General features: G+C 60.6%; 51 protein-coding genes (2 of these 51 only partly in view). 25 read left to right on the forward strand and 26 right to left on the reverse strand.

The window, feature by feature from the left end:
- Positions 1-1,262, forward strand: partial view of an RHS repeat domain-containing protein gene (locus NWV16_RS05605; protein WP_260522284.1) — the 3' portion only. It extends 1,420 nt beyond the left edge of the window; only the last 1,262 of its 2,682 coding nucleotides appear in the window; the start codon falls outside the window, past its left edge; the stop codon is at positions 1,260-1,262.
- A 72-nt stretch (positions 1,263-1,334) separates the two neighbouring features.
- Here the strand turns inward: NWV16_RS05605 and NWV16_RS05610 are convergent, their stop codons facing one another.
- The 13 genes from NWV16_RS05610 to yaaA form a co-directional block, all read right to left on the reverse strand.
- On the reverse strand, positions 1,335-2,786 hold the full coding sequence (locus NWV16_RS05610; protein WP_260522285.1) for a mannose-1-phosphate guanylyltransferase/mannose-6-phosphate isomerase: 1,452 nt from the start codon (positions 2,784-2,786) through the stop codon (positions 1,335-1,337).
- 155 nt (positions 2,787-2,941) lie between these two features.
- On the reverse strand, positions 2,942-3,598 hold the full coding sequence (locus tag NWV16_RS05615; protein ID WP_065258338.1) for an alginate O-acetyltransferase AlgF: 657 nt from the start codon (positions 3,596-3,598) through the stop codon (positions 2,942-2,944).
- A gap of 14 nt (positions 3,599-3,612) precedes the next feature.
- Complete coding sequence (locus NWV16_RS05620) at positions 3,613-4,785, reverse strand: alginate O-acetyltransferase (RefSeq protein ID WP_260522286.1); 1,173 nt, start codon at positions 4,783-4,785, stop codon at positions 3,613-3,615.
- Between the two features lie 10 nt (positions 4,786-4,795).
- Positions 4,796-6,361, reverse strand: coding sequence for an MBOAT family O-acyltransferase (locus NWV16_RS05625; RefSeq protein ID WP_260522287.1), 1,566 nt, complete (start codon positions 6,359-6,361; stop codon positions 4,796-4,798).
- 141 nt (positions 6,362-6,502) lie between these two features.
- Complete coding sequence (locus NWV16_RS05630; RefSeq protein WP_065258340.1) at positions 6,503-7,627, reverse strand: mannuronate-specific alginate lyase; 1,125 nt, start codon at positions 7,625-7,627, stop codon at positions 6,503-6,505.
- A gap of 8 nt (positions 7,628-7,635) precedes the next feature.
- Positions 7,636-9,087, reverse strand: coding sequence for an alginate O-acetyltransferase (locus NWV16_RS05635; RefSeq protein WP_260522288.1), 1,452 nt, complete (start codon positions 9,085-9,087; stop codon positions 7,636-7,638).
- A 10-nt stretch (positions 9,088-9,097) separates the two neighbouring features.
- The gene (gene algG, locus NWV16_RS05640) at positions 9,098-10,684 is read right to left on the reverse strand and encodes a mannuronan 5-epimerase AlgG (RefSeq protein WP_260522289.1); all 1,587 of its coding nucleotides are present in this window, start codon (positions 10,682-10,684) and stop codon (positions 9,098-9,100) included.
- Between the two features lie 26 nt (positions 10,685-10,710).
- The gene (locus NWV16_RS05645; RefSeq protein ID WP_260522290.1) at positions 10,711-12,192 is read right to left on the reverse strand and encodes an alginate export family protein; all 1,482 of its coding nucleotides are present in this window, start codon (positions 12,190-12,192) and stop codon (positions 10,711-10,713) included.
- Positions 12,189-13,688 carry an alginate biosynthesis TPR repeat lipoprotein AlgK gene (gene algK / locus NWV16_RS05650; protein ID WP_409519331.1) on the reverse strand — a complete coding sequence of 500 codons (1,500 nt, stop codon included), beginning with the start codon at positions 13,686-13,688 and terminating at the stop codon, positions 12,189-12,191. The genes NWV16_RS05645 and algK overlap by 4 nt, the downstream gene beginning before the upstream one ends.
- A gap of 15 nt (positions 13,689-13,703) precedes the next feature.
- A complete protein-coding gene (locus NWV16_RS05655; protein WP_065258345.1) occupies positions 13,704-14,873 on the reverse strand; it encodes an alginate biosynthesis protein Alg44 in 1,170 nt (389 codons plus the stop codon).
- Between the two features lie 35 nt (positions 14,874-14,908).
- On the reverse strand, positions 14,909-16,390 hold the full coding sequence (alg8, locus tag NWV16_RS05660; protein ID WP_176704428.1) for a mannuronan synthase: 1,482 nt from the start codon (positions 16,388-16,390) through the stop codon (positions 14,909-14,911).
- A gap of 106 nt (positions 16,391-16,496) precedes the next feature.
- Positions 16,497-17,813 carry a nucleotide sugar dehydrogenase gene (locus tag NWV16_RS05665; RefSeq protein WP_065258347.1) on the reverse strand — a complete coding sequence of 439 codons (1,317 nt, stop codon included), beginning with the start codon at positions 17,811-17,813 and terminating at the stop codon, positions 16,497-16,499.
- Positions 17,814-18,625: 812 nt separating this feature from the next.
- The gene (gene yaaA / locus NWV16_RS05670; protein ID WP_260522292.1) at positions 18,626-19,405 is read right to left on the reverse strand and encodes a peroxide stress protein YaaA; all 780 of its coding nucleotides are present in this window, start codon (positions 19,403-19,405) and stop codon (positions 18,626-18,628) included.
- A gap of 175 nt (positions 19,406-19,580) precedes the next feature.
- Between yaaA and NWV16_RS05675 the strand changes: the two genes are divergently transcribed.
- From NWV16_RS05675 to NWV16_RS05700, 6 genes are all read left to right on the forward strand, one after another.
- Positions 19,581-20,705 carry a polysaccharide deacetylase family protein gene (locus tag NWV16_RS05675; protein WP_260522293.1) on the forward strand — a complete coding sequence of 375 codons (1,125 nt, stop codon included), beginning with the start codon at positions 19,581-19,583 and terminating at the stop codon, positions 20,703-20,705.
- Between the two features lie 350 nt (positions 20,706-21,055).
- Positions 21,056-22,450 (forward strand): PhoH family protein, encoded by a 1,395-nt coding sequence (locus NWV16_RS05680; protein ID WP_260522294.1) that lies wholly within the window; start codon positions 21,056-21,058, stop codon positions 22,448-22,450.
- 100 nt (positions 22,451-22,550) lie between these two features.
- The gene (gene moaC / locus NWV16_RS05685; protein WP_007957321.1) at positions 22,551-23,024 is read left to right on the forward strand and encodes a cyclic pyranopterin monophosphate synthase MoaC; all 474 of its coding nucleotides are present in this window, start codon (positions 22,551-22,553) and stop codon (positions 23,022-23,024) included.
- Positions 23,021-23,263 carry a molybdopterin converting factor subunit 1 gene (gene moaD, locus NWV16_RS05690; protein WP_114881486.1) on the forward strand — a complete coding sequence of 81 codons (243 nt, stop codon included), beginning with the start codon at positions 23,021-23,023 and terminating at the stop codon, positions 23,261-23,263. Before moaC ends, moaD begins: the two co-directional genes overlap by 4 nt.
- A 3-nt stretch (positions 23,264-23,266) precedes the next feature.
- Positions 23,267-23,719: a molybdopterin synthase catalytic subunit MoaE gene (gene moaE / locus NWV16_RS05695; protein ID WP_085711692.1), complete on the forward strand. Its 453-nt coding sequence runs from the start codon at positions 23,267-23,269 to the stop codon at positions 23,717-23,719.
- A 183-nt stretch (positions 23,720-23,902) separates the two neighbouring features.
- A complete protein-coding gene (locus NWV16_RS05700; RefSeq protein WP_260522295.1) occupies positions 23,903-24,679 on the forward strand; it encodes an ABC transporter substrate-binding protein in 777 nt (258 codons plus the stop codon).
- Between the two features lie 109 nt (positions 24,680-24,788).
- On the opposite strand, the gene NWV16_RS05705 is transcribed toward NWV16_RS05700, so the two are convergent.
- From NWV16_RS05705 to NWV16_RS05725, 5 genes are all read right to left on the reverse strand, one after another.
- On the reverse strand, positions 24,789-25,430 hold the full coding sequence (locus NWV16_RS05705; protein ID WP_260522296.1) for a transcriptional regulator: 642 nt from the start codon (positions 25,428-25,430) through the stop codon (positions 24,789-24,791).
- Between the two features lie 94 nt (positions 25,431-25,524).
- On the reverse strand, positions 25,525-26,652 hold the full coding sequence (locus NWV16_RS05710; protein ID WP_260522297.1) for an FAD-binding oxidoreductase: 1,128 nt from the start codon (positions 26,650-26,652) through the stop codon (positions 25,525-25,527).
- A 14-nt stretch (positions 26,653-26,666) separates the two neighbouring features.
- Positions 26,667-27,611 carry an ornithine cyclodeaminase family protein gene (locus NWV16_RS05715; RefSeq protein ID WP_260522298.1) on the reverse strand — a complete coding sequence of 315 codons (945 nt, stop codon included), beginning with the start codon at positions 27,609-27,611 and terminating at the stop codon, positions 26,667-26,669.
- 125 nt (positions 27,612-27,736) lie between these two features.
- Positions 27,737-29,209, reverse strand: a complete 1,473-nt coding sequence (rhlB, locus tag NWV16_RS05720; RefSeq protein WP_260522299.1) for an ATP-dependent RNA helicase RhlB — start codon at positions 29,207-29,209, stop codon at positions 27,737-27,739.
- Positions 29,210-29,319: 110 nt separating this feature from the next.
- On the reverse strand, positions 29,320-29,976 hold the full coding sequence (locus NWV16_RS05725) for an alpha/beta hydrolase (RefSeq protein ID WP_260522300.1): 657 nt from the start codon (positions 29,974-29,976) through the stop codon (positions 29,320-29,322).
- 467 nt (positions 29,977-30,443) lie between these two features.
- Here NWV16_RS05725 and NWV16_RS05730 point away from each other — a divergent pair, with 467 nt between their 5' ends.
- The 9 genes from NWV16_RS05730 to NWV16_RS05770 all read left to right on the forward strand — a co-directional run bounded on the left by NWV16_RS05730 (position 30,444) and on the right by NWV16_RS05770 (position 39,287).
- Positions 30,444-31,475, forward strand: coding sequence for an amino acid ABC transporter substrate-binding protein (locus tag NWV16_RS05730; protein ID WP_260522301.1), 1,032 nt, complete (start codon positions 30,444-30,446; stop codon positions 31,473-31,475).
- A 65-nt stretch (positions 31,476-31,540) separates the two neighbouring features.
- Positions 31,541-32,722, forward strand: a complete 1,182-nt coding sequence (locus NWV16_RS05735; protein WP_260522302.1) for an amino acid ABC transporter permease — start codon at positions 31,541-31,543, stop codon at positions 32,720-32,722.
- 10 nt (positions 32,723-32,732) lie between these two features.
- A complete protein-coding gene (locus NWV16_RS05740; protein ID WP_260522303.1) occupies positions 32,733-33,830 on the forward strand; it encodes an amino acid ABC transporter permease in 1,098 nt (365 codons plus the stop codon).
- Positions 33,831-33,842: 12 nt separating this feature from the next.
- A complete protein-coding gene (locus NWV16_RS05745; RefSeq protein WP_260522304.1) occupies positions 33,843-34,607 on the forward strand; it encodes an amino acid ABC transporter ATP-binding protein in 765 nt (254 codons plus the stop codon).
- A gap of 137 nt (positions 34,608-34,744) precedes the next feature.
- Positions 34,745-35,404, forward strand: a complete 660-nt coding sequence (locus NWV16_RS05750) for a FadR/GntR family transcriptional regulator (protein WP_065258364.1) — start codon at positions 34,745-34,747, stop codon at positions 35,402-35,404.
- Positions 35,394-36,698: a CynX/NimT family MFS transporter gene (locus NWV16_RS05755; RefSeq protein ID WP_260522305.1), complete on the forward strand. Its 1,305-nt coding sequence runs from the start codon at positions 35,394-35,396 to the stop codon at positions 36,696-36,698. The genes NWV16_RS05750 and NWV16_RS05755 overlap by 11 nt, the downstream gene beginning before the upstream one ends.
- Before the next feature lie 100 nt (positions 36,699-36,798).
- The gene (locus NWV16_RS05760; protein ID WP_260522306.1) at positions 36,799-37,272 is read left to right on the forward strand and encodes a nuclear transport factor 2 family protein; all 474 of its coding nucleotides are present in this window, start codon (positions 36,799-36,801) and stop codon (positions 37,270-37,272) included.
- Positions 37,273-37,311: 39 nt separating this feature from the next.
- Positions 37,312-37,614 (forward strand): GIY-YIG nuclease family protein, encoded by a 303-nt coding sequence (locus NWV16_RS05765; RefSeq protein ID WP_260522307.1) that lies wholly within the window; start codon positions 37,312-37,314, stop codon positions 37,612-37,614.
- 737 nt (positions 37,615-38,351) lie between these two features.
- A complete protein-coding gene (locus NWV16_RS05770; protein WP_260522308.1) occupies positions 38,352-39,287 on the forward strand; it encodes a glutathione S-transferase family protein in 936 nt (311 codons plus the stop codon).
- 31 nt (positions 39,288-39,318) lie between these two features.
- Here NWV16_RS05770 and NWV16_RS05775 read toward each other — a convergent pair whose 3' ends face one another.
- Positions 39,319-39,669, reverse strand: a complete 351-nt coding sequence (locus NWV16_RS05775; protein WP_260522309.1) for a glutaredoxin family protein — start codon at positions 39,667-39,669, stop codon at positions 39,319-39,321.
- Complete coding sequence (gene yejK / locus NWV16_RS05780; protein WP_065258370.1) at positions 39,669-40,673, reverse strand: nucleoid-associated protein YejK; 1,005 nt, start codon at positions 40,671-40,673, stop codon at positions 39,669-39,671. Before yejK ends, NWV16_RS05775 begins: the two co-directional genes overlap by 1 nt.
- A gap of 396 nt (positions 40,674-41,069) precedes the next feature.
- Between yejK and NWV16_RS05785 the strand changes: the two genes are divergently transcribed.
- Complete coding sequence (locus NWV16_RS05785; protein WP_260523484.1) at positions 41,070-41,351, forward strand: HU family DNA-binding protein; 282 nt, start codon at positions 41,070-41,072, stop codon at positions 41,349-41,351.
- A 67-nt stretch (positions 41,352-41,418) separates the two neighbouring features.
- Here the strand turns inward: NWV16_RS05785 and rlmF are convergent, their stop codons facing one another.
- From rlmF to NWV16_RS05810, 5 genes are all read right to left on the reverse strand, one after another.
- Positions 41,419-42,450, reverse strand: a complete 1,032-nt coding sequence (gene rlmF, locus NWV16_RS05790) for a 23S rRNA (adenine(1618)-N(6))-methyltransferase RlmF (RefSeq protein ID WP_260522310.1) — start codon at positions 42,448-42,450, stop codon at positions 41,419-41,421.
- A gap of 133 nt (positions 42,451-42,583) precedes the next feature.
- Positions 42,584-45,430, reverse strand: coding sequence for a valine--tRNA ligase (locus NWV16_RS05795; RefSeq protein WP_260522311.1), 2,847 nt, complete (start codon positions 45,428-45,430; stop codon positions 42,584-42,586).
- 199 nt (positions 45,431-45,629) lie between these two features.
- Positions 45,630-46,025 (reverse strand): DNA polymerase III subunit chi, encoded by a 396-nt coding sequence (locus tag NWV16_RS05800; protein WP_065261878.1) that lies wholly within the window; start codon positions 46,023-46,025, stop codon positions 45,630-45,632.
- A gap of 8 nt (positions 46,026-46,033) precedes the next feature.
- Entirely contained in the window at positions 46,034-46,462 is a 429-nt protein-coding gene (locus NWV16_RS05805) for a DNA polymerase III subunit chi (RefSeq protein WP_260522312.1), read from the reverse strand.
- A 60-nt stretch (positions 46,463-46,522) separates the two neighbouring features.
- Positions 46,523-48,013 (reverse strand): leucyl aminopeptidase, encoded by a 1,491-nt coding sequence (locus tag NWV16_RS05810; protein ID WP_260522313.1) that lies wholly within the window; start codon positions 48,011-48,013, stop codon positions 46,523-46,525.
- 308 nt (positions 48,014-48,321) lie between these two features.
- Between NWV16_RS05810 and lptF the strand changes: the two genes are divergently transcribed.
- The 8 genes from lptF (at position 48,322) to pdxJ (ending at position 56,862) form a co-directional block, all read left to right on the forward strand.
- The gene (gene lptF, locus NWV16_RS05815) at positions 48,322-49,443 is read left to right on the forward strand and encodes an LPS export ABC transporter permease LptF (RefSeq protein WP_260522314.1); all 1,122 of its coding nucleotides are present in this window, start codon (positions 48,322-48,324) and stop codon (positions 49,441-49,443) included.
- Complete coding sequence (gene lptG / locus NWV16_RS05820) at positions 49,436-50,497, forward strand: LPS export ABC transporter permease LptG (protein WP_065261875.1); 1,062 nt, start codon at positions 49,436-49,438, stop codon at positions 50,495-50,497. The genes lptF and lptG overlap by 8 nt, the downstream gene beginning before the upstream one ends.
- Positions 50,498-50,669: 172 nt before the next feature.
- Positions 50,670-52,466: a translation elongation factor 4 gene (gene lepA / locus NWV16_RS05825; RefSeq protein ID WP_065261874.1), complete on the forward strand. Its 1,797-nt coding sequence runs from the start codon at positions 50,670-50,672 to the stop codon at positions 52,464-52,466.
- Between the two features lie 9 nt (positions 52,467-52,475).
- A complete protein-coding gene (lepB, locus tag NWV16_RS05830) occupies positions 52,476-53,330 on the forward strand; it encodes a signal peptidase I (protein WP_065261873.1) in 855 nt (284 codons plus the stop codon).
- A 182-nt stretch (positions 53,331-53,512) separates the two neighbouring features.
- The gene (rnc, locus tag NWV16_RS05835; protein WP_065261872.1) at positions 53,513-54,202 is read left to right on the forward strand and encodes a ribonuclease III; all 690 of its coding nucleotides are present in this window, start codon (positions 53,513-53,515) and stop codon (positions 54,200-54,202) included.
- Entirely contained in the window at positions 54,195-55,097 is a 903-nt protein-coding gene (gene era, locus NWV16_RS05840; RefSeq protein ID WP_065261871.1) for a GTPase Era, read from the forward strand. Before rnc ends, era begins: the two co-directional genes overlap by 8 nt.
- A 220-nt stretch (positions 55,098-55,317) precedes the next feature.
- Complete coding sequence (recO, locus tag NWV16_RS05845; protein WP_260522315.1) at positions 55,318-56,007, forward strand: DNA repair protein RecO; 690 nt, start codon at positions 55,318-55,320, stop codon at positions 56,005-56,007.
- Positions 56,008-56,118: 111 nt separating this feature from the next.
- A complete protein-coding gene (gene pdxJ / locus NWV16_RS05850; protein ID WP_007957371.1) occupies positions 56,119-56,862 on the forward strand; it encodes a pyridoxine 5'-phosphate synthase in 744 nt (247 codons plus the stop codon).
- A gap of 43 nt (positions 56,863-56,905) precedes the next feature.
- On the opposite strand, the gene mltF is transcribed toward pdxJ, so the two are convergent.
- On the reverse strand, positions 56,906-57,671 hold the 3' portion of the coding sequence (mltF, locus tag NWV16_RS05855) for a membrane-bound lytic murein transglycosylase MltF (protein ID WP_082302468.1). Its footprint extends 695 nt past the window's final position; the window shows 766 of its 1,461 coding nt (coding positions 696-1,461); the start codon falls outside the window, past its right edge; the stop codon is at positions 56,906-56,908.

Here is a 57,671-nt window from a genome sequence, read left to right on the forward strand (position 1 = left end):
AGCTCTATCTCTACGATGGCAACAGTCAGCGGGTACGCAAGATCCGCTCTTCGTTAACCAATGCCCGAACCCTGGTTGCCGATGTGCGCTATTTGCCCGCTCTGGAGTTGCGTACCGACAACGGCACCGGTGAACGGTTGCAGGTCATCATTGCCGACAACGCTCGGGTACAGCACTGGGAGAGCCCGCCACCTTCGGGACTCAACAATCGGTATCGATACCAACATGTTGATCACCTGGGTTCGGTTTGTCTGGAAACCGCCGATGACGGTACGATGATCAGCCGGGAAAAGTTTCACCCATTCGGTACCAGTGCTTGGCGGGACGGCGAATTCAGCTACAAATACATGCGTTACTCGGGCAAGGAGCGCGATGCGACCGGGCTTTACTATTACGGCTTCCGTTACTACATCCCGTGGTTGCAACGCTGGACCAGTGCCGATCCTGCCGGTTATCCGGATGGGCTGAATATTTACCGGATGGTTCGCAACAATCCGCTCACGATGAGAGACGCGCTGGGGCTGCAAGCCGAGACCGGAACCTACGAAGCGCAGGTGGGCATTCGAGTGAAGCTGGCCTTCAAGCTGCTTTCCTCCCAAATACATGTGGCCAGGCTCGACCCGGGAGGGGGGCAATACAGCAAGTCTGCTGATTTCAAACTGGTTGAAGTCGGAGAGAGTCCCGAGTTTTCAGTGAGCAAGCGCGAACTGATGAGTCATTTGAGGATGTACCGGCGCCAGTACCGTGAGATGTACCACGACTCGATGCGGCAAGAAGATCCGCAGAGCATAAATATCAGCGTGGCGCAAAACCTTGAATTGGGAAAGGAGATCGCCGAGATCACATCCTCGTCCCTCAAGTATTCAAGCGAACCACATGTATCGGAGGAAAAAACGGTCACCAAGCACTTCTTCGCATTGATCAATCGCGACGATGTCGAAAAGAAGGGTCAGGACAAAGTGATTTATGGCATTGCTGAGTTGAGTATCTCGTCAACAAAGGGCGGAGAAAGCACGGTTCATGTGAGCAACGTACTTGCTCACCCGTTATCGCAGCCCGGCGTGGAAAACTTCCTGGGTGAATCGGTCGAGGCCACCGAGGCCATCCGGCCTTTCAAATTGCGTGGTATTGGCACTTACCTGACCGTCAAGTCGTTAGCCAGGATCGTGAGCACGCACAAGGTTCAGAAAGTCAGGACGGCTGCCGTCAATCCGCGATCAGCGGCTATCGCCAAAAGACTGGGAGCCAGAAAAGTGGCGTAAAAAAGCCCCCGCCCAACCCGCTGCGGATAGGGGACGCAGCGGGCTGGGCGGGGGCTTCCTGTTGCAGGGTGATCACTGCGCGATGGTTTTCACCGACACGCCGCGTTCGACCGGGGTGGAGCGACCGTAGATGTCTTCGAAACGCTCGATATCGTCTTCACCCAGGTACGAACCCGACTGTACTTCGATGATTTCCAGCGGGATCTTGCCCGGGTTGCGCAAGCGATGGACCGAGGCGATCGGGATGTAGGTCGACTGGTTTTCGGTCAACAGGAATACGTTCTCGTCGCAGGTCACTTCAGCGGTGCCGCTCACCACGATCCAGTGTTCGGCGCGGTGGTGGTGCATCTGCAGCGACAGGCACGCGCCTGGCTTGACCGAGATGTGCTTGACCTGGAAGCGGCCGCCCATGTCCACCGAGTCGTAGGAGCCCCACGGACGGTAGACCTCACAGTGGTTCTGGGTTTCGCTGCGGCCCTGCTCGTTGAGGGTGTTGACCATCTGCTTGACGCCCTGAACCTTGTCCTTGTGGGCGATCATCATGGCGTCCTTGGTTTCCACCACGACGATGTTTTCCAGGCCGATCACCGACACCAGTTTGCCGTTGCCGTGGATCATGCAGTTCTTGCTGTCCTGGATCACCACGTCGCCCTTGCTGACGTTGCCGTTGGCGTCCTTCTCGTTGACTTCCCACAGCGACGACCAGCAGCCCACATCGCTCCAGCCGGCAGTCAGCGGCACCACGCAGGCGCGCTGGGTCTTTTCCATCACGGAATAGTCGATGGAGTTGTCCGGGCAGCAGGCGAAGGTGGCTTCGTCGAAGGTGATGGTGTCCGGGTCCTGAGTGCTGCGCTCCAGGGTCAGCAGGCAGGTGTCGTAGATGTCCGGATCGTGCTTTTTCAGCTCTTCGAGGAAGCGGCTGGCGCGGAACAGGAACATGCCGCTGTTCCAGTAGTAACCGCCGGACTCGACGTACTCGGTGGCCCGTTTGACGTCGGGTTTTTCCACGAAGTGCGAAACACGGCTCACGCCTTCCGGCAGCAGTGAATCGCCGGTGGACTTGATGTAGCCGTAGCCGGTTTCCGGTTTGGTCGCCGGTACGCCGAACAGCACCATCTCGCCGTTTTCCGCCGCCACGGTGGCCAGGGCCAACGCGCGTTGCAGGGCTTTCTGGTCTTCGAGGACGTGATCGGCCGGCAGCACCAGCATCAGTTCGTCGCGACCTTCATTGACCAGCATCATCGCGGTCAGCGCCACGGCCGGCGCGGTGTTGCGACCGAACGGTTCCATCAGGATGCGCTGGCATTCCAGATTGCGGTTGGCCAACTGCTCGTTGACGATAAAGCGGTGATCCTTGTTGCAGACCACGATCGGGGTGTCCATACCTTCGAACACCAGGCGCTCGAGGGTTTGCTGGAACAGCGTGTGTTCGCCGGTCAGGGCGAGGAACTGCTTGGGAAACTGCTTGCGCGAAAGCGGCCAGAGACGGGAACCGCTACCACCTGACAAGATCACCGGAATCATAATGTTTACTCCATAAAATCGATTGGGTTAGAGGTCCTGTGGGAGCGAGCCTGCTCGCGAAAGCGGTGTATCGGTCGACATGGGTGTTGAATGTCGGACCGTATTCGCGAGCAGGCTCGCTCCCACATGGGGGACTGCGTCAGTTCATGAATGGATCAGCGAGTCGATACCGGGCGTTTCACCCAGACCGGCGACAGGTTGCTGCCGTTACCGGTGACGTAGAGCACGGCGGCCTCACCGCGCTCCAGGGCGACCGGTTTCACGTCACCGACTTTCTTGTCGCCCTCGTACAGCGCCAGGCTGACTTTCACCGGGTTGATTTCACGCTCGCCACGGCCCTTGGCGGCCACGTTCGGCACCACGTCGGTCTTGCCGTCGGCGGTCTTCAGGGTCAGCGGCTTGTCGCTGAGGTTCTGCACGCGCACCAGGGATTTCTGCTTGTTCTTGAACGGCGGTTCTTCGATCAGTTGCGGCGCGCCGGACGCGTTGTTGACCAGGGTGTAGTAGTGGTCACCGGCGAGTTTTACCGGCAGTGTCTGGCTGCCGACCTTGGCGCTGTAGTCGCCGCCCGGCATGAAGCTGAAGTCGCTGCTGGCCAGCGGCGCGACGTCGTTCAGGCTGGTGCTGCCGACGGTGGCGCTGACTTCAGCGTTGCTGGCGTTGTAGACCCGCACGAAGGTCGAGCCTTTCGGTGCGGTCGGGCCGTACAGCGCAGCGTCGCCACCGGCAAACGCCTGGACCGACAGCACGCTCAGACCCGCAACCAGAGCAATGCGTTTAGCGAGACGACGAGGAGTTGTAGTGAAAGTCATGGTGGACCTCTCTTTCAGTTTTGCGCCCGATCGGGCGTCTCGGATTGAGTGTTGATTGCTACGTTCTGTTGGCGCGCGCCGGCTTGTTTGAGCTCTGCGACCCACTGTGGGTCGGCGTCGCCGATTTCGTTGTTCACAGGCAGATATCGTTCAGGAAACTCCCAGATCAGCACCTGCGGCGGGCTGTTCTTGAAGTCATCGCTTTTCAGGTAGCTGAGCATCGGCAGGATCGGACCGTGGCCGTCCTCGGCGTAATTGACGACGTCGCTGTGCAGCGCTTGCTTGAGCGCACCGACGAAATTCCAGTTGGGGTTGGCGCTGTAGCTGGTACCGATCAGTGCCACCGGCACTTCGCTGTTGGCGAACAAGGCGTCGTCACCGGCAGGTTGTTCGACGGCCACTGTGTTGCGCTTTTGCAGCGGTTCCTTGGCCGGCATCAGGTTTTCAAACAGTGGATCCAGCGGCAGGAACAGACGCAGGTCGCCCTTGTGCGTGACCTTTTCCGCTGGCGTGGTAACGAAACGCTGCGGCTCGCCGCTGAGCGGGAACGTGTCGGCGATGGTTTTGGCCAGGGTGTTGGCGGCGATTTCCGCGCCTTCCGGCGTCCAGTGGGTGTCAGTGCGCAGGAACACTTGCTGACCGTTCTGCTTGGCCTTTTGCAGCGGGCCGAGCAGATCGGGGGCGAGGATCCTGTCCGCCGCGACCCGGGCGTGGAAATCCTGATAGAGGTTGGCGTGGATGCTCGCCGGTTTCACGTCACCCAGGTGTTCCGGGTACAGGCGAACCTTGGCCGGCACGATTGCCATGACCAGTTTCACGCCTTTCTCTTTCAGGGTCTGGCGCACGCCTTCGACCAGCGCGTAGTTGCCTTGCAGGTTCAGCTCTTCGTTGACGATCGGGTTGAATTCCTCATCGCTGTACAGCCATTGATCGCGACCGAGCACCACGCCCGGACGACCTTCGTTGAACAGCTTGAAATCCAGTGCGGCCCAGAGGTTGGTGCCCAGGCGCTTGATCGGGAATTCATCGTCGTAGTGGGTTTCCACGGCCTTGGTCCAGCGGCCGTTGAGCACCGTCGCATCGGCATTGGTGCTGAAACCGAAGAAGCTGCGCACCGACCACAGACCGAGCACCAGCAGGGTCAGCAGAAACAGCGCGATGTAGAAGATGCGTAATGAGCGGGTCATGGCAGATCCCTCAGAACTGGAAGTAAAGGAACGGCGAGAAGCTTTGCGCCGAGAGTTTGAGAATCGAGGCGATGAACAGCAGCAGTACCAGCCCGCGCATCACGTAGCGCGACCAGTCCGCCGTCCAGTACGCCGGTTGCACCTGAGCGTCGACGCCGACGGTGTAGCCCGGTTCGTGGATGCTCGCCGGGTTCTCCCCCGGCGCCGCCTTGATCAGGCCCGGTTGAGCACCGGCAGGGCCGTCGTTTTCGATGTTGACCGCAGGTTTGGTCTTGACCGGCGGCTGGCTGGTGTACAGGTCACGCAGGCCAAAGAACGCCAGGGTCACGTAAGCCACCACCAGGGTCGCCACCTGCAGGCCGGTGAGGCTGGCGCGGTTGAGCTCTGACAGCGACCAGTCGCCGAAGCTGAACATCGCGCCGTACATGCGCCCGGCAACGTGCAGGTTCTCGGCGCGGAAGATCACCCAGCCCATGACCACCAACAGGAACGTCAGCGCCCAGCGGATCGGGTTGAGGCTGCGCGGCGAGGTGTTGATGCCGAGCATTTTCTCGATCGCCAGCCACGTGCCGTGCCACGCCCCCCAGACGATGTAGGTGATGTTCGCGCCGTGCCACAGACCTCCGAGCAGCATGGTCAGGAACAGGTTGCGATAGGTCATCAGCGTGCCTTTGCGGTTGCCGCCGAGGGTGATGTAGAGGTAGTCGCGCAGCCAGGTCGACAGGCTGATGTGCCAGCGGCGCCAGAACTCGGTGATCGACTGGCTGATATAGGGCTGCTTGAAGTTTTCCATGAAGCGGAAACCCATCATCAGGCCCAGACCAATCGCCATGTCGCTGTAACCGGAGAAGTCGAAATACAGCTGCGCGGTGTAAGCCAGCGCGCCGAGCCAGGCGTCGCCCGTGGTCGGGTTTTGCAGGGCGAAGCAGTGGTCGGCGACCACGGCGAGGGTGTCGGCGATGAACACCTTTTTGATGAAACCCTGCATGAACCGCGTGCAGCCCTCGGAGAACTTGTCGAGGGTGTGGGTGCGGTTGTTGAACTGGTCGGCCAGGTCACGGAAACGCAATACGGGACCGGCGATCAGGTGCGGGAAGATCGCCACGAACGCCGCGAAGTCGATCAGGTTGCGGGTGGCCGGGGTGTCGCCACGATAGACGTCGATGATGTAGCTGATGGACTCGAAGATGTAGAACGAGATGCCGATCGGCAACAGCACGTGGGTCAGGATGAACGGTTCGAGACCGAACGAAGTCATGATCGCGTTGAGGCTGTCGACGCCGAAGTTGGCATACTTGAAGTAGCCGAGGATGCACAGATCCACCGCCACGCCGAGCAGCAGCCAGCGCTGGGCCGGTTTGCTGCGCACGCCGGCGGCGCCGACTTTCAGGCCGATCCAGTAGTTCCACAGGGTGACGCCGGCGAACAGCGCCAGGAAGTCCACCCGCCACCAGGCATAGAACACGTAGCTGGCGATCAGCAGCAGCAGGTTGCGATAGCGTTGCCCGCTCAGGTAGTACAAGCCGAGAAAGATCGGCAAGAACAGAAACAGGAACACGTTGGATGAAAATACCATCCCGATCTCTCCATGTTTGAACCAACAGTCAAGGGCCAAAGCCCCCCCAAACCCCCCACTGAAAAGTCCGGGGGATGTATTGCATCCAGATTCACCACAACCCTTGTGGGAGCTGGCTCCCACAGGGGTTTGTGTTCTGCCTCAAGAACCCTTGTTGCCTTTCTCGTGGGACGGGTCGTAGACCTTGGTCAAATCCCCGCCGAGGCGAAACGTCTTGAACGGCTGCATGCCGTGTTTCTTCTCCAGCACCTCCGGCGAACAGGTGTAGAGGCTGCAGAACGGTTCGAGCCAGGCGAATTTCATGTCCTCCTTCAGGTCGGTCATGTCCTGCTCCTTGCCGTTTTTCCTTTCGAACTGATCCGGGTCTTTCACCCCGGCCAGCACGCGGTCGCCCAGACGTTTTAGCGCGCCGTTGTTTTCCTGACGCAGATCCACACCGTTGACCTGGGCGAAACTGGCGATCATCGCCAGTGGCGGCAGGGCATAGTTGTGATAGGCGAGGGCGCGTTGCTGGCGCTTGAGTTCGTTGGGCAGGTAACCGTCGGCATCGATCTGATTGACGCCGACCTTGTATTCCTTGACCGCCCAATCGAACAGGTCGCGGCGGTTGGTGGCGATGGACGTCGCCATCACTGACCAGGCGGCCCAGTACGAGTGGTTGTTGGTTTTTTCAAGCGGCAGGTTGTCCCAGTCGCTGACCACCTGATCGGCCATTTTGCTGAACCAGGCCTCGATCACCTGAGCTTCCTGCTGATGCTGGGCCAGGGGATGGGAGTCGGAGAACTTCAGGCGAATGTACGAAGAGGCCATGCTGCCCAACGCCCATTTGCGCATCGACTTGCCGGTGTGGTTGAAGTCCTTGGACATCAATGCATCCGCCCGGGCCCAGGTAACCAGCCAGTTCAGCGTGCAATCGAGCTGCTCCGGGCGACCGTCGCGCATGAACTGCATCACCCGTTTGGCGGTACCGCGCTCCAGCGTGGTGATGTCTTTGGTGGTGTCGCGAAAGGCTTTTTCCGACTGCACGTTCAGCGTGGCGCGGGCCTTGTCCGAGCCTTCGTATTTGCTGCGAAACTGCAGCGGACCGGTGTACGGCGCCGGCGTCGCATCGCAGCCTTCGCTCTTGTCGGTGGTCTTGAATTTATCCACGGCGGCGAAGTAGCCCTGAGGCGGACGCAGTGGTGCGGCGGCCTGAGCGGCTCCGGCGAACATCGCCAGGCTCAGCAGGGCCGGTGCCCATAAAGATTTCAATGTCGGATTTCGCATGGCAGACCTCATTGCCCGATCTGGGCGGTTTGTTGCCCGGCGCCGGGGAATACGTTGCGTTTGCAGATTTTCGCTTCGACTTTCTGTGGCGCGGTGCCCGCATCCGGGCCCTGGACTTCGACCGCCAGCAGATTCTGCGAGGCCCAGTCTTCGTCGGTGCGCAACTCAAAGGCGAAACGACCGTCGGTGTCGGAGGTTTCCGGTTTCTCGATCTTGATGTCCTCGTGGCGACCGTTCATGTACCAGAGGGTGGCTTGCAGCTTTTTCACCGAGGTGTCGGCGAAGCGGATGTCGACCTGATGGCTGCTGTTCTGCAGGTTCAGGTTCTTGCTGTTGACCAACAATTCCTGTTTGCCGCCGGGCTTGAGCGTGGTGCTGGCGGACATCTGGGTTTCCTTGCCTTCGCAACCGTTATCCAGCAGCGCCATCATCTGGCGGTAGATGGTTTCCTGGTCGAGGCGGTACAGCGGCGAGAATTCCCAGATGAGGATTTTCGGCGGGGTTTTCTGGAACTCGTCGCTGCCCAGATACTGCAACATCGAGCCTTCCAGACCGCCGCCGGGGAAGGCGACGTTGAGGATGTCGGCGCCGATGGCTTCTTCGAGGAAACCGGCGAAGTTGTAGTTCTTGCCACTGTGGGAGGTGCCCACGAGGGTGATCTGCGGGTTGCCGGAATCACCGAACAGGTCGCCGTCGCCCGCTTCACCTTTCGGCTCGGTGGTGAACTGGTCCATGTACTGGATGGCGTAACTGGTGCCGCACAGCTGTCCGGCCATGTTGTGCAGGGTGCCGGTCTTGCCCATGCGCCCGGAGCGTCTGGTCTCGAATTCACGCTTGGGAATGTCGGCGAAGGCCGGGATCTGCTTGACCTTCTCGGCCACGATTTTTGCCGTGCGCTGCGCGCCGTACGGTGTCCAGTGCTGGTCGCCACGGAAGTAAAAGTCGTGGGCGGGCAAGGTTTCGGGCAGCGATTCGTTGGTCAGCGGCGACAGGTCCGGCACCACGTAACCCATCTTCGCGAAACGGCCGAGCATGGTCTTGTAATTGGCCAGCGCCTTCTCGTAATCGAATGCGGCTTTTTCCGCCGGGTTGAGTTTGTTGCGATTCACCAGGCCACGGGTCGGCTGGTAGACGATCACCAGTTCGACACCTTTGGCCTTGAACGCATCGTGCAGCTGTTGCAGGCGTTTGTAGCCGGCGGGGGTGGTGTTGAACTCGGTGCGCAGATCTTCCTGGGTCCGGAACAGCCAGTCGCCTTGCGCCTGCACCAGTGTGGTGAAGTTCTGCTGATAACGGGTGGTGTAGTTCTTCGCGTCATGAGCGGCAGGACACAGGCTGCAGCATGGTTCGGCGGTGAACTTCGGCGGCTGGATTTCATCCGCGCGGGCGCCATTGCCGGCCGCCAGAATGCCCACGGTCAGGGCCGACAGGCTGAGTAATTTGATCAGGTGTGGGTGCATAAAATTATCCTCAGTCCTGCAGTTCGGTCTGGCGTTCGACGGGGTCGATCAGCACGGCTTTCTGCTGGCGCACCAGCAGGTCGAGAATTTCATCCTGACGGTCACCCAGGACGCCGTTGAAGCTGATGCCGCTGGATTTGGTCGGCGCCAGCATCGACACGCGGTACAGCTCGACGCTCAGCGGCGAGTCGATGGCCATCGGGCCGCTGCCGTTGGCCGCCAGTTCACCGCCGACCACGATCAGCGAAACCTGGGCGTCGAACGGGTCGAGCTTGATGTCGCGGTCGGTGTCGGTCAGGTCCTTGATGTGGCCGTAGACGCCCGTCAGGCCGTTGGCCATGGCAACGTTTTCGTAGAGGCGGATGTTCACGCTGTTACGAATGCGGATGCCGTGACGCTTGTTGCTGATGACCTTGTTGCCCCACAGCAAATTGTCGGCAGACTCGTAGAGCGTGATGCCATCGGTGTGGTTCTTGTAGATCTCGTTCCAGGCGATGATGTTGTTGATGCTGTTACGGTCGATCACCAGGCCGGAGAGGTGGTTGTCGAAGCTCTTGTTGTTGAAGATGAAGCTGTCGTTCACCTCACGGGAAATGATGATCCCGTGCTTCTTCTTCGTGCCGTACACCGTGTTCTCGGCAATGATCAGACCGTGAGAACGGTCGTGGGGGTCGATGCCGTAGACGATGTTGTCCTTGTAGGTGTTGCCCTTGACCACGAAGTCGCGGGTCTCGTAGCAGTAGAAGCCGTACCACATGTCCGAGAACTCGGAACCGACGATCCAGCCGGTCGGCTCCGGACGCTTGAGCACCTTGGCCATGTTCGGCGTGTACTGGGAAATACTAACGCCGTAGGACTTACTGTTGGCGTAGCCGAAACTGGCCATCTTGCTGTTGACGATGTAGGTCTCGGTGCCGCCCCAGGCCAGCAGGAACGGACGGAATTCCTTTGGCGAACGGAAGGTCGCCGGGCCGTTGTCCTTCTCGCGCCAGCCGGTGACTTTGGTGTCACGCACGAACAACTGGCCGTCGTTGACCAGGAACGAACCGGCCTCCTGGGACAGGCGCAGTTCCTGGGTCTGGCCATCGATTTCGAGGATGCCTTTGCGACCGACCACGATCGGCAGTTTCGCCAGGTACACGCCCGGCGAAGTTTCGCTGAAGTATTGTTTGGGCAGTTTCTGCGCCAGTTCCTTGAGGTTCATGTAGCCGTCGTCGACGAAGATCGCCTGCGGGATGCCGTGCTGACGCACCACCCATTCGGCCATCTTGTTGTCGCCGCCGATGAAGTCCTTCAGGGCGTCTTCCTGCATCATCCGGCGCACGCTGATCTTGCCCGGTTTGCTGCGTACGATTTTCGCGGCGGCGGCCTCGGCGGTGAAGCCTGTGAGGTCGGGCAGTTTCGGCTTGTCCAGTTCCAGCGCGTCGGTCGGGGCGCTGCTGACGGTGTAGGTCTTGGCCTGTTGCAGCTCCTTGGCAGTGGTCACCGGTTTGGCCGGTTGCGGTGCGACCGGTTCGACACTGGCAAAGGTGCTTGCCGAGGCCAGCAGCATCGCCCCGGCCAGCAGGCTGAGCGAGCCTTTCCTTGGGTTGTTCATGTCGGGCACTCCCTTCGCGGTTTGCATCAGAAGCGCCAGATCACGTCGATGAACGCGCGGTGCATGTACGAATCGACCTGGCTGCCATAGGCGTCACCCGGCTTGAACACGCCGCCACGCAAACGCACCAGCGCCGAAGGCTCGTCGATCGACTGGCTCAACGCCGCCGGCAGCAGGCCTTGTTTGAAGTACTTGGTGACCACCAGATCCATTTCCTGGCCCAGGTCCTTGTTGCCGTCCTGCAGTGGCAGCGAGGTGCTGGAGAGGATGGCGCCGGTCACGTCGTCGGTGTTGTTTTCCACCGCGTTGATGCCGTTGCTGCCCACCGGCTTGTTGCCGTCCACGCGCCAGAACTTGTGGTAGATCAGGCTGGCGTCGTACTGATCGTTGAGCATCCAGGAACCGAACAAGGTGACGGTCTGCATGTTGTTCATTTCGCCACGGAATGCTTCACCGAAGCGGTGCACCCGCGAGCGCGTACCGGTGTAGTTGGAGCGGTTGCTCTCCAGACCGTTCTGTTGGTAATCGGCGCTGGCGCGGGCATAGGCCGCACCGACCTGCCACTGTGGATCGAGGCGCAGGCGCACGCCGATGTCGGTGGCCCAGCCGTTGATGTCTTCACTGCGCTTGGCCTGCGCCGGGCGGCTGCCGTCGGCGTTCAGCGGGTTGACCGTATCGCGGTCGCCGCTCATGCCGGTGATGCTGCCCCAGTAGTTGACGGTGTTGGTGTTGCGCCAGTTGTAGGCGTCGCTGTCGGCTGTCAGGCCGAGCCAGCTGATGTCGCCGTTCTGGGTTTTGTCGAGGGTGTCGCGGGGCACGCCCGGTTCGGCGTAATCGAGCTTGCCGTTGTCGTGGGTGTGATGGCCGCGAATGCCGACCCACTGGCCCGGCGTCCACTGATACGCCGCATCGGCGTAAGCGTGCAGGCGATCCTTGTCTTTCGGTGCCAGCTCTTTGAGGTCGGTGCGGTATTCGCTGAAGCGTTCGGCGACACCGGCGTTGGCGCGCAGCAGGGTGGTATCGAAAGTCCAGTTCAGCGCTTCGATGTTGGTGTCGCGCCATTGGCCGTCGTCGTTGCGCAGGCGCTGGCGACCGAACTTGAGGATTTCGCCGGGATACGGTGTCAGTCCGCTGTAGCCGACCCAGAACTCACGCATCGCCAGGTAGTTCTTTTTGGTTTTGCGGTCGCCGCTGTCGGTGGTTTCGGCGCCGTCGGACTGTTGCAGGGTGTCGGTTTCGATGACGTCGGTGGAGGTCACGGCCTGACCCATGGCGTAGGCACTCCACGCGCCGCTCTCGCCGTAGACCCACGGACGCAGGTCGAGGCCCACACCGTTGACGTCGCCACCGGGCGCGGTGCCGAGGTCGCGGTCGTCTTCAGACTGGCCGGTGATCTTCACTTCGAGGCCGAAGTTTTTGGTTTCAGTGATCGCGGCCAGTGTCGGGCAAGACCAGATCAGCGCGAACGAAAGGCCAATGCCGGCCTTCACGAATGGATTCAACTTCATAATTTTTCCTCGCCGTCTTCTTGCAGGGCGTGCAGTTGCAGCGTGTTCTGATTCAGGGCACCACGGCTGGCCTGTTCCTGTTGCAACAGGCGCTGGGCTTCGGCCAGACGCTCGGGCGGTAATTGCGCCGCGAGGGTGGTCGCCAGCTCATCGGCCTGCGGAGTGTTCTGCGCCTTGGCCAACTGGCTGAACACATAGGCGTTGAGCGGATCGGGTTTGGTGCCCTTGCCTTGGGAAAACAGCTGAGCGATGGCGAAGTCGGCGCTGTTCTGCCCATTGCGCGCTGCGGTCAGCAGATGGTCGAGGGCCTTCTGTGGATAGACCTTGCCCAGGTAGCCGCGGCGATAGATCTGGCCGAGGTAGTAATCGGCAGCCACTTCACGACCGACGGCTTTCTGGAAATGTTCCTCGGCGACTTTCGCGTCGGCCGGCACCAGTTTGCCTTCGTAGTAGAGCTTGCCCAGCAACAGTTCGGCGCGGGGCTGGTCGGCGGCGCGACCGTTGTCCAGGTACTTCATCATCTGATCGACGTCGCCCAGTTCCGGGAAGTCGTAGAGCAGTTGCGCCAGCGTCACCCACGAGGCCGGGTAGCCCGGCGCGATCGGTTCGAGCAACGACTGCGCGGTTTTCTCATCGGTCTTGCCCAGGGTCGAATCGGCGAGCACACGGGCGACGGAGTCCACTCGCTGGGCACTGACGCTGCCACGGCTGTGGGCGGCCTGCAGCTGTTTGATCAGTTCGGCCTGTCGGTCTGGCTGGGCGCGTTTCTGATAGACCGTGGCCAGCTCGACGTAGCAGATGTCGGTGGTGTGCAGCGCGGCCTTGCAGATCTTTTCCACGTCATCCAGATGCTGGTCGTAAGTGCCCTGGGTGCGATACAGCAACACCTGCGCCAGACCCGCTTCCGGGTAGCCCGACTTGCGCCACTGATCGATCTGCTGTTGGGCGTTGATGTTCGGGAAACTGTGCGGGTATTGCAGATAGAGCATCGCCAGCGGTATGAGCGTATTGCCTTCGCCGTTGGCAGCGGCTTTCTTCAGCAGGGTTTCGGCTTCGTGATGTTCGGCCTCGGTGGAGCCGGGCTTGGCCACCAGCAGGCGACCGAGTCGGGCCTGGGCACGCGGCGACACGTCGGCCGCTGCGCGATAGGTCGCCTCGGCCTGTTTGATCTGCTCGGGGTCGCGACTGTCGACCTGGATGTCGGCGAGACCGACCTGAGCTTCGCTGTAACCCAGATCGGCCAGCGCGCGGTAGTTCTGTGCGGCGGTCGCGGTGTCACCGCGCTTGAGCGCTTCGTTGGCCAGACGCTGGTCGGGCAGGCCGGCGCAACCGGCCAGACTGACTGCCAGCGCCAGCGAGCACACCACCAATCCCATGTGGGAGCCAGCCTGCTGGCGAAACAGTCGACTCGGTACATCAGACAAACCGCGCTGATCCTTTCGCGAGCAGGCTCGCTCCCACAGGGTCGGCGGTGTGGTCAAGACAGGAGTAGTCACAGGCATGTCCTCGACTTAAAGACCGGCAGCCATGGCTTTGTCGATCAGCCAGTTCAGGTTCGGACCACGGTCGCTGTTCACTTCCACCGGACGGCCGGCGAAGGTGCTGTCCAGCGGCTCGTCAGGCTGGATCTGCACGCGGATGTCGGAGGACAGGTCGGCGCTTTTCAGGCTGGTGCTGCTGATGATCTTGCCGGTGCGGGTCTTGTCTTCGCCGGCGATCTGGAAGCTCACGGGAGTACCCGGGCGCACGTCGCCGAACTGGCGATAGGAGAAGCGTGCATCGACGGTGGCCTGGGTGTTGCGCGGTACCAGGGTGAAGATCACATCGCCCTTGCTCGCGTATTGACCGTCGGCCACCAGTTGCTGGGCCACGGTGCAATCACAAGGGGAGGTCAGGGTGCCGGTCATCTGCTTGCCGAACAGTTCTTCGACCTTGGCCGGTTGCAACTGGTCTTCATCCAGATGGCCCTTGAGCACATCGAGCATGCTGGTGCTGAACGTCGCCAGCGGTGCGCCCTTGGCGGCGACGCCGTCGGACTTCACCAGACTCTGCACGGTGCCATCGCGAGGCATGGTGATGTTCATGCCCGGCACACTGACCAGCCCGGCCTGGGCATGGCTGACGAAGTACATGTTGTACACCGACTTGAAAACGAAACCCGCCGCCACGAGGCCGATCGCAAAGATGCCGGCGCTGAAGGTCACCGCTTTCAGGCGCCCGAACGGTGTCATGCCGTGACCGCTGTCCTTGGCCTTGCGCGCCTTGGTGAAGTTGTCGCGCTGCAGGGTCGCCAGCACTTCGCCGATGCTGACGATGTCGCCGGCCAGGTGCGAAGTGATCAGGTGGCGCAGGGTGGAAATGTCCTGCGGTTCGAGGTTCTGGAACTGGCAACCGGCGCGGCCGGTCTGGCGGTCGAAGGAGCGCACCTGCAGTTCAACGTCCATGGCGATGCCGAGGTTGTCGATGACGAATTGCAGGCGTGCCTTGTACACCTCGCCGACGGTCAGCGGCAGTTGCCCGGCATTGAACGCCAGGCCACCGGCGGACAGGTCGATGACCCGCGCTTCGACCGGTGTGCGGTCAGGCCCGAAGAACCGCAGTTTGGCCGGGATTTTCACCCGGGCGTGCTGACGCTGGGCTTCGGATTCATGCACTACATTGACGTTGACGGCGGTATTCATGGGGGCGATTTCCTTGTTAATTCAAGAGGGGCAGGTCAGACCATCATCAGCAGCACGGCGACGAAAATGCTGCCGGCGGAGAAGGTCATGGTCCGAGACGACCAGGTGTTGAACCAACGTTGAAAGCTGGCGAGATCACGGGTCAGGGAAGTGGGCTGGCGGGTCCAGGATTGCTGATCGAGGCGGAAGAACACGTAGATCTTCACCAGCGCGCCAACGATCTGGTTGTAATAGAGAATCAGCGGGTAGGCCGGGCCGATCCGGTGACCGGAGCAGGACAGCAGCAGGGTCAGAATCAGGCGGGTGATGCCGATCCACAGCAGGTAGGCGAGGATGAATGCGCCGCCATATTTGAAGCTGGCGATGATCGCCACGGTCAGGCCGAGCAGGGACGTCCACATCGAAACACGCTGGTCGAACAGCACCACCGAAGTGAAAGCGCCGAGGCGTTTCACGCCCAGACCCAGCGCCCGCGAGTTCTGCCGCAGGTTGTTGCCGTACCAGCGGAACATCAGCTTGCGGCTGGCCTTGATGAAGCTCTTTTCCGGCGGGTGTTCAACGGTGTTGATCGCCGCGTCCGGTACGTAGAAGGTGTCGTAGCCCAGGCGCATCAGGCTGAACCAGCTCGACTTGTCGTCACCGGTCAGGAACTTGAAACGACCCAGGCGCCAGTGTTGCAGCGAGTCGCTTTCGACGTCGGCGATGAAGTCCGGGTTGGTGACTACGGAGGCGCGGAACACCGACATGCGACCGGTCATGGTCAGCACGCGCTTGGACAGGGCCATCGAACACATGTTGATGTGGCGCTGGGCGAAACGCAGCTTGTGCCATTCGCTCATGATGTAGCCGCCGCGCACTTCGCAGAATTCGTTGGTGGTCAGGCCGCCGACGTTGCCGAACATCTGGAACCACGGCACGGTCTTGCGCACCACACCTTCGGCGAGCACGGTGTCGCCGTCGATCACGGCGACCACGGCGCGGTCGTCCGGCAGGTGACGGGAGATCGCACGGAAGCCGTAGGCCAGGCCATCGCGTTTGCCGGTGCCGGGAATACGTACGAAGTCGAGCTTGACCCGATCCGGTGGATTCATCCGTGCCCACAATGCCTTGACCAGCAGTTCATCGGACATTTCGACGATGGAGCAGACCACGGTGGTCGGCAGTTCGCAGTCGATGGCCTCGCGGATCACCGAGCTGTAAACCTGCGCGGTGGTCAACGCATCGATACGGAAACTGGTCACCATCAGGAACACATGGGACGGATCCGCCGCCTTGCCCAGCTTGCGAACCTTGCGGCGCAGGTGCGGGTAGACGATGTAGAGAAAAATCATGCCGCGCACAAAGTGCGTTGCACCCATCGAGTAGCGCCAGATACCCACGGCGCCAATCAGGAAAATAAAGTCCTTCGACTCGGAGTCGAACGTGGACGCGGGCAGCATCAGGGCCAGGCCCATCAGCAGGCTCAGAAACAGCAGCCAGCCGGCCGATTGCAGAAAAAAATGTTTGAGCTTGGACATGACCGTCATCCGAAGGTGAGGGGAGCTTTGAGCGACAAGCTTCAAGCTTCGAGCTGCCAGTGAAACGCCTGGGTCTGCAGCTCGAGGCTTGTCGCTTGGGGCTGCTTTACCAGCAGATCCCTTCGGTGCGAGTGCCGGCATCGGTGCCTTTGGCCATGAAGCCGACCAGGTCGATCACCTGTTTGCCGTGCGGCGCTTCCTGGGCCAGGGCGCGGAACTTCTCGTCGCGGTTGCCCAGGATGATCACGTCGGAGTTGTCGATCACCGAGTCGAAGTCCGCGTTGAGCAGGGACGACACGTGAGGGATCTTCGACTCGATGTAATCCTTGTTCGCGCCGTGGACACGGGCGTACTGAACGTTGCTGTCGTAGATGCTCAGGTCATAGCCCTTGCCGATCAGCATCTCGGCCAGTTCCACCAGCGGACTTTCGCGCAGGTCGTCGGTGCCGGCCTTGAAGCTCAGGCCGAGCAGGGCGACTTTGCGTTTGTCGTGGCTTTCCACGATGTCGAAGGCGTTCTGCACTTGCGATTCGTTGCTGCGCATCAGCGAGTTGAGCAGCGGCGCTTCGACGTCCAGGGAGCCGGCGCGGTAGGTCAGGGCACGCACGTCTTTCGGCAGGCACGAGCCGCCGAAGGCGAAGCCCGGGCGCATGTAGTACTGGGACAGGTTGAGGGTCTTGTCCTGGCAGACCACGTCCATCACCTCGCGGCCATCGACGCCGACCGCTTTGGCGATGTTGCCGATCTCGTTGGCGAAGGTCACTTTGGTGGCGTGCCAGACGTTGCAGGTGTACTTGATCATTTCGGCAACGGCGATGTCCTTGCGGATGATCGGTGCATCGAGTTCTTCGTACAGCGACTGCAGAACGTCGCCGGAGGCCTTGTCGAACTCGCCGATGACGGTCATCGGTGGCTGGTCGTAGTCGGCGATTGCGGTGGATTCGCGCAGGAATTCCGGGTTGACCGCCACGCCGAAATCGACGCCGGCCTTCTTGCCCGAGCAGTCTTCGAGGATCGGGATCACCACGTTGGCAACGGTGCCCGGCAGAACGGTGCTGCGCACGACGATGGTGTGGCGGGTGGATTTTTCGCGCAGGACAAAACCGATCTCGCGGCACACCGCCTCGATGTAGTTCAGTTCCAGGTCGCCGTTCTTCTTGCTCGGCGTGCCGACGCAGATCATCGACAGGTCGGTGTCACGAATCGCCTCGGCAAAGTTGGTCGTACCGCGCAGACGACCGGTCTCGATCCCTTGTGCCAGCAACTCGCCCAGGCCCGGTTCGACAATGGGAGATTTGCCCGCGTTGATCATGTCGATCTTGTCTTTGGCAACATCGACGCCAACTACGTCATGGCCTCGTGCCGACAGGCAACCGGCACATACTGCACCGACGTAACCCAAACCAAATATGCTGATGCGCATCGCAATTACCTCTGTATATATCAGGCCGTTAGAGGGCCGGAGTTAATGGTGTTCAGCGGTTTTAGTGCACTCGAAAGTGTGACTTGCAGGCGTCACAATGCCGTGTGCAGGCATACTAAGTTCCGAGTGTCTAAATAAGTGCACTCAAGATGTGCGCAACCAGGCCTTGTTGTTATGACGTGCCCCGTTATGCAGCCGATCCCTTGAACAAGGGATGTTTGTGCAATCTTGTGTTGTGCGCCCGATGTCAGGCGGAAGGCCTGTAGATCGGTCGTTCAGGTGTTCTGGCGAACACGTTTACAAGGGCGCGGCCTTGGCCTTGCAGGGGATATTGATGGTGCGTATCTCCTGTCCTTCGATAGTTGTCCAGAGTTGTAATCCCAGTCGGGCAAGTTGCTGTGACAACTTGGTTACATGGTCTTGGTCTCTGAGTAAGTTATCTCGTACAAGCTCGGCGATAATCGTTACCGGTGGTATGAGCTATGGGTTTTGACATAGTTCCGGTCCGCCCATCGCGAATTTTGAAATTTCTTGAAATATTGAGAAAGATGGCACTGCTTTCATATTGATAGCACTTTCCATTTCGCCCTTTATTGACAGGCAGATAATCGCCCTGGATGGTTTTGTGCCACCACTCGAAAAAAAATCTGGTGCCACTACTGAAAAAAATGACCTCTGTCGAGTGAAAGAAAAGATAGAAATGGGGGCGATGTTTTTATGGCGCCAATAAATCGGCGAAAAGGAGGGAGGTTTTTTTGACGTCGTGCGAGGTGCACGACTCCTTATAAAAAGAGTCGTGCAATGGGCATGCTTTATTCAGGTGCGTGGTCGCGCAGAAACACCAGATTGTCCGGTTTCGACTGTTCGGCGCTGTAGCGATAACCCTGCACATCGAACTGTTTGAGGGCGGCCGGATCGTTGATACGTTCCTGGATCACGAAGCGACTCATCAGGCCGCGAGCTTTCTTGGCGTAGAAGCTGATGATCTTGTACTGGCCGTTCTTCAGGTCCTTGAATTCGGTGTTGATGATCCGCGCGTTCAGGGCCGTGCGCTTGACCGCCGAGAAGTACTCGTTGGACGCCAGATTAAGCAGCACGTCATCGCCTTGCTCGGCCAGCGCTTCGTTCAGCCATTGGCTGATGCGCGTGCCCCAGAAGGCGTACAAGTCCTTGCCCCGGGCATTGGCCAGTTTCGTGCCCATTTCCAGGCGATACGGCTGCATCAGGTCGAGCGGGCGCAGCAGGCCGTAAAGGCCGGAGAGCATGCGCAGGTGCTGTTGCGCGTAGTCGAAATCGGCTTCGCTGAAACTCTGGGCGTCGAGCCCGGTGTAAACGTCACCCTTGAACGCGAGCAGCGCCTGTTTGGCGTTGGCCGGCGTAAATGCAGGTGTCCAGCTGCCGAAGCGTGCAGCATTGAGGCCGCCGATCTTGTCGGAGACATGCATCAGTTCGCTGATCTGCGCAGGCGTCAGCTCGCGCAACTGCTGGATCAGCTCCTGGGAATGGTCGAGGTATTGCGGCTGGGTGAAGCGCGGGGTCGCCGGCGGTGTTTCGTAATCGAGGGTCTTGGCGGGGGAAATCACCATCAGCATGTAGTCGTCTCCTTTGATCGTGGGGGCGATTCTAGGGGGTTGGCCGGGTTGACTCCAGCTATCAGGTCCATAGGTGATCGGCGGCTCACTTTCAATTCCTTGTGGGAGCGTGGCTGAGGGGAATCGTGTGGGATCGGCTATAGTGCCGCGCGGGTTTTGTTATGGAGACACCCCTTTGCGCATTGTTCTTTTTTTCACCGCGTGGCTATTGAGTGTCGGTGCCGTCGCGGCGCCGGGCGATATTGCCACGCTCGATCGCGGCACCTGGCCGGAGAAACTCGACAATCCGACCCTGTTCGACGTCGCCTCCCGGGCGGAAGTCCTGATGTTCGCCCGGGGCCTGTTGGGCAGCGAAGCGCTGGATGAGGCCGCAATGGCCCAGCGCCTGGGGTTGCGCACGGTCAATCTGGAGGCGATCAACAGCTTGCGCGAGCGTCTGTGGCAGCGTTTGCTGACCAGCTACAACTACGCCCAGCAGAGCTGCGATCAGGACGCTTCCTTCTGCTTTCTCGTCGAAGACCTGCCGACCCTGCGCGAGCAAGCGGCCAAGTTCGTGGTCAGCGAGGAAAGCTACTACACGAAGTGGGCCGAACCGAGCCGGATCTTCCATCAACAGTACCTGGATGAATTGCTGCGCAAGGCGGCTCTGTCGCCGCAGACCACCAGCGAGGTCGATCATTTCGGTGACTATGAGCGCAACGGCGACGACATGCACGACCGCTTGTTCCTGCTGAGCTTCGACAGTGCCGCGAACCTGCTGCCGGACAACACCGAATGGCTCGCCGAATACCTGCGCAAGTCGAACCTCAGTGGCACGTTCTTCATGTTGGGCAAGGATATTCAGGCACGTCTGACCGAACGTTCGGTGAGCAACCTGCAAGCGGCGTTTTCCCGGCAGTGCGTCGGCGTACAGGGTTGGGAGTTCCGCTCCCACAGCCACTGGCAGGACTGGCAGGACTCGGTGCGGCGCAGTGCCGATCTGGTCAAGAGCAAGCTGCCGGAGAACTACGTGCCGTTATTCCGTCCACCGGACGGCCAGCGCCGCAGCGATGCCGCCGGCTTCTTCCACAATCAGGGCCTGCAAGTGGCGCTGTGGGACATCGATGCCCAGGACGGCGCCGGCAAGCTCAAGGGCAACCCGAGCGCACAGCGGGTGCTGACCCTGATGCTGTTGTGGCGTCACGGGGTGATCAATTTCAACATGAAGCAGGATGCGGTGAAGACGGCGTTGCCGTGGCTGATCACGCAGACCGCGCAAAGCGGCATCGGCTGGGAAGACTGTCAGGACGCTTTTCGCTGATAGACGGCAAGAGCCCGGAAACATTGGGCTTGGGGTGAATTTTTTGCAGGATTTGATGCGAGCGGACTTCCGACTCTAACGGGGGCGCGGCGGTCCGCCAAGGGCTTTTCGTCACTTTGCAAAATAAACTTCAAAAAAGCGTCAAAGTGCTTTTTTCTGTCACGGGTTTTGGAGTATTACGAAGTCAGACCGCCGAAACCTGCAACACAGGTGGCGTCTTCCAAGACCCATTTTGTGTGCAATTCACCTGCTATTCCGAACAAAAGCTTCGCAGGTGGATTCGGCAGTCACTTCGAGGCGCAGCACCGCCCAGGTATTGCGTCGAATGGCTCCCACAAAGGTGACCGAGTATGGATGATCACGGACGTAGCCCTTCCTCCAACCAGCCAATCCTTTATGTACTCGATACCAACGTACTGATTCACGATCCGAATGCCCTGCTGAATTTCGAAGAACACCACGTCGCGATTCCGATGACCGTGCTCGAAGAGCTGGACAAGCTCAAGAGCGGCCATCACAGCGTCGCCGCCGAATGCCGCCAGGCGATCCGGCTGATCGACAAGACGTTGGGCGATGCCTCGCCCGAAGACGTCGAGCAAGGGGTGCCGATCCAGCGCGGCAAGAGTGGACCGAAGGGCTTGCTGTCAATTCTGATGAGCAAAAAGGCCGAATCGAACCTGATTCTGCCCGAGCACCTGAACGACAACAAAATCATCAACCAGCTGATTGATCTGCACACCCGCGATCCGAAGAAACCGGTGGTGCTGGTCACCAAAGACATCAACATGCGCCTCAAGGCGCGGGCCTGCGGGATCGACGCCGAGGACTACAGCACCGACCAGTTGGTCGACGACGTCTCCCTGCTGCCCAACGGCTATCACAACATGACCGGCTCCTTCTGGGACCGCGTGAGCAAGGTCGAAACACGTCAGGACCATGGCCGCACCTGGCACCAGGTGCAACTGATCGACAACCTGCCGGCCGTGCACATCAACGAGTTCATCATCGATGAGCAGGGCTTCGTCGGCTGGATCAAGGAGATTGAAGAGGATCGTCTGCTGATCCTCGATCTGCACCAGGAACCGCTGCTGCATCAGGAAGCCTGGGGCCTCAAGCCCCGTGACATCTATCAGAGTCTGGCGCTGTACGCCTTGCTCGACCCGGACATTCACCTGGTCAACCTGTCCGGCGCCGCCGGTTCCGGCAAGACCATCCTGGCGCTGGCCGCTGCGATCGAGCAGACCATGGTCAGCAAGCGCTATCGCCGCATTATCGCCACCCGCAGCGTGCAGGGCCTGGACCAGGAAATCGGCTTCCTGCCCGGCACCGAAGCGGAAAAAATGGAGCCCTGGCTGGGCGCCATCACCGACAACCTCGAAGCCTTGCACATGGATGACGAAAACACCCATGGCAGCGTCGACTACATCCTCAGCAAAGTGCCGTTGCAGTTCAAATCGCTCAACTACATTCGTGGTCGCAGCTTCCAGCAGAGCCTGATCCTGATCGACGAATGCCAGAACCTCACGCCGCACCAGATGAAAACCATCATCACCCGGGCCGGCGCCGGTTCCAAAGTGGTGTGCCTGGGCAACCTGGCACAGATCGATACCCCTTACCTGTCCGCGACCAGTTCCGGGCTGACCTACCTGACCGAACGTTTCAAAGACTTCCCCAACGGCGTACACATCACGCTACAAGGGGTGCCACGCTCGATTCTGGCCGAATACGCCGAATCGCACCTGTAACCCGCCAAAGGACCGGGCGACTGCAAAGTCGCCCGGTTTTTTGTGTGCGCAATTCTGACCCTCAGGTTTACAATCGACGCTCCTGATCAGGAGTAATCCCGTGCTGACTCATCTCGATTCCCAAGGTCGCGCCAACATGGTCGACGTCACCGAAAAAGCCGTGACGTTCCGCGAGGCGACGGCCCAAGCGCTGGTGCGCATGCTGCCCGACACCCTGCAGATGATCGTCAGCGGCGGCCATCCCAAGGGCGACGTGTTCGCCGTGGCGCGCATCGCCGGCATTCAGGCGGCGAAGAAAACCAGTGACCTGATTCCCCTGTGCCATCCGCTGATGCTCACCGGCGTCAAGGTCGAACTCAGCGCCGAAGGCGACGACGCCGTACGCATCGTGGCCCGTTGCAAGTTGTCGGGGCAGACCGGTGTGGAGATGGAAGCGCTGACCGCCGCCAGCGTCGCCGCGCTGACGATATACGACATGTGCAAGGCCGTGGATCGCGGCATGACCATCGAAAGCGTGCGCCTGCTGGAGAAAGTCGGCGGCAAGAGCGGGCATTTCCAGGCGGAGCAGCCATGAACCTGACCGTGAAGTTTTTTGCCCGTTACCGTGAGGCCCTGGGCGTGGATTCGGTGAAGGTCGAGGGTGATTTTGCGACAGTCGAAGACGTGCGTGCATTGCTCGCCAAGCGTGACGGCGCCGAGGTGCTGAGCGAACAGAACCTGATGTGCGCGCGCAACGAAGACCTGTGCCAGCTCGATGAGCCGGTGGTCGATGGCGACGAAGTGGCGTTTTTCCCTACCGTGACCGGAGGCTGAGACATGGCAATTCGTGTGCAGTCCACGGCGTTCGATCCCGGCGCTGAAGTCAACGCGATGCACGCGGCCAATGTCGGCGTCGGCGCGGTGGTGAGTTTTGTCGGTTATGTGCGTGACTTCAATGACGGCCTCGATGTCGCCGGGATGTTTCTCGAACACTATCCGGGCATGACCGAAAAGGCCTTGGGCAAGATCGCCGTCGAGGCCGAACAGCGCTGGCCGTTGTTGAAGCTGGAAGTGCTGCACCGCATCGGCGCGCTGGAGCCGGGCGAACCGATCGTGTTCGTCGGTGCCGCCAGCGCCCACCGTCAGGCGGCATTCGACGCCTGCGCCTTCGTCATGGATTACCTGAAGACCCGAGCACCGTTCTGGAAGAAAGAAAACACCAGCGACGGCCCGCGCTGGGTCGAAGGTCGTGACAGCGATCATGCGGCGGCGGATCGCTGGAAGCAGTAACGCCTCTCCCCAATCAATCTTCTCCCTCGACTCCCGACCATCGGCTGACGCCGATGGCGTTTGTCCAATTGACGGTTTGTACGTAAAAGTCCAGTATGGATTTACAAGTACAAATAAAGCGTTTCCCGTTTCAGCTCTTTCTTCTGTCTTGCCAAACCAACAACAACCCGCGAGAGAACGAACATGAAGAAACTCCCCCTCATCACCGGTCTGGCGCTGAGCCTGTTGGCGTGCAGCAGCGTGTTCGCCGCCGAGAAAACCCTGCGCATCGGCATCGAAGCGGCGTATCCGCCCTTCGCCTCGAAAACCGACAAGGGTGAGATCGTCGGTTTCGACTACGACATCGGCAATGCCCTGTGCGCGCAGATGCAGGTCAAATGCGTGTGGGTCGAGGGCGAGTTCGACGGTCTGATTCCTTCCCTGAAAGTGAAGAAAATCGACATGGCGCTGTCGTCCATGACCATCAATGAAGACCGCAAGAAGTCCGTGGACTTCACCCACAAGTACTATTTCACCTCGTCGCGGTTGGTGATGAAGGAAGGTTCGACCGTCGATGACCAGTACGCCAGCCTCAAGGGCAAGACCGTCGGTGTGCAGCGCGCCACGACCACCGATCGCTACGCCACCGAGGTGTTCGAACCCAAGGGCATCAACGTCAAGCGCTATGGCAACAACGAAGAAATCTACATGGACCTGGCCGCCGGTCGTCTCGACGCGATTTTCGCCGACACCATTCCGCTGACCGACTTCCTGTCGATGCCACGCGGCAAGGGTTATGCGTTTGTCGGGCCGGAACTGAAGGATCCGAAATACGTGGGCGAGGGCGCCGGGATTGCGGTGCGCAAGGGTAACACCGAGCTGGTCAGCCAGTTGAACAGCGCCATCGATGGCATTCGTGCCAGCGGCGAGTATCAGAAGATTTCCGAGAAGTACTTCAAGTCCGATATCTACGGCGACTGATCTGCCGCCTTCGCGAGCAGGCTCGCTCCCACAGGGATGTGTGGACGCCACAGATCCAGTGTGGGAGCGAGCCTGCTCGCGAAGGGACGGAAACGGCCAATGAAGATTTTCAGCCCTTCAGTTCCTTCAAATGCTTGTACACCGTCGCCCGCCCCATGTTCAGCACATTGGCCACGTAGTTCGAGGCGCTCTTGCCCTTGAACGCCCCCTCGGCGTGCAGCGCCAGCACCAGTTCGCGTTTGTGATCGCGGGTCAGCAGATTCAGGCTCAGTTGCCGTTCCCGTAGCCACGCGTGCAGGAAGGTGTTGATCCGCTCCTGCCAGTCATCGCGAAACAGCGAGTCCGGTTGCGGAATCAGTTTGCTCGGCGAGAGGAACAGGTCGAGCGCCGCCTTGGCGTTCTCGAACAGCGAAATATTGAGGTTGATGCACAGCACCGCCAGCGGACGCCCCTCGCTGTCGCGCAGCACGGTGCTCAGGCTGCGAATCTTCTGGCCGTCCCAGTTGAGCTTTTCGTACGGGCCGATGTTCCGTTCGCTGACGTCTTCGCTGAGCATGTCTTCCAGCGACGATTCATCGCCGATCACCCGTTTCGACAGGTTATTGGCGATGTAGTCGACCTTCTGCGTGCGCAGGTCATGCAGCACCACTTCAGCGTGGGGAAAGAACAGGGTGGCGATGGCATCGGCGATGGCGCGGAAGTTATCCAGCGCGGCGTCATTCGGCTCGGGCGTTTGTTCGGGGGCGGTCATAACAGTGGAGCTCCAGGCAACGTCAACGCCCCCGTGGTCCGGGGGGCGTTGCGAGTGTGCCGCAATCCGTCGGGCGAGTCATCCGGACGCAGGCTCAGGTCAGACGGGCAGGCGAGAGCATGGCCGCCGTCAGACCGAACTGTTCCAGGTGCTCGGGCAACGGCTGATGACGTACCAGAGCGGCGCTGGCCATGCCCATCGCCGGCGACGTCTGAATGCCGTAGCCTCCCTGGGCCGCGACCCAGAACAGTCCGGGCACCTGCGGATCGAACCCTGCCAGCAAGTCGCCGTCGGCCACGAAACTGCGCAGGCCGGCCCAGGTGCGGGTCGGGCGGCGGATGGTCAGGGTGGTCGCTTCTTCGATCTGGTAGATGCCCATGGCGATGTCCAGTTCTTCCGGCTGCACATCGTGGGGTTCGACCGGATCGGCGTTGGCCGGAGAGCCGAGGAACATGCCGGCGTCGGGCTTCATGTAGAACGATTCGTCGAGGCTGACCAGCATCGGCCAGTGGTGAATGTCCACGCCTTCGGGGCCGGCGAAGATGAACGCGGCGCGGCGCTTCGGTTGCAGGCCCAGCGGTCGGGCACCGGCGAGGGCTCCGATCTTGTCGGCCCAGGCGCCTGCGGCGTTGATCACGACAGGCGCGCTGAAGGTCTGGCCGTTGGTCTGCACTTGCCAGATGCCGTCGGCATCACGGTTCAGCCCGAGCACTTCGCAATCGGTCAGGACTTGCCCGTTGTTGCGGCGAATGCCGCGCAGATAGCCCTGATGAAGCGCGTCGGTGTCGATGTCGCTGGCGGTCGGGTCGTAGATCGCACCGTGAACCTTTTCCCGACGCAGAATCGGCAACCGCACACAGGCTTCTTCCGCGCTGAGCAACTGCATCTCCGGTACCGTGGCTTTGGCGCTGAGGTATTGATTGTTCAGTTCGGCGGCGTCACCGGTGAAATCCACGGTCATTTCGCCACGCGGGGTCAGCAACGGATGTTCACAGAAGCCACTGGGCGGGTGATCGAAAAACGCCCGGCTGGCCTGGGTCAGTGCCCGAACCTGCGGCGTTCCGTAAGCGGCAGTGAACAGCGCAGCCGAACGCCCGGTGGAGTGATACGCCGGGTGCGATTCGCGCTCCAGCACCACGACCTTGCCGTGTTGCGACAGCCAGAAACCGGTGGAGGCGCCGGCAATCCCGCCGCCGATGATGATGAAATCTGCATGAGCCATGAAAATCTCCGGTGTCAGCGCTGCAATTGATAGACGGCGTTGGCCAGGGCGATGTCTTCCAGGCCCAGACCGATGGAACGGAAAAACACGTGACGGTGATAATCCGGACGCTGCACTTTTTCGCTGAGCAGGTCCGCAAGGTCACCGACGATCGCATTTTTGTCCCAGCCATGCCGTTCGCCGGCGATCAACATCTCGCCAGCCGAACCCGGTGTGGTCAGCCGATAGTCGCAGAACACTTGCATATCGTTGAGGCACTGCGGCGGCACTTCGTGGGCGCGGGGTGCGTTGGTGCTGATCGAGGTGATCAGCGCCGGCTTGCTCAACGTTGCCGGGTCGATCACAGGTCCTGCGGATGAGGTGCAGAGCAAGATGACATCAGCCTCGGCGATGGCGATTTCGCGGCTGTCGGCGATGCTCACCCGGGGATCGAGAGTGTGCAGCAGGCTGGCGGTTGCCCGGTCTTCGGTCAAGGATGGCGAGTACACGCTGATGCCCTGCCAGTCACGTAATGTCTTGATGTAGTGCAGATGTGCCTGGGCGACCTTGCCGCTGCCGATGATTGCCAGACGCGAGGCCTTCAACGGCGCAAGGGCATCGACGGCTACGGCGGTGGTCGCTGCGGTACGGGCGGTGGTCAGTTCGCCGGCATCGCAGAGCAGCAGCGGCTGACCGGTCTGCATCGACATCAACAGCGTCCATGCTGTCACCAGCGGGCCTTGTTCGCGAACGATGTATGGCGACGTCTTGACCCCGTACACACCATCTTCGGCCAGCACGCCCAGATAGTTGATGAAGTCCCCGGCGCCCTGGGGGAATTCCACCAGTTGCTGCGCCGGTTGCACGGCGTGTCCGGCTGACAGGTCGCGAAACAGTTTGCGCAGAATCTGCGGCACATCGATCCGGGCCAGAAGCTCCCGTGCCCGGGTTTGATCAATCACATACGGCGTGCTGGACATATTGAACTCCGGAGATTGTATGTAAACTAATTTGTCCATTATGGACTTTTAGTTTTGTTGGACAATATCCGAGGCGAAAAAAAAGCGCAGTCCGTTGCCGGCTGCGCTTCTTTATATGGCGTCGCTTACTGTGGGCGCTTGCGCTCAACCGCCCGCAGCAGATGGGTCGGTGGCGTCTCACAGCTGATCTTGCGACCGAGCTTTTCTTCGATGGACGGCAACTGATAGGAGTCGTCTTCACCGGCGAAGCTGATCGAAACGCCATCGGCGCCGGCCCGGCCGGTTCGGCCGATGCGGTGCACGTAGTCGTCCGGGACTTCCGGCAGGGTGAAGTTGATCACGTGGCTGATGCCGTCGATGTGAATACCGCGACCGGCCACGTCGGTGGCGACCAGCACACGGATCCTGCCTTCGCGAAAGCCTTCGAGCGTCTTGATCCGCTTGTGCTGCGGCACGTCGCCGGACAGTTGCGCGGCGTTGATGCCGTCACGCACCAGGCGTTCTTCGATGCGTCGCACTTCGTCCTTGCGGTTGGCAAACACGATCACTCGCTCCCAGCCGTTGTCGTTGACCAGGTTGAAGAGCAGTTTGTATTTGTCGGCACCGGCCACCGCGTAGATGTGCTGTTCGACGTTTTCGTTGGCCACGTTGGTGACCTCGATTTCGACGATGGCCGGGTCGGTGGTCCACTGCTTGGCGAGGTTCATCACGTCATCGGTGAAGGTCGCGGAGAACAGCAGGGTCTGACGTTCGCTTTTCGGCGGAGTCTGGCGAATGATCTGCCGAACCTGCGGGATGAAACCCATGTCGAGCATGCGGTCGGCTTCGTCCAGCACCATCACTTCGACCATGTCCAGATGTACGTCGCCGCGCTGGTTGAAGTCGAGCAGACGGCCCGGGGTCGCGACGAGGATGTCGCAGTGACGGGCTTCGAGCTGCTTGAGCTGCTTGTCGAAGTCCATACCGCCGACGAACGTCATCACATTGAGGCCGGTGTACTTGGTGAGGTCGGCGGCATCCTTGGCGATCTGCACCACCAACTCACGGGTCGGCGCGATGATCAGCGCCCGCGGCTCGCCCATGTAGCGCTCTTTCGGCGGCGGGGTCTGCAACAGCTGGGTGATGATCGAGATCAGGAACGCGGCGGTCTTGCCGGTGCCGGTCTGGGCGCGGCCGATGGCGTCTTTGCCGGCGAGGGTGAAACCCAGTACCTGGGCCTGGATCGGCGTGCAATACGGGAAACCCAGGTCGTGGATGGCATGCATCAGTTCCGGGGCGAGTTTGAAATCGTGGAAACGGGTCTTGCCTTCCTGTGGCTCGACGACGAAGTCTTCGAGTTTCCAGGGAATGACCGGCGCCTTGGGCTTCGGTTCGCGGCGTGGTCTGGCCGGTTTTGGTGCTTCGCTGCGGGCCGGTTCAGTGACCGGTGCGGCGGCAGGGGCGGTTTTCGGTTCGCGTTTCGGTGTGGCTGCGGGAGCCTGGCGGTCGGCCGGTCTGGCATCGCTGCGATGGCCGGGGGCCTGCGATGGCGAACCGGGTGCGAGCTGCTCGGCCTCGCTTTTACCGAACATCTTCTTGAGTGCTTTGAGCACGGTCATCTCATCAATTGGTTAAGGAATGTACGCCGGCCAGTGTAATGCAAGAAACGGGCGCGGCGTAGTGGGATGATCAAAGGGGACCGACCATCGGAAAATCGATCCCGGAACGATCAGCGCAGGCGTTCGCTCAACCACACGCCGATGTCGCGAATTTCTTCGGGTAACACTTCGTGCTCCATTGGGTATTCCTGCCATGTCACGGTGACACCATGGGTCTTCAGATACTCATACGCCGTGCGGCCCATGGAGTTTTGCACCACGTTGTCGAACTGGCCGTGCAGCGCCAGTGCCGGAATCCGTTGCTGGCTGGCGGACAACTCCAGTTCGTCGCTGAAGGTCGGCGCATAGGTCGACAACGCGAGCACACCGCCCAACGGTCCCTGCCATTTCAGAAAAGCGGTGTGATAGACCACGGCGCCACCCTGGGAAAAACCGACCAGGAAAATCCGCGAAGGGTCTATTCCGCTGGCGCGCTGTTGTTCGATCAATTCGATGACGTGATCGGCGGAGGCTTCCAGTTCATTGCGGTCGATGGCCCGGGCCGGGCTCATGGCCTTGATGTCGTACCAGCTCGGCATGGCATATCCGCCATTGATGGTCACCGGGCGGGTCGGCGCCTGAGGCAGGACGAAGCGGGTGCTCAGCAGGCTTTCCTGCAAGGCCTCGGCCACCGGCAGGAAGTCATAGCGGTCGGCGCCGAGGCCGTGCAGCCAGATCACGCAGGCGTCGGCTGCCTTAACAGGCTGAAGAATCAAGGGCTCGGTCATGGCTGCTCCAAAAATGTGCGGGCGCTCTCATTAAGTGCGTGATGGAGGTGCGCGCCCGGTTGATCCGTTAAGAAGATGTCGCAAGGCTACAAGTTTTGCTATTGACCTGTCGCTCAATCGCTTCAGCGAGCGGTGTGGTACGGGCTTTGCTATGAGGTAGTCGTGCAATCGATCTCGCGCCTGGCGGTAACACTATCAGTGAACGCCCGGCGACGGGATAGCAAAGAATCCGGTGATGGATGTTCGCCAATGGCCGCAACGGGCTTCGCGAACGTGAAAGGGCTACCGCCCGTTCGGCCGACTGGTGAGAAGTGAGTTGTCCATGATGTGGATTTTCTCCTACTAGACTCATAGCGAAGGTCCTGCGTCGGTTGACCCTATAAAAAGCCAACACGGGTCAACAACGCCTCAAAAGGGTGCGACTGGACTCAAGCTCCGACACAACAAGAGCAAAACTGGAGGTTTGAATGAAGATGTTGAAATCCACGCTGGCGATCGTGACTGCTGCTGCAGTACTGGGTGTCAGCGGGTTCGCTCAGGCGGGTGCAACCCTGGATGCGGTACAGAAGAAAGGTTTCGTGCAGTGTGGCGTGAGCGACGGTCTGCCAGGCTTCTCCGTACCGGATTCGACCGGCAAGATCGTTGGTATCGACGCCGACGTCTGCCGTGCCGTGGCCGCTGCCGTGTTCGGCGACGCGACCAAGGTCAAGTTCAGTCAGTTGAACGCCAAGGAGCGCTTCACCGCGCTGCAGTCCGGCGAAATCGACATCCTGTCGCGCAACACCACCATGACCAGCTCCCGTGACGCGGGCATGGGGCTGTTTTTCCCGGGCTTCATCACTTACTACGACGGCGTGGGCTTCCTGGCCAACAACAAGCTGGGCGTGAAGAGTGCCAAGGAACTCGACGGCGCGACCATCTGCATTCAGGCCGGTACCACTACCGAGCTGAACGTCTCCGACTACTTCCGCGCCAACGGCCTGAAGTACACCCCGATCACTTTCGACACCTCCGACGAAAGCGCCAAGTCGCTGGAGTCCGGTCGTTGCGACGTGTTGACCTCCGACAAGTCCCAGCTGTTCGCCCAGCGCAGCAAACTGGCTTCGCCGAAGGATTACGTAGTTCTGCCGGAAACCATTTCCAAGGAACCGCTGGGTCCGGTCGTGCGTAACGGTGACGATGAGTGGAATAAGATCGTGCGCTGGGTCGGCTACGCGCTGCTCAACGCTGAAGAAGCCGGCATCACGTCGAAAAACGTCGAAGCCGAAGCCAAGTCCACCAAGAACCCGGACGTTGCCCGTCTGCTGGGTGCAGACGGCGAGTACGGCAAGGACCTGAAACTGCCGAAGGACTGGGTCGTACAGATCGTCAAGCAAGTCGGCAACTACGGTGAAATCTTCGAGAAAAACCTCGGCAAGAGCACTCCGCTGGAAATCGACCGTGGCCTGAACGCGCTGTGGAACAACGGCGGCATTCAGTACGCACCACCAGTGCGCTAATGGTTCTATCACCCGGCGGGCCAGCCGCCGGGTGATGTTCTGTTCCATTTTTTCCGGGGCACTTCATGCAAAATTCAATCGGCGCACCAAAGCAGAGGTTCAGCCTCAGCGATCCGCGTGTGCGTGCGTGGCTATTCCAGATCATCACCGTCGTGGCGGTGGTCGCCATGGGCTGGTATCTGTTCGATAACACCCAGACCAACCTGCAGCACCGGGGCATTACGTCCGGGTTCAGCTTTCTGGAGCGCAGTGCCGGGTTCGGCATCGCTCAACACCTGATTTCCTACACCGAAGCGGACAGCTATGCCCGCGTGTTCGTGATCGGCCTGCTCAACACGTTGCTGGTGACCTTCATCGGCGTGATCCTGGCGACCCTGCTGGGCTTCATTATCGGTGTGGCGCGGCTGTCGCCGAACTGGATCATCAGCAAACTGGCGACCGTGTATGTGGAAGTCTTCCGCAACATTCCGCCGCTGCTGCAAATCCTGTTCTGGTACTTCGCGGTGTTCCTGACCATGCCGGGGCCGCGCAACAGCCACAACTTCGGCGACACCTTCTTCGTCAGCAGCCGTGGTCTGAACATGCCGGCGGCACAGATGGCCGACGGCTTCTGGGCGTTCGTGGTCAGCATCGTGGTGGCCATCGTTGCCATCGTGCTGATGAGCCGTTGGGCCACCAGGCGCTTTGAAGAAACCGGCGAACCCTTCCACAAGTTCTGGGCCGGCGTGGCAATTTTCCTGGTGATCCCGACGCTGTGCGCGCTGGTTTTCGGCGCTCCGCTGCATTGGGAAATGCCGAAACTGCAAGGCTTCAACTTCGTCGGCGGCTGGGTGTTGATCCCGGAGCTGCTGGCTCTGACTCTGGCCTTGACCGTGTACACCGCGGCGTTCATCGCCGAGATCGTGCGTTCGGGGATCAAGTCGGTCAGCCACGGCCAGACCGAAGCGGCGCGTTCCCTGGGCCTGCGCAACGGCCCGACGCTGCGCAAGGTGATCATTCCGCAAGCGCTGCGGGTGATCATTCCGCCGCTGACCAGCCAATACCTGAACCTGGCGAAGAACTCCTCGCTGGCGGCCGGTATCGGTTACCCGGAGATGGTTTCGCTGTTCGCCGGCACCGTGCTGAACCAGACCGGTCAGGCGATCGAAGTCATTGCCATCACCATGAGCGTGTACCTGGCGATCAGTATCAGCATTTCCCTGCTGATGAACTGGTACAACAAGCGCATTGCGCTGATCGAGCGGTAAGGAATAGCGCATGAGTACTCATACTTTCAAACCCGACATGCCGCCGCCGGCCAAGGTCTTCGGCCCGATGGCGTGGATCCGCGCGAACATGTTCTCCAGCTGGCTCAACACCCTGCTGACGTTGTTTGCGTTCTATCTCATTTACCTGGTGGTTCCGCCACTGCTCAGTTGGGCGATCTTCGATGCCAATTGGGTCGGCACCACTCGCGCCGACTGCACCAAAGCAGGCGCCTGCTGGGTGTTCATCGAGCAGCGTTTCGGCCAGTTCATGTATGGCTACTACCCGGCAGACCTGCGCTGGCGCGTGGACCTGACTGTGTGGCTGGCGGTCATCGGCGTGGCGCCGCTGTTCATCAAGCGTGTGCCGCGTAAAGCGGTGTACGGGCTGAGCTTCCTGGTGGTGTATCCGATCGTTGCCTGGTGCCTGCTGCATGGCGGCGTGTTCGGCCTGAGCGCGGTTGCCACCAGCCAGTGGGGCGGCCTGATGCTGACGCTGGTGATCGCCACCGTCGGTATCGCCGGCGCGTTGCCGCTGGGGATCATGCTGGCGTTGGGACGCCGCTCGAACATGCCGGCCATTCGCGTGGTCTGCGTGACGTTCATCGAGTTCTGGCGCGGCGTGCCGCTGATCACCGTGCTGTTCATGTCTTCGGTGATGCTGCCGCTGTTCCTGCCCGAAGGCATGAACTTCGACAAACTGCTGCGGGCGCTGATCGGCGTGATCCTGTTCCAGTCGGCCTACGTCGCCGAAGTGGTGCGCGGCGGTCTGCAAGCGATTCCCAAAGGTCAGTACGAAGCCGCGGCCGCGATGGGCCTCGGTTACTGGCGCGCCATGGGCCTAGTGATTCTGCCGCAAGCCCTGAAACTGGTGATTCCCGGCATCGTCAACACCTTCATCGCGTTGTTCAAGGACACCAGCCTGGTGATCATCATCGGCCTCTTTGACCTGCTCAACAGCGTCAAGCAAGCCGCTGCCGATCCGAAATGGCTGGGCATGGCCACCGAAGGCTATGTGTTCGCCGCCCTGGTGTTCTGGATTTTCTGTTTTGGCATGTCGCGCTATTCCATGCATCTGGAACGCAAGCTCGACACTGGCCACAAGCGTTAGGAGTTTTTTTCGATGAGCGAAGCAATCAAAAAGCCAGTCGGCCCTGAAGGCATCATTCAGATGCAGGGCGTGAACAAGTGGTACGGCCAGTTCCACGTGCTGAAAGACATCAACCTGAATGTCCGTCAGGGCGAACGCATCGTGCTGTGCGGCCCGTCGGGTTCCGGCAAGTCCACCACCATCCGCTGCCTGAACCGTCTGGAAGAGCACCAGCAGGGTCGCATCGTGGTCGACGGCGTGGAGCTGACCAACGATCTCAAGCAGATCGAAGCGATCCGTCGCGAAGTCGGCATGGTGTTCCAGCACTTCAACCTGTTCCCGCACCTGACCATTCTGCAGAACTGCACCCTGGCACCGATGTGGGTGCGCAAGATGCCCAAGCGCAAGGCCGAGGAAATCGCCATGCACTATCTGGAGCGCGTACGCATTCCGGAGCAGGCGCACAAGTTTCCGGGGCAGTTGTCCGGCGGTCAGCAGCAGCGTGTGGCGATCGCCCGTGCGCTGTGCATGAAACCGAAAATCATGCTGTTCGACGAACCGACCTCGGCACTCGACCCGGAGATGGTGAAGGAGGTGCTCGACACCATGATCGGTCTGGCCGAAGACGGCATGACCATGCTTTGCGTGACCCACGAAATGGGTTTCGCCCGCACCGTGGCCAATCGCGTGATCTTCATGGACAAAGGCGAAATCGTCGAGCAGGCGGCACCGAACGACTTCTTCGACAATCCTCAAAGTGACCGGACCAAACTGTTCCTGAGCCAGATCCTGCATTGATCGGATTCAGGCGCTGAAATAAACCCGGACTCAGTTCCGGGTTTATTTTTGCCCGGATCTTGCCGGTTGCCCTGATTGAAAAATCTGACTACCCTGTCAGCAAATTCATCCCATGATTGGATGACAGGGCGAATTCCATGTCTGAAAACTCTTTATTGATCAAACGATCCCTGGTCGATCAGGCGCTGGATCAGTTGCGTCAGCGCATCACCGACGGCAGCTGGCAGGTCGGTCAGCGGCTCCCCACCGAGCCCGAGCTGTGCGCTGAACTCGGCATCAGCCGCAATACCGTGCGTGAAGCGATGCGGGTGCTGGCGTTCTCCGGGTTGATCGAGATCCGGCAGGGCGACGGCAGTTACCTGCGGGCGGTGGTCGATCCGATGGACACGCTCAAGGCGCTCTCCAGATGCTCGCTGGATCAGGCCCGGGAAACCCGGCACATCCTTGAAGTCGAGGCCATCGGTCTGGCGGCGTTGCGCCGCACTGACGAAGATCTGGCAGGCCTGCGCGAGGCGCTTGGTGTTGCCGGCAGCCACTATCACGGCGATCTCGACAGCTACATCGCCTGTGACCTGGTGTTTCACCGGCGGCTGGTGGACGCCGCGCACAATCCGACCCTCAGCGAGTTGTACCGCTACTTCTCCAGCATCGTCGGCGCGCAATTGCGTCAGACCCTGAACATCGTCCCTCGTCGACAGGAAGTCTTCGATTTGCACATCGCTCTGTTCGAAGCCGTCGAACAGCGTGACCCGGAACGGGCCAAGGCCCTGTCGAGGCAACTGATCAATGAACCTTGAAACCGAGAAAACCATGTCCCGCCCTGAAGCAATCAATACCTCCAAGCGCACCGCCGAACTGGAGGCGCTGCTGATCGATGCCGAGGCCGATGATGAGCAGGTGCAGCAAAGCCATCCGCTGGTGCTTCGTCCATGGCTGTTGTTGCTGGGGTTGGTGCTGGTAGCGTTGAACCTGCGTCCGGCGCTGTCGAGCATGGCGCCGCTGCTCAGTGAAGTGTCGAAAAGTCTTGGCTTGTCCGCTGCCCAGGCGGGATTGCTGACGACATTGCCGGTGCTGTGCCTTGGTCTGTTCGCGCCGCTGGCACCGGTGCTGGCCAGGCGTTTCGGCGCCGAACGGGTGGTGTTGGGAATTCTGCTGACACTCGCAGCAGGCATCATCCTGCGCAGCAACTTCGGTGAAATCGGTCTGTTTGCCGGCAGTGTTCTGGGTGGAGCGAGTATCGGCATCATCGGCGTGTTGCTGCCGGGTATCGTCAAGCGCGATTTTGCAAAGCATGCCGGCACCATGACTGGCGTCTATACCATGGCCCTGTGCCTGGGCGCGGCAATGGCGGCAGGTTCGACCGTGCCGTTGAGCGAGCATTTCGATCACAGCTGGGCCATGGGCCTGGGCTTCTGGGTGATACCGGCACTGGTCGCGGCGCTGTTCTGGCTGCCGCAAATCGGCCAGAAGCACGGTGCCCACAATGTCGCGTATCGAGTACGCGGTTTGCTGCGTGACCCACTGGCGTGGCAGGTGACCTTGTACATGGGGCTGCAATCATCGCTGGCCTACATCGTATTCGGCTGGCTGCCGTCGATCCTCATCGGTCGCGGGCTGACGCCGACCCAGGCCGGTCTGGTGCTGTCCGGTTCGGTGATCATCCAGCTCGCCAGTTCCCTGGCGGCACCGTGGCTCGCCACGCGCGGCAAGGACCAGCGTCTGGCGATCGTGGTGGTGATGGCGCTGACCCTCGGCGGCCTGTTCGGTTGCCTCTATGCACCAATCGAAGGCCTGTGGGGCTGGGCGATCCTGCTGGGACTGGGGCAGGGCGGCACGTTCAGTCTGGCGCTGACCCTGATCGTGTTGCGCTCGAAGGACTCTCATGTCGCGGCCAACCTGTCGAGCATGTCCCAGGGCTTCGGTTACACCCTCGCATCCATGGGGCCGTTCGCGGTCGGCGTGGTGCACGACTGGACCGGCGGCTGGAACGCCGTGGGCTGGATCTTCGGCATCGTCGGTGCGGGTGCGATCCTCGCCGGCCTCGGTGCCGGGCGTGCGTTGTACGTGCAGGTGGAAAGCGAAAAGGTCTGAATTGCACACACTGTCGGTATTCGGCAGGCGAATGCCGATAGTGTTTCGGGCGTTTGCGGATTATCGTGCTGGCAATCTGTACATTTCCCGGAGATTGCCCATGAGCGAAGAAGCCCACAGCGCCCTGATCACCCGTTTCTACCAGGCTTTCCAGCGCCTCGACGCCGAGGCCATGGCGGCCTGTTACACCGACGACGTGGTGTTCAGCGATCCGGCCTTCGGCGAGCTGCGCGGTCGCGATGCAGGTGACATGTGGCGCATGCTCACCACCCGGGCCAAGGACTTCTCCCTGACCTTCGACAACGTCCGCGCCGACGAACGCAGCGGCGGCGCCCACTGGGTGGCGACCTATCTGTTCAGCCAGACCGGCAATGTCGTGATCAACGACATCCAGGCGCGCTTCGTCTTCCGCGACGGCAAGATCTGTGAACATCACGACCACTTCGACCTGTGGCGCTGGTCCCGCCAGGCGCTGGGCTTGAAGGGCCTGCTGCTGGGCTGGACGCCGCTGGTGCGCAAGGCTGTCCGCGCCCAGGCGCTGAAAGGGCTGAAGGCATTTCAGGCGAGTCGCTGATAAGATCGCGACCTGTTCCTCAATCGCCTTTAGTGTCCAGTGACCAGTCTTAGCGAAAACCCTTCCGAAGCCGATGTTCCAGTGAGCAAGTCCTGGTTCGTCTACCTCGTTCGCGCCGCCAACGGTTCGCTGTACTGCGGGATCAGCGATGATCCCGTGCGCCGTTTTGCCAAGCACCAGAGCGGCAAGGGCGCACGATTCTTTCTCTCAAGCCCGGCGATGGCGCTGGTCTATACCGAGCGATGCCGTGACAAGAGTGATGCGCTGCGCCAGGAGCGGTTGATCAAGAAGCTCAGGAAGAGTGCGAAGGAATGTCTGGTGGCGTCTTATCGGCCGGACTGATCAGGTGCGAACGGTAGAAACCCCTGCACATCGAAGCGGCGCTTTCAGGCAAACGACAGGCGAAAAAAAACCGCCTTTGCGGGGCGGTTTTTCTGTAAACCTCGGTTTGCGGCCGGGTTTACTGATCTCACAGGAGACATTGACGTAGGCGGAGAATATTCCTCTTTGCGTCACTGAGCAAGCCTGAAGGCACGCCTACCAAATAAACTCAATTTTGAGTTTATTTGTTTAAGCGAAGGTTCAGAAACCCGGTTACGATCCGTCCGCTCACATGGCAGTGCAACCATTGAGGTCTGGCCGATTGGCGTAACGGTTTCATGCCCTCTGACACGGAGTTGCTCCCGTGCCGGAATGATTTTTCAGGGGGTATCACAACCGGCCGCCTCACAGGAGATATTGACGTGTCTTCCGAAGGCGTACGTGGTCCGGTAAGCACGCTGGAGGTTTGGCCCCCCAACCGGAGGCCAAAATGTATGAAGCTTTTGCTGCGTACTCTGAGCCTCGTATGGAGGTCGTTCAAGGCGTTTCGCTTTTACGAGTTCCTGCGAGATCACTTCGATGACCTGATGTAGGGCCATTGATGTGGGAACCGTCTCGGCCACGGCTGAGGCGGTTTTTTCGAGCACTCCAGGATGCCTTATCAACCTGACTGATCGGTTCCCATCAGCCGGATCCGTAGGCTGCGAACCCATTGCGCGCTAAGCTGCCGTTTCACTTCCTGTGCGGCGGAGCCGAGCATGTCCGAGTTGATCCTTCATCATTACCCGACCTCTCCTTTTGCTGAAAAGGCCCGGCTGCTGCTGGGGTTCAAGGGCTTGTCCTGGCGTTCGGTGCATATCTCGCCAGTCATGCCCAAGCCTGACCTGACCGCCCTGACCGGCGGCTATCGCAAGACACCGGTGCTGCAGATCGGCGCCGACATCTATTGCGACACTGCGCTGATCGCCCGGCGTCTCGAGCAGGAAAAGGCCCAACCTACGTTCTTCCCGGAAGGTCAGGAGATGAACGCCGCCAGTTTCGCCGCCTGGGCTGATTCTGTGGTGTTCCAGCACACGGTAAGCCTGGTGTTTCAGCCGGAATCGGTGGCGGTGCGTTTTGGCAAATTGCCGCCGGAAGCGATCAAGGCTTTCCTCGCCGATCGTGCCGGGTTGTTCAGCGGTGGCAGTGCGACCAGGCTGTCAGCCGAGCAGGCCAAACATCAATGGCCGACGATCATGGCGCGCCTGGAGCAGCAGCTGCAGCGTGAAGACGGGGATTTTCTGTTCGGTGAGCCGTCGATTGCCGACTTCGCCATGGCGCATCCGCTGTGGTTCCTCAAGGCGACCCACGTCACCTCACCGCTGGTGGATGACTATCCGGCAGTGTCCGCATGGCTCGGGCGGGTGCTGGGCTTCGGTCACGGAGCAGCCAGTGCGATGAGTTCCGAGGAGGCGCTGGAGGTCGCACGCCGTTCGAAGCCGGTGGCATTGCCCGATGAGCAGTTTGTCGATCCGAACGGATTTGCAGCGGGCCAGCAAGTCGTGATCGCGGCCACTGACTACGGCGTAGATCCGGTAGCCGGCGAGCTGTTGTTTGCTGGTCGTGAAGAGCTGATTCTGCGCCGTGAAGACGAGCGTGCCGGGCAGGTGCATGTGCACTTCCCGCGATTCGGTTTCCGGATCGAGAAACGCTGAAACGAGCGAGGGAGCCGATTGGCTCCCTCGTTCATTTCAGTGCGGCGAGAATGTCGTCCGGATCAAACCCGCGTATCAACGTGCCATTGACGTCGATCAGCGGAATCCCGCGCCCGCCCAGTGCTTCGTAGGTCTTGCGCGCCTCGGCATCCTTCTCGATATCGAATTCCTTGAACGGAATACCTTTCTGATCAAGAAAACGCTTGGTCTGCTTGCAGTAGCCGCACCAGTCCGTGGCATACAGCACGACCCTGGCATTGGCGCGGACCTGCTCGGAGGCCATCTGCGACGGGTTGAACACCCGCTCGATCTTGCCCCAGTTCTGGTAGACCACAACCACCAGCAAAACCAGCGCAACCTTCTTCAGCACATTGCCGAGCATCAGTTGCGGCGCTTCAGCTGATCGGTGAGCGAGGTTGGCAAGCCTTTGATGACCAGCGTGCCGGCTTCTTCGTCGTATTCGATCTTCGAGCCCAGCAGGTGCGCTTCGAAGCTGATCGACAGGCCTTCGGCACGGCCGGTGAAGCGGCGGAACTGGTTGAGCGTGCGCTTGTCCGCCGGGATCTCCGGCGACAGGCCGTAGTCCTTGTTGCGGATGTGATCGTAGAAGGCCTTCGGGCGTTCTTCGTCGATCAGCTCCGAGAGCTCTTCAAGGCCCATGGGCTCGCCGAGCTTGGCCTGGCTGCTGGCGTATTCGACCAGGGTCTTGGTCTTCTCGCGGGCGGAGTCTTCCGGCAGGTCTTCGCTCTCGACGAAGTCGCTGAAGGCCTTGAGCAGCGTGCGGGTCTCGCCCGGGCCGTCGACGCCTTCCTGGCAGCCGATGAAGTCGCGGAAGTATTCCGAGACCTTCTTGCCGTTCTTGCCCTTGATGAACGAGATGTACTGCTTGGACTGCTTGTTGTTCTGCCACTCGGAGACGTTGATCCGCGCCGCCAGGTGCAGTTGGCCGAGGTCGAGGTGGCGCGACGGAGTCACATCCAGCTCATCGGTCACCGCCACGCCTTCGCTGTGGTGCAGCAGGGCGATGGCCAGGTAATCGGTCATGCCTTGTTGGTAATGGGCGAACAGTACGTGGCCGCCCACCGACAGGTTCGACTCTTCCATCAGCTTTTGCAGATGCTCGACCGCGACTTTGCTGAACGCGGTGAAATCCTTGCCGCCATCCATGTATTCCTTCAGCCAGCCGCTGAACGGGAACGCGCCGGATTCCGGATGGAACAAGCCCCAGGCTTTGCCTTGTTTGGCGTTATAGCTCTCGTTGAGGTCGGCGAGCATGTTCTCGATGGCAGCGGACTCCGCCAGTTCGGAGTCACGGGCGTGCAGGACTGCGGGTGTGCCGTCGGGTTTTTTGTCGATCAAATGGACGATGCAATGACGGATCGGCATAGGCTTCTCGGCTGGTGGAAGGGAGGAGGGCGGGCTCCCCCGAAAAAGCGCTCAGTGTACCGCAACCACTGGATTTGGCGCGGGGTGAAGGGCAATTCCGGGGCGTCCGACGGCCCTTATGCATTTATTTACCGATTTAGCGCAATAAACCTGACCATTTGGCTAGCTAGAGGCGGATATTTCCTTGTCTCTGTGCTAGTTTTGCCCGGTCTTGTGCGAAGTCACCGCGACAAGCATGCATTCAGCTTTTGTCAGGTCGAACCAAACCTTGATTTCGGCATCTATAACCCCGACTCGTCGTGGTTATCGCCGAGGGTGCCAGATCCAGAAGATCGGGCTCGATGGCTGACACTGCACTCTGCAATCCATATGAATTTGATAGGGAAGGAACACCACATGGCTCTTACTAAAGACCAACTGATCGCCGACATCGCCGAAGCTATCGACGCGCCGAAAACCACCGCGCGTGCCGCTCTGGACCAACTGGGTCAAATCGTTGCCGATCAGCTGGAAAACGGTGCCGAAATCACTTTGCCAGGTATCGGCAAGCTGAAAGTGACCGAGCGTCCTGCCCGCACTGGCCGTAACCCATCGACTGGCGCTGCCATCGAAATCGCTGCCAAGAAAGTTGTGAAGTTTGTTCCAGCCAAAGCGCTGGGCGACAGCATCAACAAGTAAGACACCGTAAAAAAACCGTGCACCGGAGTGATCCGGGCACGGTTTTTTTGTATCTGCAGAAAACGGCCTACGCCATCGGGGACTCGCCCCAGCGGGCCTTGCGCCAGGCTTGCTGCTGCGTCGGAGTCTGGAACGTCCAGGCAACGAAACGGCTCTGCTTCTGGCCCTGGCCCATTTCCACGACCTGGCTTTGCAGTGCGCCGGCCTTGTTCAGCGCCGAGTGAATCGCCGGCAGGTTCGACGCTTTCGATACCAGCGTGCTGAACCACAGCACCTGTTGCGCGACCTGTGCGCTCTCACTGATCAGTTGCGTCACGAACCGCACTTCACCCCCCTCGCACCACAATTCCGCCGCTTGCCCGCCAAAGTTGAGCACCGGCAACTTGCGCTTCGGGTCGGCTTTACCCAAGGCGCGCCACTTGCGGGTGCTGCCACGGGTGGCCTCTTCGAGAGAGGCGTGGAACGGCGGGTTGCACATGGTCAGTTCGAACCGCTCACCCGCTTCCAGCAACCCCGGCAAAATCTGCTTGCGATTGGCCTGCTGGCGAATCTGGATCGCCTTGCTCAACCCGTTGGCCTGGACAATGGTCCTGGCTGACGCGATGGCCGTGGCATCGATATCGGAGCCGAGGAAGTGCCAGCGATAGTCGCAGTGGCCGATCAGCGGGTAAATGCAGTTGGCGCCCGTGCCGATGTCCAGCACCTTTACCGAGGCGCCGCGCGGGATCACGCCGTCGTTGTTGGCGGCCAGCAGGTCGGCGAGGAAATGCACGTAATCCGCACGCCCCGGCACCGGTGGGCACAGGTAATCGGCGGGAATGTCCCAGTAAGCGATGCCGTAAAACGCTTTGAGCAGCGCCCGATTGAACACGCGCACCGCATCGGGGTTGGCGAAGTCGATGCTTTCCTTGCCGTACGGGTTGATGATCACGAACTTCGCCAGTTCCGGCATGCTCTTGATCAACGCCGGGAAATCGTAGCGACCCTGGTGGCGGTTGCGCGGGTGCAGGGCAGCCTTTTCACGCGGCTCGACGGCCTTGGCCGGTGACGTGGGCTGAGGCTTCTTGCGCGCAGGTTTCGGTGTGCGGGGGGCATTCATGGGCGTGGTCGACATCGGGTGTGGCTGAAAGTGGCGGGTATTGTTCCACAGGGAACCGCATTGTTGTCCGGAAAAGTGCCGGGCACAAAAAAGGGAGGCCTTGCGGGCCTCCCTGATTCATTGCGAATGGCCGTTACAGGCTGGCAATCCGCGCGTGTTGCTCGGCCAGCTTGCCCAGCGCCTGTTCGGCTTCGGCCAGCTTGGCGCGTTCCTTCTCGATGACCTCGGCAGGAGCCTTGTCAACGAAACCTGCGTTGGACAGCTTGCCGCCGACGCGCTGGACTTCGCCCTGCAGACGCAGGATTTCCTTGTCCAGACGCGCAAGCTCGGCGTTCTTGTCGATCAGGCCGGCCATCGGCACCAGCACTTCCATCTCGCCGACCAGTGCGGTGGCAGACAGCGGCGCTTCTTCGCCGGCCGCCAGTACGGTGATCGATTCCAGACGCGCCAGCTTCTTCAACAGCGCTTCGTTTTCGGTCAGGCGACGCTGATCTTCGGCGGTGACGTTTTTCAGGTAGATCGGCAGCGGTTTGCCCGGGCCGATGTTCATTTCGCCACGGATGTTGCGCGTGCCGAGCATCAGGCCCTTGAGCCATTCGATGTCGTCTTCGGCCGCCGGATCGATGCGCTCTTCATTGGCCACCGGCCACGCCTGCAACATGATGGTCTTGCCCTGAATGCCGGCCAGCGGCGCGATGCGCTGCCAGATTTCTTCAGTGATGAACGGCATGAACGGATGGGCCAGACGCAGCGCCACTTCAAGTACCCGAACCAGCGTACGGCGAGTGCCGCGCTGACGCTCGACCGGTGCGTTTTCGTCCCACAGCACAGGCTTGGACAATTCCAGGTACCAGTCGCAGTACTGGTTCCAGATGAATTCGTACAGCGCTTGCGCCGCCAGGTCGAAACGGAATTGATCCAGTTGACGGGTCACTTCGGCTTCGGTGCGTTGCAGTTGCGAGATGATCCAGCGATCCGCCAGCGAGAGCTCGTAGGCTTCGCCGTTCTGGCCGCAGTCTTCGCCCTTGTCCAGAACATAGCGTGCAGCGTTCCAGATCTTGTTGCAGAAGTTGCGATAGCCTTCGACGCGGCCCATGTCGAACTTGATGTCGCGACCGGTGGACGCCAGCGAGCAAAAGGTGAAGCGCAGGGCATCGGTGCCGTAGCTGGCGATACCGTCGGCGAACTCTTCGCGAGTCTGCTTCTCGATCTTCTTCGCCAGTTTCGGCTGCATCAGACCGGAAGTGCGTTTCTGCACCAGGGTTTCGAGTTCGATGCCGTCGATGATGTCCAGCGGGTCCAGGACGTTGCCCTTGGACTTGGACATCTTCTGGCCCTGGCCATCACGCACCAGACCGTGCACGTAAACAGTCTTGAACGGAACCTGCGGCGTGCCATCCTCGTTCTTGATCAGGTGCATGGTCAGCATGATCATCCGGGCGACCCAGAAGAAAATGATGTCGAAGCCCGTCACCAGCACGTCGGTGGAGTGGAATTTCTTCAGGAACTCGGTCTTTTCCGGCCAGCCCAGGGTGGAGAAGGTCCACAGGCCCGAACTGAACCAGGTGTCGAGCACGTCGTTGTCCTGTTGCAGCGCAACGTCGGCGCCCAGGTTGTGCTTGGCGCGCACTTCGGCTTCGTCGCGACCGACATAGACCTTGCCCGACTCGTCGTACCAGGCCGGAATCCGGTGGCCCCACCACAGCTGGCGGCTGATGCACCAGTCCTGGATGTCGCGCATCCACGAGAAGTACATGTTTTCGTACTGCTTCGGCACGAACTGGATGCGACCGTCTTCAACGGCGGCAATCGCAGGCTCGGCCAGCGGTTTGGTGGACACGTACCACTGGTCGGTCAGCCACGGCTCGATGACAGTGCCGGAGCGGTCACCTTTCGGTACTTTCAGGGCGTGATCGTCGACGCTGACCAGCAGGCCGGCAGCGTCAAACGCGGCCACGATCTGCTTGCGCGCTTCGAAACGCTCGAGACCGGCGTACTCGGCCGGAATCTTGCCGTCGATGCTGTCGTTCAGCGTGCCGTCAAGGTTGAACACCTGGGCAGCAGGCAGCACGTTGGCGTTCTTGTCGAAGATGTTCAGCAGCGGCAGGTTGTGGCGTTTGCCGACTTCGTAGTCGTTGAAATCGTGGGCCGGGGTGATTTTCACGCAGCCGGTGCCGAATTCAGGGTCGCAGTAATCGTCGGCGATGATCGGGATGCGGCGGCCTACCAGCGGTAGCTCGACAAACTTGCCGATCAGGGCTTTGTAGCGCTCGTCGTTCGGGTTCACCGCGACGGCGGAGTCGCCGAGCATGGTTTCCGGACGAGTGGTCGCGACGATCAGGAAATCCTTGCCTTCGGCGGTTTTTGCGCCGTCGGCCAGCGGGTACTTCAAATTCCAGAGGAAACCTTTCTCGTCGTGGTTTTCCACTTCGAGGTCGGAAATCGCCGTGTGCAGCTTGGTGTCCCAGTTGACCAGACGCTTGCCGCGATAGATCAGGCCGTCTTCGTGCAGGCGCACGAACGCTTCTTTAACGGCTTCCGAAAGGCCGTCGTCCATGGTGAAGCGCTCGCGGCTCCAGTCCACGGACGAACCGAGGCGGCGGATCTGACGGCTGATGTTGCCGCCGGACTGATCCTTCCATTCCCAGACTTTCTCGAGGAATTTTTCCCGGCCCAGATCGTGGCGGTTCTGGCCCTGGGCTTCGAGTTGACGTTCCACCAGCATCTGTGTGGCGATGCCGGCGTGGTCGGTGCCCGGCTGCCACAGCGTGTTGCGACCTTGCATGCGGCGGAAACGGATCAGGGCGTCCATGATCGCGTTGTTGAAACCGTGACCCATGTGCAGGCTGCCGGTGACGTTCGGCGGCGGGATCATGATGGTGTAGGAGTCGCCCGCGCCTTGCGGGGCGAAGTAGTTCTCGGACTCCCAAGTGTTGTACCAGGAAGTTTCAATGGCGTGCGGCTGGTAGGTCTTATCCATGCGCGGCGGGACCCTATTGGCATTTATTCAGGAAAAGCCGGGAAGTATAGCGGGGCATGGGGCGCAGGGCGAGCGGGGCGGGCCGGGTGGGGAGCTAAATGTGGGAGCTGGCTTGCCAGCGATGCCGGCGCCGCGGTTTTTCAGGAAGGCCGCAGTGATGCTATCGCTGGCAAGCCAGCTCCCACAGGAGATCGGGGAATTATTCGTACTGGGCGAGAAGCCGTTCCATCCGCGCATCCAGCCGACGTTTGATTTCGGTTTCGATGTGCGGGGCGAAGTCGTCGATCACATCTTGCATGATCAATTGCGCGGCGGCGCGCAGTTCGCTGTCCAGATGCAATAGCGCGTCGGGGCCTTTGTCCACAGGTGCGGCAGGCGCAGTGGCGGGCTTCACGACGGGGGCGGGCGGTGGCTCGACGGCGGGTGGGGTGTTGTCGATCGAGTCGAACAACATGGGTATCTGTTCCTGTTCGCCATCATCGACCGTTTCGGTCAAAAGCGGCGGTTGCAGGTTGTCATCGCCCAGAAGCTGACGGATGGATTCGAGGTCATCCAGCAGGTGGGCGGGTTTCTGCAGCGGTTTTGGAGTGTCCATCGGCGTACTCAGAGTCGCTGTAAACGGTGGTCTTGCAGAGGATAGCCCTGTTCCCGGTAGAAACGGAAACTCTCCCGCGCCGCTGAACGGATCGCCGGATCTTCCACCACCACCTCCGCTACGCGGGCGAACTTGTTGGCGAAGGCGGGGACCTTCAGGTCGAGATTGACGAGCAAGTCCTGGTGCTGGCCGCAGTCTTCGCCCAGTCCAAGCACGATCACCCCTTCCGGTTCGCGCTCGGCCGGCCCGTGGGGCACGAAGGTTTCGCCCTTGAACGCCCACAAACGTGCATCGAGGTCATCGCGCTGGGCGGCATCGCTGCAATGCAGGTAGATGCGGTGGCCCATGCGCCAGGCTTTCTCGGTGAGCTTGCAGGCGAAGTCCAGGCGTGCCGAGGGGGCAGCGCTGGGCAGAATATAGAAGTCGACTTTGGTCATTGCGGTTCCTGAGCTGCAAGCGATACCCCTGGAAAGAGGCGTCGCTTGCAGTCATCGGTTTCAGGCCTTGGCGCGATCCAGCAGGTACTGGGTCAGCAGGGGAACCGGACGACCGGTGGCGCCCTTGTCCTTGCCGCCGCTGGTCCACGCGGTGCCCGCGATGTCCAGGTGCGCCCAGTTCAGGTTCTTGGTGAAGCGCGACAGGAAGCACGCGGCCGTGATGGTGCCGGCCTTCGGCCCGCCAATGTTGGCGATGTCGGCGAACGGGCTGTCCAGTTGCTCCTGGTATTCATCGAACAGCGGCAGTTGCCAGGCGCGGTCGTCGGCGGCCTTGCCGGCGCTCAGCAGTTGCTCGATCAGCTCGTCATTGTTGCCCAGCAGGCCCGAGGTGTGAGCACCCAGAGCAACCACGCAGGCGCCGGTCAGGGTGGCGATGTCGATCACGGCCTGTGGCTTGAAACGCTCGGAGTAGGTCAGGGCATCGCACAGCACCAGACGGCCTTCGGCGTCGGTGTTGAGGATCTCGACGGTCTGGCCGCTCATGGTGGTCACGATGTCGCCCGGACGCGAAGCCGTACCGCTCGGCATGTTCTCGGCGCAGGCCAGGATGCATACCAGGTTGATCGGCAGCTTCAGTTCCAGCACGGCGCGCAGGGTACCGAACACACTGGCGGCGCCGCCCATGTCGTACTTCATCTCGTCCATGCCGGCGCCTGGCTTCAGGCTGATGCCGCCGGTGTCGAAGGTAATGCCCTTGCCGACCAGCGCGTACGGCTTCTCGGATTTCTTGCCACCGTTGTATTGCATGACGATCAGGCGTGGTGGCTGGGCGCTGCCTTGGCCGACGGCGTAGAACGAACCCATGCCCAGGGATTTGATCTTCTTCTCGTCGAGGACTTCGACTTTCAGATCCTTGAACTCTTTACCGAGGTTCCTGGCCTGTTCGCCGAGGAAGGTCGGGTGGCAGATGTTTGGCGGCAGGTTGCCCAGGTTGCGGGTGAAGGCCATGCCGTTGGCGATCGCGGTGGCGTGGTTCACGGCGCGTTGCACTTCGGCCTGAGCAGCCTTGATGGTCAGCAGAGTGATTTTCTTCAGGGCGCGGGGTTCGGCTTTCTGGCTCTTGAACTGGTCGAAGGTGTATCCGCCATCGATCAGGGTCTCGGCCAGCAGGCGGGTCTTGCCGTAGCTGTCGCGGCCCTTGACGATGACTTCATCCAGCGCCAGCACGGCATCGCTGCCACCCAGGCCCTTGAGGGTGTTGAGGAGGCCGGCCACGATCTTGCGGAACGGGCGGTCGCCCAGTTCTTCATCCTTGCCCACGCCGACCAGCAGCACACGCTCGGCTTTCAGGTTCGGCAGGCTGTGCAGCAACAGGCTCTGGCCGACCTTGCCGGCCAGATCGCCACGCTTGAGGACAGCGCTGACGGCGCCGCCGCTCAGTTCGTCGACCTGTCTGGCCGCGACGCCGAGTTTGCGGCCTTCGCCGACGGCAACCACCAGGGTGGCGGTTTTCAACGTTTCTGGGCTAACGCTTTTTACAACCAGTTCCATGTCCGGATCCCTGAATGAATGGTCAACACGCAGGCGTTCGACGATGTTCGCAGTCGCCTGCTTATAGAAAGAAAAGGCGCAGGCCAGCGCCTGCGACAAGGGCCGCAGTTTGAACCTCGCTCCCCGCGCCTGACAACCCTCGGTTGTACGATCTTCAACGGATTGCACCCATGCGTGAGTGTGCGCAGTGACAGGCGCCCTCAATCACAGGATAATGCCGCATCTTTTTTCGATGGCTCTGCCTTGCGGGGCCATCGGAACGTTTGCTTGTTTGGCCGCCTTAGCCTGACAACCCTGGAGTGTCTGGTTTGATCGTCTTCCGTTATCTGTCCCGCGAAGTCCTGTTGACCCTGAGTGCGGTAAGCGCCGTGCTGCTGGTCATCATCATGAGCGGTCGTTTCATCAAATACCTTGCCCAGGCCGCAGCGGGCCAGCTCGATCCGGGATCGCTGTTCCTGATCATGGGCTATCGCCTGCCGGGCTTCATGCAGTTGATCCTGCCGCTGGGCCTGTTCCTCGGGATCCTTCTGGCGTACGGCCGGTTGTACCTGGAAAGCGAAATGACCGTGCTGTCGGCCACCGGCATGAGCCAGCAGCGCCTGTTCCGCATGACGCTGTTCCCGGCCACGCTGGTGGCACTGGTAGTGGCCTGGCTGAGCCTGAGCCTGGCCCCGCAAGGCGCCAACCAGTTTCAGCTGCTGCTCAACAAGCAGGACGCCCTGACCGAGTTCGACACCCTCGAGCCGGGCCGTTTCCAGGCCTTGCGCGACGGCACCCGGGTGACCTACACCGAAACCCTGAGCGACGACCGGGTCAATCTGGGCAGCGTGTTCATCTCGCAGAAAAACCTCGGTGCCAACCAGGCCGATCGCGGGATTTCCGTGCTGGTGGCCGAGAAGGGCCGGCAGGAAATCCGTCCCGACGGCAACCGTTACCTGATCCTGCACAATGGCTACCGTTATGACGGCAGCCCGGGACTGGCCAATTACCGTGCCATCCACTACGAAACCTATGGTGTGTTGCTGCCCAAGCCGGATGTCAGCGAGGAAGTCACCGACCGTGACGCCATGCCGACCACGACGCTGCTGGCCAGCGACGACATCCGTGCAAAAACCGAACTGCAATGGCGCCTGTCGCTGCCGCTGCTGGTGTTCATCGTGACCCTGATGGCGGTGCCGTTGTCGCGGGTCAATCCGCGTCAGGGACGCTTCCTCAAGCTGCTGCCGGCGATTCTTCTTTATATGGCTTATCTGACCATCCTGATTGCCGCCCGCGGCGCCCTCGAAAAAGGCAAGATCCCGGCGAGTCTGGGTCTGTGGTGGGTGCATGCGATCTTCCTGGCCATCGGTATCGGCCTGCTGTACTGGGAACCGCTGCGCCTGAAAATGGCCAGCCGTCGCAGCGCTGCGCTGGAGGTGGCCCGTGGTTAAACTCGACCGCTACATCGGCAGCAGCGTGTTCATCGCGATCATCGCGGTGCTGGCGATCATTCTTGGCCTGGCCACCCTGTTTGCCTTCATCGACGAAATGGGTGATGTCAGCGAAACCTATACGCTGGTCGACGTGCTGAGCTTCGTGGTGCTGACTGCGCCGCGCCGGCTCTACGACATGTTGCCGATGGCAGCGCTGATCGGCTGCCTGATCGGTCTGGGCAGTCTGGCCAGCAGCAGTGAGCTGACCGTCATGCGTGCTGCCGGTGTATCCATCGGGCGCATCGTCTGGGCCGTGATGAAGCCGATGCTGGTGCTGATGCTGGCCGGCGTGCTGATCGGCGAATACGTTGCCCCGGCCACCGAGAGCATGGCGCAGGCCAATCGTTCGCTGGCTCAGGGCAGCGGCGACGCGCAGAGCGCCAAGCACGGCATGTGGCACCGTCAGGGCGATGAGTTCATCCATATCAACGCCGTTCAGCCCGATGGCCTGCTGTATGGCGTGACCCGCTATCACTTCGACAAGGAACGTCATCTGCTGAGCTCGAGCTTCGCCAAGCGCGCCGAGTTCGATGGCAAGCGCTGGCAGCTCACCGATATCACCACCACACTGTTCCACGAGCGCAGCACCGAAGTCGTCAACAAACCGACCGAGGACTGGGATGTTTCCATCAGTCCGGAATTGTTGAATACCGTGGTCATGGCGCCGGAAGCGCTGTCGATCAGCGGCCTGTGGGGTTATATCCATTACCTGGCGGATCAGGGGCTGAGCAATGGTCGTTACTGGCTGGCCTTTTGGGTCAAGGTATTGCAGCCGCTGGTCACCGCTGCGCTGGTGCTGATGGCGATCTCGTTCATTTTTGGTCCGCTGCGTTCGGTGACCCTCGGTCAGCGGGTGTTTACCGGTGTACTGGTGGGGTTCACCTTCCGTATCGTGCAGGATCTGCTCGGTCCATCCAGTCTGGTGTTCGGTTTCTCGCCGCTGTTCGCGGTGCTGGTGCCGGCCGGGGTCTGCGCACTGGCGGGTGTCTGGTTGCTGCGTCGCGCCGGTTGATGAACAAGGTTTCACCCAGGCTCCAGTCCTGAAAACGCCCCGGTCAGCCGATCGGGGCGTTTTTGCATGCAAACCGGGTGACAGGCGAACGTGACGCTTGCGCCGTGTATCAGGTACAATTCCCGGCTATTTTTCGGCGGGCCAAGCCTGCAGCCTTTTTGAGTGTTGATCCGTGAGTGATTTGAGTCATATCCGCAATTTCTCCATCATCGCCCACATTGACCATGGCAAGTCGACGCTGGCTGACCGATTCATCCAGATGTGCGGCGGCCTGGCCGATCGCGAGATGGAAGCCCAGGTCCTCGACTCCATGGAGCTGGAGCGTGAACGCGGGATCACCATCAAGGCCCACAGCGTTACCCTCCATTACAAGGCCAAAGACGGCGTCACCTATCAGCTGAACTTCATTGACACCCCGGGCCACGTCGACTTCACCTACGAAGTCAGCCGTTCCCTGGCCGCGTGCGAAGGTGCCTTGCTGGTGGTCGACGCAGGGCAGGGTGTCGAAGCCCAGTCCGTGGCCAACTGCTACACCGCCATCGAGCAGGGCCTCGAGGTCATGCCGGTCCTGAACAAGATCGACCTCCCGCAGGCCGAGCCTGACCGCGTCAAGGACGAGATCGAGAAGATCATCGGCATCGACGCCAGCGACGCCGTCACCTGCAGCGCCAAGACCGGCCTGGGTGTCGACGAAGTGCTCGAGCGCCTGGTCACGACCATTCCCGCGCCGACCGGCAATATCGAAGATCCGCTGCAGGCGTTGATCATCGATTCCTGGTTCGACAACTACCTGGGCGTCGTTTCCCTGGTGCGTGTGCGTCATGGCCGCGTGAAAAAGGGCGACAAGATCCTGGTGAAGTCCACCGGCAAGGTGCATCTGGTCGACAGCGTCGGCGTATTCACCCCGAAACACACTGCCACTGCGGATCTCAAGGCCGGCGAAGTAGGCTTCATCATCGCCAGCATCAAGGACATTCACGGTGCGCCGGTCGGTGACACCCTGACCCTCAGTTCCACCCCGGACGTTGAAGTGCTGCCCGGCTTCAAGCGCATCCAGCCGCAGGTTTACGCCGGGCTGTTCCCGGTCAGCTCCGATGACTTCGAGGATTTCCGCGAAGCGTTGCAGAAACTGACCCTGAACGACTCGTCGCTGCAGTACACCCCGGAAAGCTCCGACGCGTTGGGCTTCGGCTTCCGTTGCGGCTTCCTCGGCATGCTGCACATGGAAATCATCCAGGAGCGCCTGGAGCGCGAATACGACCTGGACCTGATCACCACGGCGCCGACGGTAATCTTCGAGCTGGTGCTGAAAACCGGTGAAACGATTTATGTCGACAACCCGTCGAAGCTGCCGGACGTGTCGTCGATCGAAGACATGCGCGAACCGATCGTGCGGGCCAATATCCTGGTTCCACAGGAACACCTGGGTAACGTCATCACCCTGTGCATCGAAAAACGTGGCGTGCAGGTCGACATGCTGTTCCTCGGTAACCAGGTCCAGGTGACTTACGATCTGCCGATGAACGAAGTGGTCCTGGACTTCTTCGACCGTCTGAAATCCACCAGCCGCGGCTATGCTTCGCTGGATTACCATTTCGATCGTTACCAATCGGCTAATCTGGTGAAACTGGACGTGCTGATCAACGGCGACAGGGTCGATGCTCTGGCGTTGATCGTGCACCGTGACAATTCGCACTTCAAAGGTCGCCAGTTGACCGAGAAGATGAAAGAACTGATTCCTCGTCAGATGTTCGACGTGGCGATCCAGGCTGCCATTGGCGGTCAGATCGTTGCCCGGACAACCGTCAAGGCGCTCAGAAAGAACGTATTGGCCAAATGCTACGGCGGTGACGTCAGTCGCAAGAAGAAACTGCTCGAGAAGCAAAAGGCCGGTAAGAAACGCATGAAACAGGTCGGCAACGTGGAGATTCCACAAGAAGCCTTCCTTGCCGTGCTCAGGTTGGAATAGTCAGGTCCTATGTCGCTAAATTTCCCGCTGTTGCTGGTTATCGCCGTGTTCGTCTGCGGCCTGTTGGCGTTGCTCGATCTGTTGATCCTGGCACCGCGTCGGCGCGCTGCCATCGCGTCCTATCAGGGCAGCGTCAGCCAGCCTGATGTGCTGGTGGTCGAGAAACTGAACAAGGAACCGCTGCTGGTCGAATACGGCAAGTCGTTCTTTCCGGTGCTGTTCATCGTGCTGGTGCTGCGTTCGTTTCTGGTGGAACCGTTCCAGATTCCGTCCGGTTCGATGAAACCGACCCTGGACGTCGGCGACTTCATTCTGGTGAACAAGTTTTCCTACGGGATCCGCCTGCCGGTGATCGACAAGAAAGTCATCGAAGTCGGTGATCCGCAACGCGGCGATGTGATGGTGTTCCGCTACCCGAGCGACCCGAACGTCAACTACATCAAGCGTGTGGTAGGTCTGCCGGGCGACACGGTGCGTTACACCGCCGACAAGCGTCTGTTCGTCAACGGTGAATCGATTGCCGAGCAACTGGTCGGTTCCGAGCCGGGCACCCTGGGCAGCGCGGAACTCTACAAGGAAAAACTCGGCGCCGCCGAGCACCTGATCCGCAAGGAAATGAGCCGTTACCGCGCCACGCCGGACCATACCTGGACCGTGCCGGCCGGGCATTATTTCATGATGGGCGACAACCGCGACAACTCCAACGACAGTCGCTACTGGGATGACCCCAACATTCCAAAGGACCTGCTGGGCATGGTTCCCGACCAGAACATCGTCGGCAAGGCCTTCGCGGTCTGGATGAGCTGGCCGGAACCGAAACTCAGCCACCTGCCGAATTTCTCGCGGGTCGGCCTGATCAAGTAAACAATCACGGCGCTGTTGACCACAGCGCCGAATGCATTTCTGGCGTCGGCACAACCGGCACCGGGGCATGAAGCCACGATATTCAGGACATCATTTTTGAACACAGCGTTAATTGTCCCAGGCCTGCGCCCTATCCCGGCGATGGCGGTGGAATCCAGCCACGAACTCAGCGTGGTCAAACCGTGAGCGTTTCTCTCAGCCGTCTCGAGCGTCAGCTCGGTTACACCTTCAAGGACCAGGAACTGATGGTTCTGGCCCTCACGCACCGCAGCTTTGCCGGACGCAACAACGAGCGTCTGGAATTCCTCGGCGATGCGATCCTCAATTTCGTCGCTGGCGAGGCACTCTTCGAGCGTTTTCCGCTCGCCCGTGAAGGCCAGCTCTCGCGCTTGCGCGCACGTCTGGTGAAAGGCGAGACCCTGGCCGTACTGGCCCGCGGGTTCGATCTGGGCGAATACCTGCGCCTGGGCTCCGGTGAACTGAAAAGCGGCGGTTTCCGTCGTGAGTCGATTCTGGCCGATGCCCTGGAAGCGTTGATTGGCGCCATCTACCTCGATGCCGGCATGGAAGTCGCCCGCGAGCGCGTCCTGGCCTGGCTGGCCGGGGAGTTCGAAGGCCTGACGCTGGTCGATACCAACAAGGATCCGAAAACCCGTCTGCAGGAATTCCTGCAGTCGCGTGGTTGTGAACTGCCACGCTATGAAGTGGTGGATATCCAGGGTGAGCCCCACTGTCGTACCTTCTTCGTCGAGTGCGAAGTTGTCCTGTTGAATGTAAAAAGCCGGGGTCAGGGTGTGAGCCGTCGCATTGCCGAACAGGTAGCGGCCGCCGCAGCACTGATTGCCCTGGGCGTGGAGAATGGCAATGACTGATACAAACGCAACGCGCTGTGGCTATGTTGCCATCGTCGGCCGCCCGAACGTGGGCAAGTCCACGCTGCTGAACCACATTCTCGGCCAGAAGCTGGCGATCACTTCGCGCAAGCCGCAGACCACTCGCCACAACATGCTCGGAATCAAGACCGAAGGCGACGTGCAAGCGATCTACGTCGATACGCCCGGCATGCACAAGGGCGGCGAAAAGGCCCTGAACCGTTACATGAACAAAACTGCTTCGGCGGCGTTGAAAGACGTCGACGTGGTGATCTTCGTGGTCGACCGCACCAAATGGACCGAAGAGGACCAGATGGTCCTGGAGCGTGTGCAATACGTGACCGGCCCGCTGATCGTCGCGCTGAACAAGACCGATCGCATCGAGGACAAGGCCGAGCTGATGCCGCACCTGTCCTGGTTGCAGGAACAACTGCCGAATGCGCAGATCATTCCGATTTCGGCGCAGCAGGGTCACAACCTCGATGCATTGGAAAAGGTCATCGCCGAGCACCTGCCGGAGAACGATCACTTTTTCCCGGAAGACCAGATCACCGACCGCAGCAGCCGTTTCCTCGCCGCCGAGCTGGTGCGCGAGAAGATCATGCGCCAGCTCGGTGCCGAGTTGCCTTACCAGATCACCGTGGAAATCGAAGAGTTCAAGCAGCAGGGCGCGACACTTCACATCCATGCGCTGATCCTCGTCGAGCGTGACGGTCAGAAGAAAATCATCATTGGTGACAAGGGCGAGCGCATCAAGCGCATCGGTACCGAGGCACGCAAGGACATGGAGTTGCTGTTCGACTCCAAAATCATGCTGAACCTGTGGGTCAAGGTGAAGGGTGGCTGGTCCGACGACGAGCGTGCGTTGCGTTCGCTGGGTTACGGCGACCTGTAATAGTGGTTTTACTGAGTGAGCGGGCGTCTGTGGCGAGGGGGGCTTGTCGAATCGTCGCACCGTCCCGCTCGGCTGCGAAGCAGTCGTAAAACCGGCGCCTCGGTATGCCTGACAAACCCGGTCGCTGACCTTGGGGCTGCCTCCGCAACCCGGCGGGAGGGTGCGACGATTCGACAAGCTCCCTCGCCACCATTGATGATCTTCAGAGATCTTTCGGCTCATGTCGCAACCCCCACCTCCCACCCAACCCGCCTACGTCCTGCATTCGCGCGCCTACCGCGAAACCAGCGCGTTGGTGGACTTCCTCACGCCGCAAGGTCGGCTGCGGGCGGTATTGCGCGGTGCACGGGGCAAGGCCGGGACGCTGGCGCGGCCGTTCGTGCCGCTGGAAGTGGAGTTCCGTGGCAAGGGGGAGCTGAAAAATGTCGGGCGCATGGAAAGCACCGGCAGCGCGACGTGGATGGTTGGCGATGCGCTGTTCAGCGGTCTCTATCTCAACGAGTTGCTGATTCGCCTTCTGCCGGCCGAAGACCCGCACCCGGCGGTGTTCGATCATTACGCCGCCACGCTGCAAGCCCTTGCCGAAGGCCGGCCACTGGAGCCGTTGCTGCGTTCCTTCGAATGGCGTCTGCTCGACGAGCTGGGCTACGGTTTTTCTCTGAGCACCGACATCAATGACGAGCCCATCGCCCCGGAGGGTCTCTATCGCTTGCAGGTGGACGCCGGGCTTGAACGGGTCTATCTGCTGCAGCCCGGTCTGTTCAATGGCGTCGAGCTGCTGGCCATGGCTGAAGCGGACTGGACTGCCCCCGGCGCGTTGTCCGCTGCCAAACGCTTGATGCGTCAGGCACTGGCTGTTCACCTGGGCGGTCGTCCCCTGGTCAGTCGCGAGCTGTTTCGCAAGCCCTGAGGGTCAGTTGACGTCTGGGCACGGCACGACGGGCGCTCACTGTGCCCAGACGTCAACAGCCCCTTCACCGTGTATGCTGTGCGCCGAATCTTTCCCTTCAGGAGCGTATCCGTGACCACCAGCAACCGCATTCTTCTTGGCGTGAACATCGACCACGTCGCCACCCTGCGTCAGGCTCGGGGCACGCGCTATCCGGATCCGGTCAAGGCTGCGCTGGACGCGGAAGAGGCGGGCGCCGATGGCATCACTGTGCACCTGCGTGAGGACCGTCGCCATATCCAGGAGCGCGACGTCCTGCTGCTCAAGGATGTGCTGCAAACCCGCATGAACTTCGAAATGGGCGTCACCGAAGAAATGATGGCGTTCGCCGAGCGCATTCGTCCGGCCCACATTTGCCTGGTGCCGGAAACCCGTCAGGAGTTGACCACCGAGGGCGGTCTGGACGTGGCGGGTCAGGAAGAGCGGATCAGGGCTGCGGTCGAACGTCTGTCGAAGATCGGCAGTGAAGTGTCGCTGTTCATCGACGCTGACGAGCGGCAGATCGCTGCCTCGAAGCGAGTGGGGGCACCGGCCATCGAGCTGCACACCGGACGTTATGCCGATGCCGAAACACCGACCGAAGTGGCCGAAGAATTGAAGCGTGTGGCGGACGGCGTGGCGTTCGGTCTGGCGCAGGGGTTGATCGTCAATGCCGGCCATGGTCTGCATTATCACAACGTTGAAGCCGTGGCGGCGATCAAGGGCATCAACGAACTGAACATCGGCCACGCGCTGGTGGCACATGCGTTGTTCGTTGGCTTCAAGTCGGCGGTCTCGGAGATGAAGGCGTTGATTCTGGCGGCGGCAAAGGCCTGAGCATCAACACAGACACTGTGGGAGCCGGCTCCCGCAGTGTTTATCAGAGCGGCGGGTTTTCCTGCGCCGGCTTGGACTTGTCGATCCCCGGCACATGCAGATTGCCTTCGGCCACCTGATCGCCCTCAAGCTGCGGCTGGGTCACCCAGGTCAGGATGTCGTAGTAGCGACGGATGTTCGCCACGAAATGCACCGGCTCGCCGCCACGGGCGTAGCCATAGCGGGTCTTGCTGTACCACTGCTTCTGCGACAGGCGCGGCAGCATCTTCTTCACATCCAGCCACTTGTCCGGATTCAGGCCTTCCCGTGACGCCAGTTTGCGCGCGTCATCCAGATGGCCGCTGCCGACGTTGTAGGCAGCCAGCGCAAACCACGTACGATCCGGCTCCTGGATCGAGTCGTCCAGTTGATCCTTCATGTAGGCCAGGTATTTGGCTCCGCCCATGATGCTCTGCTTCGGGTCCAGGCGGTTGGATACGCCCATGGCCTGCGCGGTGCTCTGGGTCAGCATCATCAGGCCGCGCACGCCGGTCTTCGACGTGACCGCCGGTTGCCACAGCGATTCCTGATAACCGATGGCCGCGAGCAGGCGCCAGTCGACTTTCTCTTTCTTTGCGTAGGTCTTGAAGTGTTGTTCGTACTTGGGCAGCCGCTGCTGCAAATGCTGGGCGAACGTCGTGGCGCCCATGTAGCCGAGGACGTCGACGTGGCCGTAATAGCGGTCCTTCAGGCGTTGCAGGGTGCCGTTTTTCTGCACCTTGTCCAGATAGTTGTTGATTTCGTTGAGCAGGCTGTTGTCTTCGCCGGCC

Source organism: Pseudomonas sp. BW7P1 (genome assembly GCF_024981055.1).
Taxonomy (GTDB): domain Bacteria; phylum Pseudomonadota; class Gammaproteobacteria; order Pseudomonadales; family Pseudomonadaceae; genus Aquipseudomonas; species Aquipseudomonas bananamidigenes.

Bases quoted from the DNA above. Each gene is read 5' to 3' on its own strand.
- NWV16_RS05760 (WP_260522306.1), top strand. From the start codon at position 36,799: ATGAGCGAAGAAGCCCACAGCGCCCTGATCACCCGTTTCTACCAGGCT.
- NWV16_RS05795 (WP_260522311.1), bottom strand. From the start codon at position 45,430: ATGGATAAGACCTACCAGCCGCACGCCATTGAAACTTCCTGGTACAAC.
- NWV16_RS05620 (WP_260522286.1), bottom strand. From the start codon at position 4,785: ATGACCCGCTCATTACGCATCTTCTACATCGCGCTGTTTCTGCTGACC.
- recO (WP_260522315.1), top strand. From the start codon at position 55,318: ATGTCGCAACCCCCACCTCCCACCCAACCCGCCTACGTCCTGCATTCG.
- NWV16_RS05625 (WP_260522287.1), bottom strand. From the start codon at position 6,361: ATGGTATTTTCATCCAACGTGTTCCTGTTTCTGTTCTTGCCGATCTTT.
- NWV16_RS05705 (WP_260522296.1), bottom strand. From the start codon at position 25,430: ATGACCGCCCCCGAACAAACGCCCGAGCCGAATGACGCCGCGCTGGAT.
- NWV16_RS05770 (WP_260522308.1), top strand. From the start codon at position 38,352: ATGTCCGAGTTGATCCTTCATCATTACCCGACCTCTCCTTTTGCTGAA.
- yejK (WP_065258370.1), bottom strand. From the start codon at position 40,673: ATGCCGATCCGTCATTGCATCGTCCATTTGATCGACAAAAAACCCGAC.
- NWV16_RS05750 (WP_065258364.1), top strand. From the start codon at position 34,745: ATGTCTGAAAACTCTTTATTGATCAAACGATCCCTGGTCGATCAGGCG.
- NWV16_RS05655 (WP_065258345.1), bottom strand. From the start codon at position 14,873: ATGAATACCGCCGTCAACGTCAATGTAGTGCATGAATCCGAAGCCCAG.
- NWV16_RS05710 (WP_260522297.1), bottom strand. From the start codon at position 26,652: ATGGCTCATGCAGATTTCATCATCATCGGCGGCGGGATTGCCGGCGCC.
- NWV16_RS05785 (WP_260523484.1), top strand. From the start codon at position 41,070: ATGGCTCTTACTAAAGACCAACTGATCGCCGACATCGCCGAAGCTATC.
- moaD (WP_114881486.1), top strand. From the start codon at position 23,021: ATGAACCTGACCGTGAAGTTTTTTGCCCGTTACCGTGAGGCCCTGGGC.
- NWV16_RS05735 (WP_260522302.1), top strand. From the start codon at position 31,541: ATGCAAAATTCAATCGGCGCACCAAAGCAGAGGTTCAGCCTCAGCGAT.
- lepB (WP_065261873.1), top strand. From the start codon at position 52,476: ATGTCGCTAAATTTCCCGCTGTTGCTGGTTATCGCCGTGTTCGTCTGC.
- NWV16_RS05700 (WP_260522295.1), top strand. From the start codon at position 23,903: ATGAAGAAACTCCCCCTCATCACCGGTCTGGCGCTGAGCCTGTTGGCG.
- algG (WP_260522289.1), bottom strand. From the start codon at position 10,684: ATGAACAACCCAAGGAAAGGCTCGCTCAGCCTGCTGGCCGGGGCGATG.
- NWV16_RS05775 (WP_260522309.1), bottom strand. From the start codon at position 39,669: ATGCTCGGCAATGTGCTGAAGAAGGTTGCGCTGGTTTTGCTGGTGGTT.
- NWV16_RS05755 (WP_260522305.1), top strand. From the start codon at position 35,394: ATGAACCTTGAAACCGAGAAAACCATGTCCCGCCCTGAAGCAATCAAT.
- NWV16_RS05800 (WP_065261878.1), bottom strand. From the start codon at position 46,025: ATGGACACTCCAAAACCGCTGCAGAAACCCGCCCACCTGCTGGATGAC.
- NWV16_RS05610 (WP_260522285.1), bottom strand. From the start codon at position 2,786: ATGATTCCGGTGATCTTGTCAGGTGGTAGCGGTTCCCGTCTCTGGCCG.
- rlmF (WP_260522310.1), bottom strand. From the start codon at position 42,450: ATGAATGCCCCCCGCACACCGAAACCTGCGCGCAAGAAGCCTCAGCCC.
- NWV16_RS05635 (WP_260522288.1), bottom strand. From the start codon at position 9,087: ATGCACCCACACCTGATCAAATTACTCAGCCTGTCGGCCCTGACCGTG.
- moaE (WP_085711692.1), top strand. From the start codon at position 23,267: ATGGCAATTCGTGTGCAGTCCACGGCGTTCGATCCCGGCGCTGAAGTC.
- rhlB (WP_260522299.1), bottom strand. From the start codon at position 29,209: ATGACCGTGCTCAAAGCACTCAAGAAGATGTTCGGTAAAAGCGAGGCC.
- NWV16_RS05730 (WP_260522301.1), top strand. From the start codon at position 30,444: ATGAAGATGTTGAAATCCACGCTGGCGATCGTGACTGCTGCTGCAGTA.
- NWV16_RS05810 (WP_260522313.1), bottom strand. From the start codon at position 48,013: ATGGAACTGGTTGTAAAAAGCGTTAGCCCAGAAACGTTGAAAACCGCC.
- NWV16_RS05630 (WP_065258340.1), bottom strand. From the start codon at position 7,627: ATGCGAAATCCGACATTGAAATCTTTATGGGCACCGGCCCTGCTGAGC.
- era (WP_065261871.1), top strand. From the start codon at position 54,195: ATGACTGATACAAACGCAACGCGCTGTGGCTATGTTGCCATCGTCGGC.
- NWV16_RS05805 (WP_260522312.1), bottom strand. From the start codon at position 46,462: ATGACCAAAGTCGACTTCTATATTCTGCCCAGCGCTGCCCCCTCGGCA.
- NWV16_RS05615 (WP_065258338.1), bottom strand. From the start codon at position 3,598: ATGACTTTCACTACAACTCCTCGTCGTCTCGCTAAACGCATTGCTCTG.
- NWV16_RS05665 (WP_065258347.1), bottom strand. From the start codon at position 17,813: ATGCGCATCAGCATATTTGGTTTGGGTTACGTCGGTGCAGTATGTGCC.
- NWV16_RS05645 (WP_260522290.1), bottom strand. From the start codon at position 12,192: ATGAAGTTGAATCCATTCGTGAAGGCCGGCATTGGCCTTTCGTTCGCG.
- NWV16_RS05745 (WP_260522304.1), top strand. From the start codon at position 33,843: ATGAGCGAAGCAATCAAAAAGCCAGTCGGCCCTGAAGGCATCATTCAG.
- NWV16_RS05740 (WP_260522303.1), top strand. From the start codon at position 32,733: ATGAGTACTCATACTTTCAAACCCGACATGCCGCCGCCGGCCAAGGTC.
- NWV16_RS05725 (WP_260522300.1), bottom strand. From the start codon at position 29,976: ATGACCGAGCCCTTGATTCTTCAGCCTGTTAAGGCAGCCGACGCCTGC.
- yaaA (WP_260522292.1), bottom strand. From the start codon at position 19,405: ATGCTGATGGTGATTTCCCCCGCCAAGACCCTCGATTACGAAACACCG.
- NWV16_RS05715 (WP_260522298.1), bottom strand. From the start codon at position 27,611: ATGTCCAGCACGCCGTATGTGATTGATCAAACCCGGGCACGGGAGCTT.
- NWV16_RS05680 (WP_260522294.1), top strand. From the start codon at position 21,056: ATGGATGATCACGGACGTAGCCCTTCCTCCAACCAGCCAATCCTTTAT.
- alg8 (WP_176704428.1), bottom strand. From the start codon at position 16,390: ATGTCCAAGCTCAAACATTTTTTTCTGCAATCGGCCGGCTGGCTGCTG.